The following is a 57,671-nucleotide window of genomic DNA, read 5'->3' as shown; positions in this document are numbered from 1 at the left end:
CAGAGTTTTACGAGCCGAAACCCTTCTTCACTCACGCGGTGTTGCTCCATCAGGCTTGCGCCCATTGTGGAAGATTCCCTACTGCTGCCTCCCGTAGGAGTATGGACCGTGTCTCAGTTCCATTGTGGCCGATCAGTCTCTCAACTCGGCTATGCATCATTGCCTTGGTAGGCCGTTACCCTACCAACTAGCTAATGCACCGCGGGCCCATCCTAAAGTGATAGCCGAAACCATCTTTGATACGAAAACCATGTGGTTTTCGTAGTTATACGGTATTAGCACCTGTTTCCAAATGTTATCCCCCGCTTTAGGGTAGGTTGCCCACGTGTTACTCACCCGTCCGCCGCTCACTGGTAATCCATCGTCAAATCAGTGCAAGCACGTCATATCAGTTGGGCCAGTGCGCTCGACTTGCATGTATTAGGCACACCGCCGGCGTTCATCCTGAGCCAGGATCAAACTCTCATATAAAATATAAGAACTTGAATAGCTCTAATTCAAATTAATTAAGCGAATTGACTTCGCAAATGTTTTGCTCCAATCACCAAAGTGATTAGAGACCCTACACATTTGATTCGTCGAAACTTTGTTCAGTTTTCAAAGGTCTACCAGTTAGTCAACTAAGCAGTCAACTAACGTTTAATATTTTATCAAATCTGTCCATCAAAGTCAACAATTAATTTCAATTAATTAAGTCAACTTATTAACAAACAGCTTTTATAATATATCATGCTGCCAAAGACCTGTCAACAAGAAATTTAACTTTCTTGTTAAAGAATTGTAACCAATCCGTCATCTCTGTGACAACGTTAAATATAATACATGGTATTCGAACAAGCGTCAAGCGCTATTTATACTTTTCTTGAGCGTAAATCAGTAACGCTGAACTTTCATCTATTGCATCCTTTTTATTGTTCGAACATCGTCATTTTAAAACTAAAAGTCCCCGCTTATTTATCCTTTAGCGAGGGCTTTTGCAAACATTAAATTCTAAAATTTATTTTACCCGGGCCAGGAAGTAATTCTTCTTCCCCCGGCGGACAATAACAAACTTGCCGTCAAAGTGGCTGCTTGGGTCAATTTCTGCATCAACATCGTCGACCTTTTCCCCATTAATTCGGATGGCACCATTAGAAACATCTTGCCGAGCCTGTCGACGTGATGGTTCAATCCCGTTATCAGTTAACCAGATAATAATATTTTCCTTCTTATTTTCAACATCAACTGATGGCATATTCTTAAAACCTTGTTCAATTTCGGCGACTGACAGGTCAGCAACATCCCCGGAGAAGAGAGCCTTACTAATCCTTTCCGCCTCTTCAACCGCTTTTTCACCATGAACAAACTTCGTTACTTCTTCCGCGAGCCGCCGTTGTGCCTCACGCTTCCATGGCTCCTTCTCTACCTTTTCAGCGAGGTCATTAATTTCTTCCTTAGAAAGGAAGGTGAAGTACTTCAGGTACTTAACAACGTCGCGGTCATCCTGGTTAATCCAGAACTGGTAGAACTCGTATGGGGAAGTCTTCTTCGGGTCAAGCCAGACGGCTCCACCGGCAGTCTTGCCAAACTTTGTTCCGTCAGCCTTCAGCATAAGCGGAATCGTCAAGCCGTAAACCTTTGTCTCTGGGCCTTCCACCTTGTGAATCAGGTCAATTCCGGCCGTGATGTTTCCCCACTGATCAGAACCACCAATCTGCAGTTGAACATCATTATGCCGGTACAGGTGTAAGAAGTCGACTGACTGGAGGATTTGGTAGGTAAACTCCGTAAATGAGATCCCGGCTTCCAGACGGCTAGCCACAACCTCCTTATTAAGCATCGTGTTAATGTTGAACAGCTTCCCGTAGTCCCGCAAGAAGTCCAGGAGGCTAATCTTGGAAAGCCAGTCGTAGTTGTTAACGATGGTGAAGTTTTCGGTTCCAAACAACTTCTTCATCTGGGCTGTCAGGGCTTCTTCGTTGTGGTGAACCTGGTTCATCGTCTGTAGTTGTCGTTCACTCTTACGACCAGATGGGTCCCCAATCGCACCGGTTCCTCCACCGATGATAATTACCGGGTGGTGACCAGCCAACTGGAACCGTTTCAGAATCATGAACGGAATCAGGTGGCCAATGTGCAAACTGTCACCGGTTGGGTCAGTCCCGCAGTACAGGGCAATCTGCTTATCCTCCGTCAGTTTCTTCAGTGCGTCTAAGTCCGTGGCCTGGTTAATCGCCCCACGCCATTTCAAATCATCAATAATGTTCATGCAATGTCCCTCCTAAAACATCCACGGATACAAAAAATCCCTGACTTCTAAAATGAAGTCAGGGACGATTTAACCGCGTTACCACCTTGAATTGCAGTTCAAATGAACCACCACTCTCGCCGATAACGGGACGATCCGATCAGAGACGGGCTCAACAAGTGTAATTCGTTTTTCCAGCCTGGCAGGCTCGCAATCACCGCCTGCTCTCTGAATGTCCACTGGTCAACTACTGGATCTTGCCTCAATGCCCTTTTATAGTTGACGTTATTGTACCGACTTTCGTTTACTCCTGTCAAGCTACTTTGCAACCTGTTTGAGGAAACTATCTTTTAATAGGTAGTGGTGACCGGCTGTCAGGTCATATTGAACTAGCCGGTAGTCGTTAAAGAGCTTACGCTGCTTGGCGTTCAGCTTCGTGTGCTGGCCCCGTTGGTTGACGAACGCGATCCCACTCTGGTGGGCGGTGTTATTCTTCGCCGTTCCGTTGGTTGGCAGCGAAATGGCCGGCAGGTCCTCCTCAACCTCAGTCAAAAGGGCATAGTAAGGTGACACCTTAACATCCATCTTGGCCAGGGCCATTGCGGAAAAGTCATTTGGGCCAACAATCTTATGCTGGGCCGTCAACCGGTCCTTATTCATCCGCCGGGCGGCCTTATTACTGTATATGAAGTAGTCCGTCTCATGCAGTGGAATCCCGTACTTACTCATCGGCAGGCCATGGTAAATTCCCGGTAGGTGGTCCCCATACCAGACGATTGTCGTCGACTGTTTCATCTCGTCGACCCGGTGAATCCACCCATCCAAAGCCTGGTCCGTGTAATGGATTCCTTGGATGTAAGCCTCAATTTGCCTCTGCTGATCAGCGTTTTTAAAGCCGCGTCCAGAAACGTGATACTGCCGCTTATGATAGTACTCCGGCTTATACGGCATGTGGTTTTGCATCGTGGCCACCTGGATGAACTTGCCATGGGGCTGACGGTGAAGGTTCAGGTCGATTTCCTTATAGGTTGAGTCATCGCTGACCCGCGGATTATTTTGAATTTTACTCTTGTAGGTAATCTTGTCCCCACCGTCAAAGTGGTAGAACTTCTTAAAACCGAACTTCTTGTAAACCGTCTTCCGGCTATACAGGTTAGCCGTAAACGGGTGAATACCGATTGCGTAGTGGAAGAGGCGGTTGATGGTGAAGGTGCGTCGCTGGTAGGGCACTAACTGTGAGTACGGTGTCGGCATCGTTGGCGAAAAGTTGGCAATCGACAGCCCCGTCAACGCCTGGTACTCCATGTTGGCGGTTCCCCCACCGTAACCAGAACTGATCATCAGGCCACTGGTCGTCCGTTGCTTAAACTGGTGCAGAAACGGCAGTGGATCACCACCGCTTACCTTCATCCCCGGTACCCGGCGAGGGTCAGCAAAGCTTTCACTCAGAACAAATACCAGGTTTTGCTTGCCCACGCTCTGGTGGGTCCGCTGCTGGTTAATTTTCACGCCGGCTTCAGCGTAGCGCCGCTCAATTTGATCCATCCGCGCCTTTGTGTAGCCCGCCGGCTTGGTCATAATATGGACATCAACGTTGTTGGCAAACTGCAACAGGGTTCCGTTCATTTTAGCCCCCCGAATCTGGCTGTAGAAGTAAGGAGTATCGTCCAGCCGCTGTAACTGCTTAAAGACGATTGACTTACTGTGGTTGGCCCGGGTAAAACTGGCCAAAAACAGCGCGGCGAAGACCGCAACGATTATCCGGGCCCCCACACTGAAGCGGGTTGGCTTCCCGTAGCGATGTTCTACCCAGGCAAAAATGACAACCAGCAGGACGATTCCAACCAGTGCGCTCACCAAAACCCAGGGATTTACCATCCCCAGCAATTCACCAGGGGCCGTAATGGTGGAAACGTCTGTCGACAGGATGGGCTCATTACGGGCCGCAATTTTCAAGACGGAAGCCACCAGCAAACCGAGGTAGAAGACAATACCGATACCGCTGCTGAGCCACCAGCGATTTGTCAGGGTCATCAGCAAGAAGACAATGGCAAAGATAATTAAGACGTTGACCGTCACAATCTTCGCCCGCTGGGTCACTACCCACTGGACCATCGTGAGGTCATTGTCCCAGAGAATGGCAAACGAGGCCACCGTTATCAGCCACAGGATAGCGTAAGTCAAAAGAATTGGCCAGAAGCGTTTAGCAAATTGCTTCCCCCAGGCTAAAAGCCCCCGCCAGTTGGTGTCGATTGCCCAGTCAATTCTGGTGATTAACCATGGTAAGCCCAGCAAGAGGACTGCCAGAAAGCTGGCCAGTGTAGTCACCAGCGGCCACTTCACCGTCGGCACCAGAATTGGGGTTACCGCTTGGGGTGTTCCCAGTAGGCCCAGTAGGAGAATCCCCTGCACGATGTTATGGTCGTTAGCCCACTTATTTGTTGTCCCCCGGATAGCCCAGGCAAAGGCGAGCAGACAAGTAATGATCACCACTGGCTGGTAAGCATTTATTGCCAGTAAGTAGTGGTAATTCGGCGTAAAACCCCGGTGGGGGCTGTAGATGATCCGGCTCATGTTTAGCCAGGTCATGATTCCGGAAAGGCAGAACATGGCCACCGTCAGCAGTCCGTACAGCCAGGTTGGCCACTTCTTTAGCCATTCACGGTCATTGACCAGCCAATCCCCCGCCGCAAAGAGGTAGCCAAACCAGACCAGGCTGGTCCCATGGTGAAAGCCAAGGAGGTCGTAGCCATTAAATAAGCGGATAACAAAGAAGGCCACCGTAATGGTAATCAGCCAGTGACGGCGGTGATCAATTGACCACCGGTGCAGGAGTCGTTGAAGGGGCCGGGCAAAAATAAAAAGACCCGTCCCGACTAGCCAGGCAATAAAGACTTCCTGACCAACGTACAGTTCCGGTGACGGTTGACTAGTGCTAAGAATTGGCTGAGTCGTGTATTTAGCCCAGATAAAGCCCAGGGCCCCCAGTAACCACAGGCAGACTGTCATCCCTAGCCGGCGCTTTGGGTAGTGCTGGCCCGCCCCAATCAAGATAGGAACGATGACCACCAAAGCACTAACGGTCATTTTAACCAGCCACCAACCAGCAAAGTAAGCCGGATGACCGCCTAGGTGAGTCATTAATTGGCCCGCCGTCCCCAGAAAACATAGGAGCGTAACTACGCTCAAAATACTCCAAAACAAATATCCCTTTCTTATTTGTTTTTTTAACATCCAATCCAACTTTCTATTGTAGTATTGCTTTCATTATATTAATGTTTCGTCGCTGGTTTCAATGAACAAATAATAAAAGTGTATTTTAATGAGACAGAACTGCACATTTACCACTTTAATAGCATATTAAAGCCCCAGCACCTGGAAGATTCAGACGCTGGGGCAATGTATCAACTAAGGCTACTTATTTATCGTTTTTCTTTGCTTCTGGCTTATGATTCTTACTCTTTTTGGCAACCGGTGAAGGCTGCTTCTTCTCCTTCTTAGGGGCGTAAACTTCATGGACATATGCTTCACCAGTCAATTCAGCCACCGGTTTAAAGGTGTCCTTGAAGGCCTCATCAACATCTTGGGTCGGATCTTCTTCACTCTTAACATAGTAAAGTGCCTGTGCAGCGAAGACCACTGGTAGGTAGCAGACAATCCCCAAGATAGTAATTAGCAAGCCAATGTAAGTCAGCACGTAGGTTGCTGTGTAGTTGCCGTAGAATGCCAAGCCACCAAAGATTACAGCCCAGACAAAGATTGGAACGAAGACAACTACCAGCATTACCAGGAAGTAGTTCCATTTCCGGCCGCCCATGAAGCGCCGACTAGCCGTCAGAGCGTGCCGCATTGACTGGCCTAAAAATTGTGGTTGCTTCTCTCGGTAAAGGAAGTATGACTGGGAATATTCAATTGTCTTCCAGGCAATCACAATATCGTTTAGAAACTGGATTCCCCGCAGCCACATGGCGTTGTGAGTCAAGCCACCAACAACATCCGCGATGATGTTCAGTGGTAGGCTCCACAGGAAGATAAACAAACCCATGTACAGGGCAATCCGCCATAGTTGATTCTTACGGAGGTGCTTAAAGTGCAACCAGATTGAACCAGCACTGACCGGTTGGTTTGGATTTACCAAGCGGTCTTGGTAGGCGTATTGGACACCAACTGTGAAGAAGTTATAAAAGAAGGACAGGGCAACGGCAACGGCTAATCCGGCCAACACTTCTAGAAGGCCGGCCAGCAGTGCCATTGGTGAAGTCATTCCGTACATAATCATCATCATGCTCATCGCCATCGATGAGAAGATGCTTGCGGAGAAGAATCCCAAGATGCAAACCAGGGCAATATAGATAATTGTAATCCCGCCCACGGGCCACATTGCAGAAAGGTACCGGGTTTTTACTAGTTTCTTAAGGTCTTTGATAAAATCCCTCAATGATAAACTACGTTGTTTTCTCATTTGTTATTTCGTCCACCTTTTAATCAGTTTAGTTTCCATAATAACACAAAGTGCGCTGAGCTCAATTCTTTGGGCTAATCTTCGCACTTTTTTCAATTTTTTTAAGAAAAAAATTCCCGGTCAGCTGATCGGGAATTTTCTTTATATTAAGTACGGCTGCTAAAAATATTATATACGTAGTTACGGAAAATAAGCGCGTCCCTAGCGTCTAGCTACGAACGAAGGCCGACGCTTTCAGCGTCAACCTCCGTCCTATGCTAGCCGTACGGGACCGCCGAGAAGCTTATTTTCCGTCCTCTTCTTTTTTAGTACTTTTCCTTGCTCAATACGTTGAGCTTGTCGTCGAAGTCGTAGACAACTGGTTGGCCAGTAGCCATTTCCAGTTTCATAATGTCTTCGTCAGAAATGTTTTCGATGTACTTGCTCAAAGCACGCAGGGAGTTACCGTGGGCAGCAATGATAACGTTCTTACCGTCAAGCAGCTTTGGAGCAATTTGGTCTTGCCACAAAGGAATAACCCGTTCCAGGGTAACCTTCAAGTTTTCACCACCAGGAATAGCCCGTGGGTCCAAGCTGGCGTAGCGACGGTCCTTAGCAGCAGAACCTTCGTCATCCGCACTCAGCAGTGGTGGCAAAACATCGTATGAACGACGCCAAATGTGAACTTGTTCGTCACCGTACTTTTCAGCAGCCTTCTTCTTGTTGTGGCCTTGAAGAGCACCGTAGTGACGTTCGTTCAAACGCCAAGTCTTGTATTCAGGAATCCAAAGTTGGTCGCATTCTTCAAGAGCGTAGTGCAAGGTCTTGATTGCCCGCTTCAAAACTGAAGTGTAAGCATAGTCGAATTCAATGCCGTGTTCCTTGAGGGTCTTACCAGCATTCTTTGCTTGTTCAACACCCTTTTCGCTCAAGTCAACGTCCACCCAACCAGTAAATTGGTTAGATAAGTTCCATTCACTTTGACCGTGACGGATAAGTACTAATTTAGCCATGTTCAAATTGACCTCTTTCTTCTTAAAATCACTATTTGTATAGCATACCTTACCATTTTAATCCAATCGCTACTAAATTCCAATAGGGCGGTCGTGATTTTCTGATCATAGGCCGGCCTTGGCACCGATGTCGTTCCGGTAAAAGCATTCCGGTTCGTTTAGCTGGCTTAGGTATGCGTACACCCGGTCATGAGCCTCCTGCAGGGTGGTTGCCTGGGCAAGGACCATCAGCAAGCGACCGCCAGCCCCTTGAAGGTCTGTCAGGTCCCCACTGACGTTGGCATAGTCAACATCCACGCCGGCCACTTGCGGCATGGTCCCCAGTTTCTGCCCGTGAATTGGCTTTTGTGGGTACCCCTTTGACGCCAGGACGACCCCTAAGCTGGCCCGGGAGTCAACTTCCACCGCCGGGAGGGGCTGGTCATTGAGGGCCCGGTCAACCAGTTCAAACAGGTCGGTCTTCAGCCGGGGCAGGATCACCTGGGTCTCCGGGTCCCCCAGGCGAACGTTGTATTCGATTACCTTAGGGCCCGCGGCCGTCATAATTAAGCCGATGTAAAGAATCCCGTGATAGTGGTACTCACCCTTGACGAGCCCGTCAACCGTGGGGGTGACCACCTGGTCAATCATTGCCTGCCGGGCCTCGGCGCTCAGTTGGGGAAGCGGACTGTAGGCCCCCATTCCGCCAGTATTCGGGCCCTTGTCACCATCATAGGCCCGTTTGTGGTCCTGGGCCATCGGGAGAATTCGGTAGTGGCCGTTGCTTAAGAGGACAAACATTGAATACTCCTGGCCAACCAGGCATTCTTCCAGTACCAGCCGGGCCTGACCACCAGCAAACATCTCCTTGATTGTCTGGACCGCCGTTGCCCGGTCACGGGCGATGACAACCCCCTTGCCACCAGCGAGACCGTTTTCCTTAATGACCACCGGGAAGCCGAACTGGTCAACACCAGCAATCGCGGCGGTCTGGTCACGGTAGGAAGCGTGTCGGGCCGTTGGGACCCCATAATTATTCATGAAGTTTAAAGCATAGTCCTTTGAACCCTCCAGCTGTGCCGCCCGGGCATTCGGGCCAAACGCCTTTAACCCAGCCGCTGCAAAGTCGTCCACAATCCCGTCGACCAGGCAGTCTTCAGGCCCAACAAAGGTCCACACAACCTTGTGGGATTTTGCGAAGTCAATCAAACCCGCAAAATCAGTTTCTGCAATATCAACGGGTTGGACGCCAACTGCCGACATCCCCACGTTACCAGGTGCACAGTAAACCTGCTTGACATGTTCACTTTCCTGAAGCTTCTTGGCAATGGCAAACTCACGCCCACCTTCGCCAACAACTAGTACATTGACCTTCTCAACCATGATTGACCCCCTGTGTTTTAGTGCCGGAAGTGCCGGACACCTGTCGTTACCATTGCAATGCCGTACTTATTAGCCATATCAATTGATTCCTGGTCCCGAATCGAACCACCAGGCTGGACAACCGCCTTAATGCCGTGCTGACCAGCAAATTCAACGCAGTCACCAAACGGGAAGAATGCGTCACTGGCCATTACCGCCCGGTCATCGATGGCACTGCCGGCGTGCTTAACCGCAATCTTCAGGGAGTCGATACGGTTTGGCTGCCCCTCGCCAACGCCCAGAGTCCGCTCATCATTGGCAACGACGATTGCATTGGACTTGGCGTGCTTGACCGCCTTCCAGGCAAACATCAGCGTTTTCAGCTGATCTTCGGTTGGTTTAACGTCCGTGATGCACTTCCAGTCGTGGTAATCCTCATTGAGGACGTCCTGTTCCTGCATCAAAAGGCCCCCCATGACCGAAACAACTTCGTGCTTAGGTTGTTCGTCCTTCTTACTGAAGTCGACGGTGAGCAGGCGGATGTTTTTCTTCTTGGCCAGGACCGCGTAGGCGTCATCATCAAAGCCGGGGGCAATGACAATTTCCAAGAAGATCTTGTGCATCTTTTCGGCAGTTGCCAGGTCGACCGGACGGTTCAAGGCGATTACCCCACCAAAAATTGATACCTTATCGGCTTCGTATGCCCGGTCCCAGGCCTGTTCCAGATTTTCACCCTGGCCAATACCACACGGGTTCATGTGCTTCATGGCCACCACGGTTGGCTGGTCGAACTCACGAATGCAGCGGAGGGCCTCATCGGCATCCTTGATGTTGTTGTAGGAAAGCTTCTTACCGTGGAGCTGCTTGGCGGCCAGGACGGAGTACGACTTCGGCAAAGCATCTTCGTACAGCCAGGCCTGTTGGTGGCTGTTCTCACCGTACCGCATCGTCTCCTTGAGGTTCCAGGTCAGGGTCAGCTTCTCCGGATCTTCCAGGCCGTTTTGCTTGGTCAGGTACTGGGAAATCAGGGCATCATAAGCCGCAGTGTGACGGAAGGCCTTGGCCGCCAACTTGGCACGCGTATCCAGGGTGGTGTCCCCACCATCTTCAATTTCGGCCAGGACCTGGTCATAGTCCGCCTGGTCAACCACAATGGTGACGTCGCGGTAGTTCTTAGCGGCCGACCGGACCATTGATGGGCCCCCGATATCAATGTTTTCAATGGCGTCCGCCAGTTTAACGTCCGGCTTTTCAATTGTCTCCTTAAATGGGTAGAGGTTGACTACGACCAGGTCAATTGGGGTGATGCCCAGCTTCTTCAGGGTTGCCATGTGTTCCGGCAGCTCCCGCCGGGCTAAGAGGCCACCGTGGACGTATGGGTTAAGGGTCTTAACCCGGCCGTCCAGGATTTCTGGGAAGTGGGTCACGTCTTCAATGCTGGTTGTCTTTACGCCGGCATCGTCGAGGACCTTCTTGGTGCCACCAGTTGAAACAATTTCGTAGTCGTTTGCGACTAGGCCCTTGACGAAGGGAACCAGGTTTGTCTTGTCAGATACGCTTACCAATGCTCGCTTCATTTTTCTTACTCCTTTTCTCCTGCTGCAATCAAAGCTTCTCGTAATGCTAATGGGTAAAGCTGGTGTTCTGTTGCGTGGACCCGTTCTTCCAATGTTGCCACCGTATCATTTGCCAGGATGGGCACGTGGCACTGGGCAATAATTGGTCCCGAATCCAAGTTTGCGTCGATGTAGTGGACCGTGACCCCGGTTTGCTTTTGGTGGTCATTGAAGGCCCGTTCGATTGAGTGTAATCCCGGGTATTCCGGTAACCAGGCGGGGTGGAGGTTCACAATCCGGTGGTCATATTCGTTGAGGATTGTCGGGCCCACCACCCGAAGGTAGCCGGCAAGGACGATAAAGTCAATCTGCTTTTCCTTAAGCACACCGAGGAGCTTATCTTCATAAGCTGCCTTTCCCCCGCAGGACTTGACCGTAAAGCTTACGGCCGGGACCCCCAGTCGCTTGGCCCGGTCCATCACTGGGGCGTCCGGGTGGTTACAAAAGAGCAAGGCCAGCTCGCCGGGCAGGTCGCCCGCCTGGAAATGACGGGTGAGCTCTTCAAAGTTGGTCCCGTTGCCCGATGCAAAAATTGCCACTTTCATATTGAATGCCTCACTTAATCTCAATCTTGGCGGCACCGGCTGGCCGGGCTTGCAGGCGGCCAATCCGGTACGCTTTCTGGTTACGCTTTGTCAGGTCTGCTTCGACCGCTGCCACCTGTTCGGGAGCAACCGCCAAAACCAGGCCAATTCCCATGTTGAAGGTTTGCCAACAATCAGCTAGCGGTAGGTCACCAAGCCGCCGTAGGTAGTTGAATACCGGCAACTGCGGCCAGGCCTGACTGTCGATGACCGCTTGCAGGTCGTCGTTAAACATCCGCGGGACGTTTTCAATTAGTCCCCCACCGGTGATGTGGCCAATCCCGTGAATGCGCTTTTGCCGAATCAGGGGCAGGACCGCATCAACGTAAATCTTGGTGGGAGCGAGGATTGCCGCACCAACGCTTTGCCCGCCGAGGTCTGCCGGCCGGTCGCCAAGGTCAACGTGGTGGTCTTTAAACAGGATCTGCCGCACGAGTGAAAAGCCGTTGGAGTGGAGACCCGACGATGGTAGGCCCAGCAAGACATCCCCTTCTTGCGGAAGGGCCGCCGTCAGCATGGCCGACTTTTCAACCACGCCGGTGACGGTCCCCGCCAGGTCGTACTCGTCTTGTGCGTACATATCCGGCATCTCGGCAGTCTCACCACCGACCAATGCCGCGCCCGCTTGCCGGCAGCCGTCGGCCACCCCGCTCACGATTTCCGCCATCTTGGCTGGATCGTTGTGGCCGGTGGCGATGTAGTCGAGAAAGAAGAGTGGCTCGGCACCCTGGGCCAAGACGTCATTGACACACATGGCCACCACGTCGATGCCGATCGTGTCGTGCTTGTTCATCCGTTGGGCAATCAGCAGTTTGGTCCCGACCCCGTCCGTTCCGGAAACGAGGATGGGGTGTTTCACATGTAACACGCCCAAATCGAAGAGCCCGCCGAAACTGCCGATTCCGCCGACCACGCCCGGCCGGTTCGTTGAACTCACGGCGTTTCTAATCCGCTTCACCAGGTTGTAACCCGCGTTAACGTCAACGCCGGCTTCTTGATAACGGTTCATCGCTGCGTCCGCTCCTTTCTTTCCCTTTGTTCCTGTTCATTCAGTGACTTCATGTAGCCAGCCTCGTAGTCGTAAAGCGGCGTCGGGTAGTCGCCATTAAAGTACGCCACCGTCAGGCCGCCATGCGGGGCATCCCCGGCATCTGGAACGTTGATAGCCTTGATCAGACTGTCCACACTTAGAAAGCTCAGGGAGTCGGCCCCGATCTTTTGCCGCATCTCTTCAACCGAGTAATGGGCCGCAAACAGTTCCGACCGGGTTGAAATATCAATGCCGTAGAAGCACGGAAATTTAAACGGGGGCGAGGCAATCAACATATGAACTTCCTTGGCACCCGCATCGCGCAGCATCTTGATGATCTGCTTGGAGGTGGTTCCCCGGACGATGGAATCATCAACCACGGCAACCCGTTTGCCGTTTACGACCCCGCGGACGGCGGACAACTTGAGGTGGACACCCCGTTCGCGGAGGGCCTGGGTTGGTTGGATGAAGGTCCGAGCAACGTACTGGCTCTTGATCAGCCCCATTTCGTAAGGTAATCCAATCTCTTCGGCATACCCAGAAGCCGCCGAAAGCGATGAGTTCGGCACCCCGATTACCATGTCGGCATCGACCGGGTGTTCTTGGGCTAGCCGCCGGCCCATCTCCTTGCGGGCGTTGTGAACGGTCACCCCGTGGATGATGGAATCCGGCCGGGCAAAGTAGATGTACTCCATCGAGCAAATTGCCAGTTGGGTATCGGTCGTGTAGTGGTCAATGTGGAGACCGGCCTTGTCGATGATAATCAGCTCGCCCGGTTGGACATCGCGGATAAACCGGGCGTTAATAATGTCAAGGGCGCAGGTCTCACTGGCCACCACGTACGCGCCGTTGGCCAACTGACCGATGCACAGGGGCCGAATACCGTTGGGGTCTAAGGCGGCAATCATTCGGTCCCTTTGCAAAAGCAGGTAGGCAAAGCCGCCGTGAACCTGGTTCAGGCTCTTCTTCAGGGCGGGGATAAAGCCCTCCTTGATGTGCTTACGGATCAGGTGAATCAGGATTTCAGTGTCGGAATCGGACTGGAAGACCGCCCCCTCGTCTTCAAGCTGGCGCCGCAGGGTGACCGCATTGGTCAGGTTACCGTTATGGGCGAGGGCGACATCACCATCATGAAAGCGGAAGAGGAAGGGCTGAACGTTAGCAATCGAGTTGTGACCACTGGTCCCGTAACGGACGTGGCCGATTGCTGCATTCCCAACCAGCCGTTTTAGTTCGGCCGGATCAGCGAACACCGCGGCTAACAAGCCGCGGTCACGGTGCTGATAAAGGTGCTGGCCATCACTAGAAACGATTCCGGCCCCCTCCTGGCCCCGGTGCTGGAGGGTATGTAAGCCATAGTAGGCTAACTGGCTGGCATCTGGGGCACCAAAGACACCGAAGACTCCGCATTCCTCATTTAATCCTTTGATTTCAGCTGGCACGGTAAAGCCTCCTCCCACAGCCGTTGTAGTTCGGTAACGTTTTGGTTGACCTCCGCATCCGCCAGGTGGGCCTCAAGCCAGTGGGTGTTGGTAACCGTCCCGATGTGCTTGGCATTGTCGCCGAGAGATTTCTCAAAGACTGCCACCTGCTCTTCGGGAACGGTAACCACCAGCCGACCAGGGGTTTCGCTGAACAACTGGGCGGCGGTGAGGTCACGCAGGTCCAGGTCCATTCCCAGGTCAGTCTTAAAGAGGGTTTCGCTGAGGGCCACCCCTAGGCCGCCTTCACTGAGGTCATGGGCACTGGCGACGTGGCCGGCCTGCATTTCACTCAGTAAGTGCCGCAAGTTGTCGTGGATACGGTCAAGGTCAACGTCGTTTAGGGCCCCGCTGATGTCGCCCTGGACCATCTTTTGTAATTCGGACCCGGCAAAATCATCAGCGGTTTTTCCAATCAGGTAAACGTGGTCCCCAGCGTGCTGAGCAAACGATGGTACAACCCGGTCAATATCCTTGATTAGGCCCACCATGCCGACCATCGGCGTTGGGTGAATGGCGTGCCCATTGTTTTCGTTGTACAAAGACACGTTTCCGGAAATGACGGGGGTGTCAAGGGCCCGACAGGCATCAGCCATCCCCTGAACCGACTGGTGGAGCTCCCAGAAAATTTCGGGATCGTTAGGGTCACCGTAGTTCAGGCAATCGGTAATCGCCAGTGGCTCGGCCCCGGCAGCGACGATGTTGCAGGCCGCTTCCACCAGGGCAATCTTGCCACCAACCTTAGGGCTCAGGTAAACAAAGCGGCCGTTGCCATCAGTTGTCATTGCCAGGCCCTTCTTGGTGCCGCGCACCCGGATAACACCGGCGTCACTCCCGGGGCCCACCACGGTGCAGGTCCGGACCTGGGAGTCGTATTGCTGGTAGAGGCATTGCTTGTCGGCCACCGTGCTCTGCTGGAGGAGGCGCCGCAGGGTCTCTTCCGCGTTCGTAATCTGGGGCCGCCATGCCGGTTGCCCTTCCGCTTTGGTAATCCGGGCCGGCTTCTTTTCTTCGCTGGCTTCTTCCAGGACATCGTCGGTCAAACTAGCCACCGGAATGTCACACACAACCTGGCCATCGTGGTGGAGGACGTACTGATGACCCGCCGTGATCCGGCCAATCGTGACGGCATCGAGGTCGTAGTCGTCAAAAATCTTTTTAACGTCCTCCTCGTGGCCCTTGTTAACACAGAGGAGCATCCGTTCCTGGGACTCGCTCAGCATAATTTCGTAAGCGGACATCCCCGTCTCCCGCTGGGGAACCAGGTCGAGGTCTAATTCCATCCCGCTCTTCCCCTCGGAAGCCATTTCCGCACTTGAGGAAACGATGCCGGCGGCCCCCATGTCCTGGATGCCGACCAGCCAGTCGGGGTGCTTGGTGATCACTTCCAGGCAAGCTTCGAGCAGGAGTTTTTCCATGAACGGGTCCCCCACCTGGACGGCCGAACGCTGGGTGGCGTTTTCGTCACTAAAGTCAGCGGAGGCAAAGGTGGCCCCATGAATGCCATCCCGACCGGTTTTGGCACCGACGTACATGACCGCGTTACCGATACCGGCGGCCTTCCCCTTTTGGATGTCCTTTTGGTCCATCAGGCCAACGCTCATCGCGTTACATAAAACGTTGCCCTGGTAGCAGGGATCAAAGGTGGTCTCACCAGCAACGGTCGGGATCCCCATACAGTTACCGTAGTCACCGATTCCTCGGACAGTTCCGGTGACCTTCATCCGGGTTGTGTTATTGTCAAGTTCGCCAAAGTGAAGGGAATCAAGCGATGCCACGGGACGGGCCCCCATGCTGAAGATGTCTCTTAAAATTCCCCCGATCCCGGTTGCGGCCCCTTGGTAGGGCTCCACGGTCGTCGGGTGGTTGTGGCTTTCCGCCTTGAAAACGACGGCCTGGCCATCGTCGATATCAACTACCCCGGCACCCTCACCAGGGCCCTGCAAAACGCGGGCATTCTTGTTTGGGAACAGGCAGAGGACTGGCTTGGACTTCTTGTAAGAACAGTGTTCACTCCACATGGCGGAAAAGAGCCCCGTCTCAGTGTAGTTAGGCAGGCGGCCCAGCAGCTTTTCACTGATGTAGTTGTACTCGTCCTCGCTCAGGCTCCAGTCCAGGTAGGGCTTCTTTTCTTTGATTTCTTCCGGTGTCATTGCTTGCTTCATTGTTTATTCCTCCACTTTTACACTGCCGTTTGCTAACAGGGACTTGAACAGGCGAAGCCCATCCGTGTTACCAAGGATTGCCTCAACGGCCCGCTCCGGGTGGGGCATCATTCCTAAGACATTCCCTTGCCGGTTCGTGATCCCGGCAATGTTGCGCAGGCTGCCGTTCGGGTTCTCCTCGGCATAGCGAAAGACGACCTGGTGGTTTGCTTCCAGTTCATCAAGCGTCGCCTGGTCCGCATAGTAGCTGCCATCAGCGTGGGCGATGGGGAGGGCAATCCGCTCGTGTGCCTGGTACTGGCTGGTAAAAAGGGTCTGGTTATTAACCACTTCCAGGGGCACGGTTTTGCAGATGAACTGCTGACTGTCGTTGCGCTTCAGGCCGCCGGGTAAGAGGCCCGCCTCCGTCAGGATTTGGAAACCATTGCAGGTCCCAAAAACCGGTTGGCCAGCATGGGCCATCTCAATAACGGCCTTCATCACCGGAGCAAAGCGGGCAATCGCTCCCGCCCGTAAGTAGTCACCGTATGAGAAGCCCCCGGGCAGCATCACCGCGTCGTAGCCAGCCAAGCTCGCCTGCTTGTGGGAAACGTAGTCCACGTCGGCGCCGCATACGCTGCTGAGTGCTTCGTAAATATCAATGTCACAATTTGAACCGGGAAATACGATTACCGCAATTTTCATTAATTTTCCTCAATGACTTGGTAAGTGTAAGTTTCCATATTGAAGTTGACCAGTAGCTTTTCCGCAACCTCCTTGACGGTCTTAGCAACCTGGTCAACCTGGGCATCAATGGTGAGGTCGAAAAACTTACCAACCTGAACGTCGGCAACTTCATCGTGTCCCAAAGCATGAATGGTTTTTTTGATCGTGTCACCCTGGGGGTCAAAAACTGATGGCTTGTAGGTGACGAAAATCCGAACTTTAGTCATTATTGTTCCTCCGCAATTACTTCTTCTAACCGGGCCAACACTTTGTCATACGTCGTCGTCAAATCGGCCAGGTTCCGCCGGTAAACATCCTTGTCCATGTGAGCATTGGTCTTAAGGTCCCACAGGCGGCAGTTGTCTGGGGAGAATTCATCGGCCAGCACGATCCGCCCATCACTGAGGTGGCCAAACTCCAGTTTAAAGTCCACCAGTTGCATCCCAGCCTTAGCAAAGAGGTGGGTTAATAGGGTGTCAACTTCTTGGCAGACCGTCCACATCTGGGTGAGTTCCTCATGGGTCGCAATTCCTAAGGCAACCGTGGCGGATTCGTTGATAAAGGGGTCATCCAGCTTATCACTCTTGAAGAAGGTTTCCTGAACCGGGGTGGCAAGCACCTTTCCCTCCTTCAGGCCATAACGGCTGGCGAAGTGCCCGGCGATAACGTTTCTGGTAACAAATTCAAGTGGCACCATCGTGCACTTCTTAACCAGCTCTTCGTTGTCCGAAAGTTTCTTGATGAAGTGCGTCTTGATGCCATGCTGGATTAAGTATTGAAAAACTAAGGTGGAAATGGCGTTTGCCGCCTTCCCCTTACCAGCGAAGTGATCCTTTTCCTTGCCGTTTAGGGCAGTTGCCTGGTCCATGTAGACAACCCGTAAGACTTCGGGGTCGTCGGTTTGCCACATTTGTTTTGCCTTACCGGTGTACAGTAACTTTTCCATCTTAGTAATTACTCCTTTGTGTAAAACACGAACAATAAATAACTTCAAGCGAATTTAATTCGCTCTTTTATGCTATCAATATACTATCGGTCCCCACTTCTGTCAACGGTATTCGCTAACTAAAACAGATTAATTTTAAATAATGTTCGTGTTTAATGTGAATTACCATTATTTAACAATTGCGTCCCCGGTTTACCGCCCCAAAGCAGAACTTTTGCCAACTTTACTGTTGACATTCGCAAAATTAGTGCTAAACTACAAAACAATTAGAAAATGATTAGACGTTGAAGAGAAGAGTAGTGCCAAGAACTTTTTTCAGAGAGCCCCGGTTGGTGTGAGGGGTAATTGTTACTGACACGAAGATGAGCTCCGAGTTATTCCCCTGGTCAACTGGCTGGGTGAACGGCTGACAGCCGATATCCTGTCGGGTCTTCACCTCATCAGGTGAGTACTTATTAAGGCCACTAATGTGAGTTAGTGGCGAATTCAGGGTGGTACCGCGAAAAGCCTTCGTCCCGGATCCTAGCAATAGGTTCGGGGACGGAGGTTTTTTTATTTACAGAAAGGAGTTGGTCAAGATGACTGCCAATGCGTGTAACGGCTTAGCAATTAGTAAGGGGGTGTGGCACAACCGCCACTTAACAGCCCCCCGCCAGATCGTGGTGCTTAACCTAATGCCCACCAAGTTAACAACCGAGCTGCAGTTTCTTAAACGCTTTGATGACCTTTCGCAAGAAGTCGCCCTGACCTTCCTCTATCCGGCAACGCACCGCTTTAAAGGAACACCCGTTACCGAGTTGCGCGCCCACTACTTTAACTTCTACCAGGTTTATGATCACCACTTTGACGGTTTGATCATCACCGGCGCGCCGGTTGAGCAGCTGCCGTTCGACCGGGTCGACTACTGGCGTGAATTTTGCCAGATCATCAGATGGGCCAACCACCATGTTCAAGAGACCCTCACCGAGTGCTGGGCTGCCCAGGCAAGCCTGTTTGTCGACTTCACCATTCCCAAGCGGTTGCTTAAGCAAAAGCTGTTCGGCATCTTTACTGCCAACCTTTCCCCGGTCCAAAACAGCGCCGGGGGCCTGATCAAGATGCCACAATCACGGCACAGCGCAAGCGTCCTTGACCGGCACCACCTCCCCGGCGACCTGCGCATCCTCGCCGATAGCAAGGAGGCCGGCCCAATGATCCTGCGGTCGCCGGGCTTTCACCACACCTACATCACTGGTCACCCGGAATACGACAGCGACACCCTTGCTAAGGAATACTACCGGGATCAAAAAAAGCGGCGCAGGATCGCCGCACCGCAACACTACTTTATCAATGAGGCCGCGGGCCAGGTCAACTACGACTGGCAAACCGCTGCCCATACGATTTATCAAAACTGGTTAAACACAATTACCAACTAGAAAGCAGGTTTTATATATGACAAAGGAAAATAACAACTACCACTTTGAAACCCTCCAAGTTCACGCCGGCCAAACTGTTGACGAAACGGGTGCCCGGGCGGTGCCCATCTACCAAACAACTTCCTACGTTTTCAAGGACGCCAAGGAAGCGGCCAATCGTTTTAGCCTCAAGGAACCCGGTAATATCTACACCCGCCTGACGAACCCCACAACGGACGTGGTTGACAAGCGGGTCGCAGCCCTGGAGCACGAGACCGCGGGCGTAACTCTGGCCACCGGTTCCGCTGCCATCACGGCCGCCATCCTTAACATCGCCAGTCAGGGAGACGAAATTGTCGCGGCCAGCACCCTGTACGGTGGCACCTACGACTTGTTCGCCATGACCCTCCCAAAGCTGGGAATCACCACCCACTTTGTTGACCCCGATGACCCCGCCAACTTTGCCCAGGAGATCAACGAGCATACCAAGGCCCTCTACGTTGAGAGCATCGGTAACCCGCGGATCAACCTGGTCGACTTCGAAAAGATTGCCAAGATCGCCCACGACCACGGGATCCTCTTCATCGTCGACAACACCTTCGGGACCCCCTACCTCGTTAAGCCCCTCGACCACGGAGCGGACGTCGTGGTTCACTCCGCTACCAAGTTCATCGGCGGCCACGGCACCACGATGGGTGGGGTAATCGTTGAAAATGGGAAGTTTGACTACCGGGCAAGTGGCCGCTACCCCGGATTCACCACCCCAAATGACCAGTATGACGGCATTGTCTTTGCGGGCCTGAAGGGCGCAGCCTTTACCACCAAGGTGCGGGCGGAATCACTACGGGACCTTGGGGCCACGATCAGTCCCTTCAACTCCTTCCTCCTCTTGCAGGGGTTGGAATCATTGTCACTCCGGGTTGAACGTCACGTTGCCAACACTCGCAAGATTGTTCGCTTCTTAAACGACCACCCCAAGGTTGCCTGGATCAACTATCCCGAACTGCCGGACAACCCCTACAAGCCACTGGCCGACAAGTACTTCCCGCACGGCGTTGGGTCAATTTTCACCCTCGGTCTTACGGGTGGCGAAGCGGCTGGGAAGCAGCTAATCAGTAACCTCCACCTCTTCTCCCTACTCGCCAACGTGGCCGATGCCAAATCGTTAATCATCCACCCCGCATCAACAACCCATGCCCAGTTAAACGCCGAACAGCTCAAGGCCGCGGGAGTGACCCCCGACCTCATCTGGGTTTCGGTGGGGATTGAAAACGTCGACGACCTGCTCAACGACCTTGACCAGGCCCTCGCCAAAATTTAGAAAGGAAGATTTACTATGGAAACAATCACAATCGGCCTACTGGGCCTGGGAACCGTGGGTAAGGGAGTCGTCACCCTTTTACAAACGCAGGCGGCCAAGATTGCCCGGACCCAAGATTTTCGCTTCAAGTTGAAGAGTGTTGCTGTCCATAACCTGGCGCACCACCAGGGTGACCGTTTACCGGCCGGGACAATTTTGACTGATAAGGTCACTGACGTGGTCGATGACCCAGAAATCCAGATTGTGGTTGAAGCCATGGGAACCATCGCGCCCGCCAAGGTGGCCATCTGCCAGGCAATCCTCAATGGCAAGTCAATCATCAGTGCCAACAAGGACCTCCTGGCCACGGCCGGGAAGGAAATTCTCCAACTGGCTAAGGCCGCCAAGGTAGACTTCTTCTACGAGGCCAGTGTGGCCGGGGGGATCCCCATCCTCCGCGTCCTGTCCAGCTGTCTGGAGGCCGACCAGATCACCCAAATCACGGGAATCATCAACGGAACCGCAAACTATGTCTTGACAGCCATGGACCGTAAAGGTCAGGATTACAAGACGGCACTGGCCACCGCTCAGGAACTCGGTTACGCGGAAGCCGACCCCACCAATGACGTCCAGGGAATTGACGCCACCTACAAGCTGATCATCCTCAGTCGCTTTGCGTTTGGCCAGTCTTTGTCCCTCAAGGACGTTCCGGCCCAAGGAATTACTAACGTCTCGCCAGCCCAGCTAGCTAGTGCCAACCAGTTGGAACTAAAGGTCAAGCTACTAGCGGTGGCCAAGGAGGAAAAGCACCAGCTCTTCTCATTCGTCGGCCCGGCCGCAATCCCTGCCGCCGAGCCACTGGCCCACGTCAACGGGGTCCAAAACGCGATTGCCGTACAGAGTGATGCCTTGGGTGAAACTACCTACACCGGCCCGGGTGCTGGTGCCACCCCCACTGCCAACAGCATCCTCAGCGACCTTTTGGCAACCGGTGATGACATCGTCAAAGGCAACTGCGGGCGGGAGTTCAACAGCTACCGCAAGCCGGCTATCGCTAAGCCACTCACGGCCGTTCCCCAGCGGTACCTGATTACCGTTGAGGGTACCGGCAACCTCCTTTCAATTGTCTCCAACATTCCGACCGTCTCCTGGCAGCAACAGGCCACTGGTCAGGATTACTGGAGCGGGCTAACCCCGGTTATCGACCACGATGAGCTTGAGCAACTGTGTGCCTCTTTGCAACAGAGCGGTCAACAGGTTACCTTCCTCCCGGTCGCTAACAGCTGGCAAACCGTACCAGAAAAGGTTAAAGAATAAGTAAAGCGCCACCTTCGCAATCAACGAATTGGGAAGATGACGCTTTTTAGGCTACAATGTGATCATAAACCAACATGTGAGGGGAAATCACTTTGAAAGCAAAACCAACAATTAAGATTCGCCGGGCCCAAGAGGTTGACCAAAAAACGATTGTGGCGATTTTTAACGAAGCGGTTCTGGCAGGAATCGCAACTGATGAGAGTCAGGCCGTAACGGTAGCGGACCGCCAGGACTGGTTTGCCCAGTTTGACGACCGGCACCCACTTTGGGTAGTGACCATTGACGGTCAGGTTCGTGGCTGGTGTGCCCTCGAACCCTTCTACCCCAACCACGCCTATGTGGATTCGGCAGAGATTGCCATCTACATTCATAAGCAAGCCCGGCGAAAGGGGTTGGGCCGGGCCCTCCTTAACTTCGTCGACCAGCAAATTAAGGGGCACCTCCACTTCAAGACGGTGGTGGCCTACATTTACGAGCGAAACCAACCGAGTCAAAACCTCTTTACGAGTTGTAACTACGAAAGGTGGGGCCACCTACCTAACATCTCAAAGGTTAACGGCGAATACCGGGAACTGAAAATCTTCGGCAAGAACTACCCGACCGCTTAAGACCGCCGTTTGAAGAGGCAGGCGATTAGAAAAATCACCCCGAATAGCTGACAACCAAAGTCCAACAGGCGGCCAACCGGGTCATGGTCAGACACCAGGTCGATTAGCGGGGCAAGGACCAATGCGAGCCCGAACAGGAAGCTATTCGTCTTGTAAAATTGGTGATTGAATTTCATATAAAACTCTCCTTTGAAGAAGACCGTAAAGAGGGGGCTGTGACATAAGTACTTTTACCAAGTCCAAATACGAACAGTGCGGTACGCAAATGGGCTCCAGTGTCCGGTATAACCGAACTCTGGAGCCCTATTTGCGCTCGCGGGGGCGTGAAAACGAAGTCATAAATGACTTCTGTCACGCTCCCTCACTTTTGTCTCCGAATATTACACAGTAATCGCGGAAAAACCAAATAGGCTTGCTCCGCGTCGAAGCACGCTCCTAGTGTCTAGCGGCGCAAAGCAAGTCTATTTGATTACGGACAATCGCCGGCCCGTACCGTGCCAACGATTGTCCTATACTAGCCAAAGGCGCGCTCTGGAGCTTTTCCCCAGCTTCTTTTTTTATTAGTCTAAGCCAACCCGCTTGTAAATGTCATCGACGTGGCGAAGGTGCCAGTGATAATCGAAGGCGTCGTCAAGGTCTTCTTTAGTGAGTTGCTTTTGAATCGTTGGGTCTTTTTCCAACAGTGGACGGAACGGGATCTGTTCTGCCCAGCACTTGGCAGTGTACGGCTGGATCAGGTCATAAGCCGCCTCCCGGCTCATTCCACTGTTGACCAGCTTGAGGAGGACCCGACCACTGTAAATCAGGCCAAGGGTCTTATCCATATTCTTCTTCATTGTCTCTGGGAAGACGTCCAGGTTCTTCAGGATCCGGCCGAACCGGCGAAGCATGTAATCAAGAAGGGCAGTTGAATCGGGTAAAATCATCCGTTCTGCGCTGGAGTGAGAAATGTCCCGCTCGTGCCACAGGGCAACGTCCTCATAGGCCGTTACAACATGTCCCCGGAGGACCCGGGCACAGCCGCAGATGTTTTCGGAGCCAATTGGGTTCCGCTTGTGGGGCATGGCTGAGGAGCCCTTTTGCCCCTTGGCGAAGTGCTCTTCGACTTCATGGATTTCGGTCCGCTGGAGGGAACGAATTTCGGTTGCCATTTCCTCCATGCTGGTTCCAATCAAAGAAATCGTGGCGATGTATTCAGCGTGCAGGTCCCGTGGCAGAACCTGGGTTGAGACTTCCTGGGCACGGAGGCCGAGGCGGTCGCAAACGTACTTTTCAACGAAGGGGTCGATTTCCGCGAAGGTCCCTACCGCACCGGAGATCTTCCCAGCTTCAACACCCCGGGCAGCGTGTTCAAACCGTTCCTTGTTCCGCTTCATTTCGGAGTACCAACGGGCCGCCTTCAGGCCAAAGGTAGTTGGCTCAGCGTGCACCCCGTGGGTCCGGCCCATGCAGACGGTGTACTTGTACTTTTCAGCCATTTTCTTCAAAACGGCCATGAAGTCATCAATGTCCTTACGGAGGATGTCGTTGGCCTTCTTCAGGCGGAGACCCTGGGCGGTGTCAACGACGTCGGTACTGGTCATCCCGTAGTGAACCCACTTCCGTTCTGGGCCGAGGGACTTGGAGACGTCACGGGTAAAGGCAATCACGTCATGGTGAGTCACCGCTTCAATCTCGGCGATCCCCTCAACGCTAAACTTAGCGTTCTTCTTGATCTTTTCCACGTCTTCAGCCGGAATGTGCCCCAGTTTGCTCCAGGCCTCGTCAGCAGCAATTTCAACTTCTAGCCAGCACTGGTACTGGGTTTCTAAGCTCCAGATCTTCTTCATTTCTGGACTAGTATAACGGTCAATCATCGGTTAAAATCCTCTCTATGTTTATTCTGCAGTTATTATCGCACAGGTTGAGAAATCTCCCAAGCCCTATTCATCCCAAATGTGGGTGTCCGCAATTTCCTTTAAGGTGGCCGTGAAGTCATCGGTCAAAATTGTCACGTGACCCATCTTCCGGTTGTGGCGGATCTCCGCCTTGCCATAGTCGTGAAAGTGCCAGTTTGGCTTTTTAGGAATCTGTTTGCGAACCCCCTGCACATGCTGGCCCAAGACATTAACCATAATTACCGGGTGCAGCAATTCAATCTTGGGGAGGGGCCAGTTGCAGACCGCTCGGTTGTGGATGGCAAATTGGGAGAAGTTGCAGGCCTCAATCGAGTAGTGGCCTGAATTATGCGGCCGTGGGGCCAGCTCGTTGATGTAAATCTCCCCGTCGTTGCCCACGAACATCTCAACGCCCAGGATTCCCCGGAGGTCAATCGCGTAGGCAATCTTAATTGCCATTTGTTTGGCCCGCTCCTGCAATTCAGGCGCGATCCGGGCGGGGACAATACTGATGTGCAAAATCTCGTCGTGGTGAATATTCTCCGAAACGGGGAAGACGGTGATTGCGCCGTTTTCATTCCGGCCAACCATGACAGAGCATTCCAACTTGAAGGGTACCCACCCCTCAAGGATGGCGTCCTTAGTGGATAGGATCCCCGCACACTTTGCCAAGTCCGCGTCACTGTGGAGGATCTCCTGGCCGTGGCCATCATAGCCGCCTTCGCAGGTCTTCAGCACACATGGGTAGCCAATTTCTGCCACCGCCTTTTCCAGGTCCTGACGATTCTTAACTGGCAAAAATGGTGCGGTTTTAAGGCCGGCATTGCGGAGGAAGGTCTTTTCCCGGATCCGGTTCTTGGTGGTGTACAGCAGGTGGGTGCCCTGGGGAACGTAAACCTTGTCGGCCACGTCACGAAGGGCGTTCAAGTCGACGTTTTCGAACTCATAGGTGAGGACGTCCGACCGGCGGGCCAGTTCCTCAATTGCTTTCACGTCAGCATATTCCGCCACAATCTGGTCATCGGCGACCTGGCCAGCTGGGCAGTGAGGCGTCGGATCCAGGATAATGACCTTCATCCCCGTCTGCTTGGCGTCAAGGGCCATCATCTGACCGAGCTGCCCCCCACCGATGATGCCAATTGTTTGGCCCTGTTGAATTATCTTAGTCAAGGTGAGCACCGCTTTCCTTTGCTGCGTCGTGCATCTGCTTCCGGTAGTCAACAATCTGGTCCTGAATTGCCTGATCAGTGGTCCCCAGGATCTGCAGAGCTAACAGTGCTGCGTTTTTGGCGCCCGCAACCCCGATTGCCGTGGTGGCAACGGGAATCCCTGCTGGCATCTGGACGATTGATAAGAGGGAGTCCATCCCGCCAAGGGTCTTGGTCTGTCCGGGAATGCCAATCACCGGTAACGGGGTGTTAGCGGCAATCATCCCCGGAAGGTGGGCGGCGCCACCGGCACAGGCAATAATTACCTTCGTCCCCTTCTTAACCGCCCCCTGGGCAAAGGCGAACATTTCGTTTGGCATCCGGTGGGCAGAAATGACGTTCTTATCATAGTCGACACCGAATTGGTCCAAAATTTTGCAAGCTTCTTTGACGGTTGGCCAGTCTGACTTACTGCCCATCACAACACTAATTTTGCTCATCATGTTACCTCCTTAAAAACTGCTTTAAGGATACCAAATCGGCGGGCCCACTTCAATAGTATTTACGAACAAAATATATATTTAATAATATAAAGTTCGTATAAATTCTGGTAAATAAAAAACGTCCAGCTAGTTTTACCCAGCTGGGCGCAATTCTTTTCTTAGAACAAACCAGTAATCTTGCCGTCCTTATCAATGGTCATGTTAACGGCCGCCGGTACCTTGGACAGGCCCGGCATCGTCATCATGTTGCCGGATAGAGCGACAATGAAGCCGGCCCCGAGCTTGGGAACAAGGCTCCGAATGTGGAAGGTAAAGCCTTCTGGAGCCCCCAGCTGACTCTTATCATCGGTGAATGAGTACTGGGTCTTGGCGATGCAGACCGGCAGCTTGTCCCAGCCGAGCTCGGTAAACTGCTTCAGTTGACGCTTGGCAGTGCGGCTAAATTCAACGTCCTTGGCGCCGTAAATCTTAGTCGCGATCGTCCGGATCTTTTCCTCCGGGGTCGCGTCCAAACTGTACAACTCGTGGAAGTCACTCTGTTGGTCCGTCAACCGGACAACCTCTTGGGCCAGGCCCTGCGTTCCAGCACCGTCCTTAGCCCAGGCGTCCACCGGCACGACGTTGACCCCGAGTTCCTTACAGTTATCTTCAATCAGTTTAATCTCAGCTTCCGTATCCGTGACGAAGTGGTTAATGGCCACCACCAAGGGCACGCCGTACCGCTGCATGTTCTTGATGTGGCGGTTCAGGTTGGCCATCCCCTTCTTCAGTTCCGGAAGGTGCTCGTCTTTTAAATCAGCCAGGGCAACACCACCGTTATACTCAAGGGCCCGAACAGTAGCGACGATGACCACCGCATCCGGGTTCTTGCCCAGGACCCGGCGCTTGATGTCCATGAACTTCTCCGCCCCGAGGTCGGCACCGAAGCCAGACTCCGTAACGGTATAGTCCGCCAGCTGCAATGCCGCCTTGGTAGCCAGCACACTGTTGCAGCCATGGGCGATATTAGCGAATGGGCCCCCGTGAATAATCGTTGGGGTGTGGTCCAGGGTCTGAACTAGGTTAGGCTTGATGGCGTCCTTTAAGAGAATCGTAATGGCGTCTGCAAAGCCGAGCTCAGCCACCGTAACCGGCTTCTTGTCATAGGTGTAGCCGACAACAATCCGCCCAACCCGCTTCTTCAAGTCCATCAGGTCGGTCGACAGGCATAGGATCGCCATCAGTTCAGAAGCGGCGGTGATATCAAATCCGGTCTGCCGTGGGACCCCCTGCATTAAGCCCCCCAGGCCGGTGACGACATTTCTAAGGGCCCGGTCGTTAACGTCTTCAACCCGCTTCCAGATAATTCGGCGGGGGTCCAGGCCCAATTCGTTACCACGCATAATATAGTTATCAACCAGGGCCGCCAGGGTGTTATTCGCACTCGTTAGGGCGTGCAGGTCCCCGGTAAAGTGAAGGTTGATATCCTCCATCGGGACGACCTGACTGTAGCCCCCACCAGTGGCCCCACCTTTAATTCCAAAGACTGGCCCCATCGAAGGTTCCCGCATTGCAATGATGGTCTGGTGACCCAGCTGGTTTAAGGCATCCCCTAACCCAACGAGAACGGTTGACTTCCCCTCACCGGCTGGCGTGGGGTTGATTGACGTTACCAAGACTAACTTGTGCTTCTTATCCGGGTGCGCCGTGACGGGGAGACTGATCTTCGCCTTATACTTTCCGTACTGCTCAATATCATCCTCACCCAGGCCAATCTTTTCTGCGACCTCTTTAATCGGCTTCATTTCCGCTTGGTCTGCAATTTCGATATCCGTCATCATTGCAATCGTCCCCTTTCGTTAGACGCGAACTTTATAGTTTTATTATAGCTTCTTGTTCGACTATAATCATAGAATACTGTATTATTTGCTGCTCGTAAACCTCTTTTCACGAATAATTAATTAAATTAAGTTAAAAATAAACTTACTATTCCAGCTTAGCGGTTATCCATCCTAATGTCAAAGGGATTCCACAAGAAAAGCGCGCTCCTGGTGCTAGTTACGAACAACCGCTGGCCCGTTACCAGCAGTCGCCCCATAATAGCCACATGAAGCGCGCTAATACCTTATTCGCGTTTTATTAATCGTTATTTCCTTCAGACTGGGCAATGCTGTCCCGCAAGATGCCCATGTCAACCTCGCCCTGGCGGAATGCCTGGTCGTTAATCGGCATGTGCTGCTGCAAGTTATCAAAGATCTGCAGGTCACCAGTCAACTGGTCCGCGTTGAACTCCAACAGGTGACCAGCAAACTGGCGGTCATCGCTGATGAAGTGGAGGTGCCAGCCGGCCGCGGTAACACTGCCGAAGATTTCTGGGGCGTAGTAACCAATAATCGTCCCCGTAACATTGTCATTGGTAAACGTTGGTTGGCCCTTGGCAACTTCCAGCAGGCTTGGGTATGGCTTTTCCTGCTTAGGTGCAATCCGCACCTTGACGTGGTTGAAATTCCCCTTTAACCGCAGTGCGGCAAAGATGTTCTTCAGCGCGTGTTTTTCAACAAAGTCGCCGTTTAATGCCGTGAAGTCGACATTGTATAGCTCAATCTTCTCCAGATCTTCGGGGGTGTGGACCGAGGCAAATGGCATCTTGGCTTGCCGGTCGGTCATGTGGTTAACGTGCCCATCAGATACCGCCTGGTAAACCTCACCATCGAGGATGATTACCTCACCATCGAGCCCATTAAAAGTGCCGATTCCCGTCGAACCATGTTTTAACAGGTCGGCAACGGTGATTGTCCCGTCCATGTTACCAGCCATCAAAGAAGCTAACGTACCGTGTTCATACAAAGTACTGATAAGATCATTTCCTTTCATTAACCTAATTGTGAGTCAATCAAGTGGGCTGCTAGGTCCTTGTTATTACTGTAGTCGACAGGAACATCGACAACCACGGGGCCATCGATGTTGAAGGCCTTATGCAAAGTCTTCTTCAGGTCGGCCGGCTTTTCAACCCGCAGGCCAGTAGCGCCAAAGCTTTCGGCGAATTTAACAACGTCACACTTACCAAAGGTCACCCCGGCGGCTTCTGGGTACTTCATTTCTTCCTGGAACTTAACCATGTCGTAGTGGCCACCATCATCCCAGACAATTGTTACCAGGTTCAGGTGGTGCTGGACGGCCGTAGCTAATTCGACCCCGGAGAAGAGGAAGCCCCCGTCACCACAAACGGCAACGGCCTTGTGTTCTGGGTGGAGCATGGCGGCGACCATTGCCCATGGCAGGCCCACCCCGAGGGTCTGCATCCCGTTACTAATCAGCAGGTGTCGGGGTTGGTAACAACGGAAATGCCGGGCCATCCAGATGTAGTGGGAGCCAACGTCTAAGGAAACAATCATGTCGTCAGTCACGTTTTCCTGAATGGCTTGGACAACCGCTAACGGGTGGCTAACCCCGTGACTTTGGGGTACCTCAATCTGCTTGTCCTTATCCAGTTGCTGCTTGTAGGTGGCAAGCTGCTTCTTGGCCGCCGCTGGGTAACTGTACCCCTTCAGCAGCTGACCAAACTGCTTCAAACTGGTGGCAATGTCGCCGACCATCTGCATGATTGGGGTGTAGTGGTTGTCAATCTGGGCCGGTTGGGTATCCAGGTTGACGATCCGCAGTTGTCCTTCCTTGTTCCAGTTCCGTGGTTCGTATTCAATTGCGTCATAACCAACGGCGATTACCAGGTCACTTTGCTGGAGGAGCTGGTCACCAACCTGGTTGCGGAAGAGGCCAACCCGGCCAAAGTAGGACTGTTCTTCTAGGTCACGAGAAACAACCCCCGCGGCCTGGAAGGTTTCTACAACGGGGAAGAAATAGTCCCGGAGTAGTTGCCGCAAAGCCGCGGTGACTTCCTCGTTGCCGCCCCGTTGCCCGACCAGGATGACGGGCATCTTGCTGTTCTTGACCAGGTCAACCAACTTTGCCAAATTATCGGCATCGACAGGGCCCATCTTCGGAGCCTCATAGATTGGCAGAGGTTTTTCATTAACGACCGCATCGTCAACGTCTTGCGGCAGGCTGACAAACGCCGCCCCCTTTGGTGAACTCTGGCTGGCCTCAAATGCGTTGGCCATCGTTTCGGAAATGTTGTCCGGGTCCTGGATTTCAGCACTGTACTGGGTGATTGGGGCCATAATTTCGGCAGACGGGGTGCTCTGGTGAGTTAAACGGTGAAGGTCCTTACGTTGAACCTGACCACCGATGGCCAGGACCGGATCCCCTTCTGCATTGGCCGTCATGATTCCGGTCGTCAGGTTGCCAACCCCCGGGCCAGATGTACTGATGGCAACCCCGGTTTTACCAGTCAAGCGGGCGTAGGCCTGAGCCATGAAGGCCGCATTTTGTTCGTGCCGGGTGACAATCAGCTTTGGTGCATCCGTGCTTTCCTTGCCATCAAGGCCTTCAAACAGGCGGTCAATCTTGGCCCCTGGGATCCCGAATACCAGGTCGACACCGTGTTTGCGTAAGCTATCGATAATGACGTCTGAACCATGTAATTGTTTTTCCATTTATATCCACCTCGTCTGTCCTTCAGATTGCGTTATAATTAAATTCTAATCTTTTCAGAAAACAAGCACAAGATTGATCACTGCTCACATTGGTGCCCCTTCCCGCTTTGCTCGCTGTCTTGTGAACAATTTTAAAGAAAATGAGCAAGTCAACTATCCTTTTTAGCTCATTAAGTCCGTGATAGCGGCATTACTGGGCGGATAATCAACTTGCTCACCATTTATTATTTTCGTTCGTAACAAATTTGTTTTTTCTTTTCAATTTCCATTAATGTACAGGATTACACAAGGCTCAAGCCCGCCGTGACTTACGGTGGTGGTGAATCGACTTAACACCGAGGATGTCGAGCAGGAAGGTGAAGATGGAAACCCCAACGATGAGGCCCCAGGTACCCCAGAAGTGCTCGCTGACCAATAGGACCACGAAGGTGTAAAAGATTGGCAGGTCGGTCTGGCTGGACATGAACTTGGGGTTCAAAACGTAGGCCTCGATGGCGTGGATAACGATCACCATGATGATAATATAAACCACGTCCCGCAGGCCGCCAACAGAGTAGGCCACCAGGCTGAGGGGAATTGTCGAAATAATCACCCCGGCAACTGGTACCAGACTGAAGATGAAGACAATCAGCGCCAGCGCAAAGATCTGCGGCATCTTCATCACGGTCAGGCACACCGTTGTAATTACCGTATTACAGATAGCGATGAAGAATTGGGCCTCCAAGACAACCCCGAAGGTATTAGTAAATTTCTTGCCAAAGAAGGCCACGTCCTGGAAGAACCAGCTGAACTTGCTGTCGAGGAAGAGCCGGGAGAAGCTTTCCATCTGCTCAAGCTCCAAGGTGTAAAAGAAGCTCAAAATCAGTGACAAGAGGAAAGTCACCGTAACAACCCCAATGCTAGTCAGCGTGCTGACAGCGAGTGAGATGCCGTGCTTCACCTGGTTCATAATCGTCGCCGTGCTGATGTAGTGGTTAATATAGTGGTAGAAGACCGTCGTGTCGTTGGACTCGTAGAACTTCACCACTGAATTGACCATTTTGACAATTTGGCGAACCAGGACTGGTAGGTACTTGGTAACCCCAAAATACAATAGCAAAAGTAACAGGACGTAGGTCACCACCGTAATGATGGCTGGCGATAATTTGGGGAGCCACCGCCGGACCAGGTGGACCCAGTTAACGACGATGTAGGTCAGAATAAAGGTGAATAGGATCATATTCATCATTGACCGGACCATCCAAAGGACCACGATAATTATCGCGAGGACTACAAACCGTCGCAGCTCCACATTTTTAATAAAGCGATGCCAAGCATCAACCATATGATCACCCTTTCTCATCATTATAATTATATAAGGATTTTCAAATATTTGGGAGATTTGAAGCTTCTTTTCCTTGAATTAATTTACGGGGTGTTATAATAATCCTATTAATTTGAGAAAGAAGGAAACGTTGAAATGCTAGAAAAGACGTTCTACAAGTCACTGCTAAGCCATTCTTTTACGATCCCAGTTAAGGTTGTCTTCTGGGATGGCAAGAGCGTGGTTTACGGTAACGGCGACCCCGAGGTAACCATCACCTTTAAGGAGAAGATCCCGATTCGTGATGTTACCAAGAACGCCTCAATTGCCCTCGGAGAAGCTTACATGGACGGTAAGATTGAAATCGACGGCAGCATCCAGAAGCTCATTGAATCCGCCTACGAAAGCGCCGGCAGTTTCATGCGTAATTCCAAGTTCCGCAAGTTCTTACCAAAGCAAGGGCACTCCGAAAAGGAAAGCCAATCCGACGTGCAAAGTCACTACGACGTGGGGAACGACTTCTACAAGCTCTGGTTAGACGACACGATGACCTACTCATGTGCCTACTTCACGGATGGCAACTGGGATGACCTGACAAAGGCCCAGGAAGCCAAGGTTCACCACATTCTGAAGAAGCTGGACCCGAAGCCCGGCAAGACCCTTTTGGATATTGGTTGTGGCTGGGGAACCCTGATGCTGACCGCTGCCAAGGAATTCGGCCTCAAGGTCACCGGGGTTACCCTGAGTGAAGAACAATTCCGCTTTGTCCAACAAAAGATTAAGGACGAAGGCTTGGAAGACGTTGCCGAAGTCAAGCTGATTGACTACCGGGAACTCGGTGACCAGACCTGGGACTACATCACCTCAGTGGGGATGTTTGAACATGTTGGTAAGAAAAACCTGGGGTTGTACTTCAAGGACGTTCAACGTTACCTCAGTAATAATGGGGTGGCCCTCATTCACGGAATCACCCGGCAACAGGGTGGGGCCTACAACGGTTGGATTAACAAGTATATCTTCCCTGGCGGCTACATTCCCGGCCTGCAAGAAATGATTGGCCACATTGTTGAAAACCACATGCAACTGGCCGACATGGAAATGCTCCGCCGTCACTACCAACACACCCTGGAGATCTGGGACGCCAACTTCAACGCCAACCGGAACCAGATCCAGGATATGATGGGTGAACGCTTCACACGGATGTGGGACCTCTACCTGCAGGCATGTGCCGCTTCCTTTGAATCCGGAAACATCGATGTTATCCAGTTCTTAATCACCAAGGGGGCTTCTGGCAAGAACCTGCCAATGACCCGGGACTACATGTACAAAGATTAATAGAGAACTTAAAAAGGCTGGAATAAAAGCACGCTGATACTTTTCTTCCAGCTTTTTAATTATCAGGAGTTTTTAAATTTGGTGGATTATAGAATGAAGTTAGCCACCCAGTTGGTGGTAAATAAAAAACGCCATTCGGCGTGACATCAGGTATCATATTAAGTGAACCAAACCTATATGAAAGGATGTCCGTCAAATGACGCACTTAAATGATACCATGTCTACTAGTTTATTGACTACTCATAAAAAGAATGCTCATCTTACTAAAGAAGAACGTGTGATGATTGCGACTTTAAAGTCGCAAGGACTTTCCAATCGCGCAATTGGTCGCCAATTAGGAGTTAATCATCAAACAATTAATAACGAGCTCAACCGTGGTACGGTCCGCCAACTTCGTCGTCAAAAATCTAATGGTAAGATTTACGAATATTCTTACTACATCTATAGTTATGAAGCTGGTCAGGCCACATATCTTGAACATCACCGCCATTCTGGTCGTCGTCGCTTATATTATTCTTCAAAGCAATTTTTACGATTAGCTGATCAGCTAATGCTTGGTGAGTTTGACGACCACCATTACTCCCCACAAGCGGTTATTTATAAGGCTCGAGATTTAATGAATGATGGCACCCTGATCCCAAAGTCGGTTGTAACTTTATATCAATGGATTAATGAGGGTGTGCTTCGTACGTCCAATTTAGACCTCTTTGAAAAGCCTAAACGTAAGCATCATCGAACTCATCCGCAAGCTAAAAGGTGCTTAGGGCCTAATATTGCTCAACGACCTCAAACTGCGGACCAACGGTCCGAAATTGGCCATTGGGAACTAGATACAGTTCAGGGACAGAAAAACGGTAATGACAGTGTTGTACTAGTAATGACTGCTCGCCTTTCACGAGTTAATATCACGAGTAAAATTGCTGGTAAAACTGCGCATGCAGTAAATCAGTTCTTTATAAATTTACGCCAGAAAATGGGCACAGATGCTTACTATCGCATCTTTAAGACAATAACCTCTGACAACGGTTCAGAATTTAGTGAGTTAACACAAGTTCACGATCATGTTTTCTATGCTGATCCGTATTCCCCTTGGGAACGTGGATCCAATGAGATCAATAACCGGTTTCTCCGCAAGGAGATTACCAAAGGTGAAGCTATAAATAACTATAGTAGTGCTCAGATCATAGCGACTAATGATTGGATGAATCACTATCCACGAGCTATGTTTAATGGACATTCGTCAATGGATATCTATCGTAAGGCCTTCTACCAAGAGATATCACAGCTCCATCAACCAATAATCAATTGGTCAGTATTATTTATTTGAGTCCAGTGGCTAACTTATTCTTGAAATTTAGGGTCTAAATTTTTTAGGCCCGAAAACGTGAAGTGCCCCATAATTGTTGGACAAAGGATCCAATGATTGTGAGGTACTTTTTCTATGTCAAAATATTCTTCAGAATTAAAATCACAGATTGTTAGTGAATATTTAGCTGGTAACCCCACAGCTGAATCGTCTAACAATTACCATGTTTCAAAGAAACGCATCAATAAGTGGGTACAATTATTTAGGATGAATGGATCTCAAGCGCTAAAACGACGGCGTCATAAACGAGTATTTACACAAGATTTTAAGCTAAACGTGATAAACTACTACCAAACTCATGAGGAGTCATTAGCTGAGGTTGGAGCTAAGTTTGACCTGTTGCCTACACAAGTAAGTTATTGGGTCAATATTTTTCAACGTGACGGCATCGAAGCTTTGAAGCCTCATCAGAAAGGTAGGCCGCCAAAGGTGAATAAGAAGCATAATCCAAAACATATACGTCATTTGGCTGAGAGGAATGAACTCGACCGGCTCAAAGAAGAACTTGCCAAGAAGAATCAAGAGTTACATGAGGCCAAATTGGAGCTAGAAATCACAAAAAAATCTCTGGCCCTGTTCGGACCCTCAAAGCACGCGCCAAAACACAAATAGTGGATCAGATCAGGGCAGAACAATCACAGCGTCCAAAAGAACAACGCTTTACCACTGGCGAAATTTTGCGAACAATTCAATTACCTAAGGCTACTTATTATGATGAGCGCCAACGGATTGCCCATCCATCCACTAAGTATGCTCGTGTAAAACAAGTCATTCTTAAGATTGTGGAAGAAGGCCGTGTTCGTGGTCGATCAACCTACGGTTATCGACGAGTTAAAGCAAAATTAGAAGAACTAGGAATTCATTTAGCAGACACGACAGTTGAGTCATTGATGCATCAATTAGGTGTTCAAGTTAGTATGTATAATCGTCATCGCAATCATCAGTATCACTCATATAAGGGTCATGTGGGTACCACCGCGGACAATTTACTTGAGCAAACTTTCAACGAAACGAATCCGTATCAGGTTATTCACACTGACGTTAGTCAAATTAAGCTGGCTAATAAACAGTGGGCTTATATCTCAGTCATGATTGATGAAGCCAGTAAGGAAGTCTTGGCCTTTCAAGTCAGTGATAGTCCCAATCGTTTATTAATTATGAACACCCTAGAACAATTAGAGAATCAGTTACCAGCCACCGCAACCCCAATTATCCATTCTGATCAAGGATGGCACTATCAACTTCCATACTACATTCAACGGCTTAAAAATCATCATTTTGTACAAAGTATGTCCCGTAAGGGCAACTGTTTGGATAATGCCCCCGTAGAAAGCTTTTTCCATCTTTTCAAAACCGAACTACTTAACGGTTTTCCACCGTGCAAGAATTTGTCAGAATTTAAGCAGTCAGCTACACAATATGTTCACTATTTCAACTATGAACGAATCTCTTTAAAAACTAAAGGCATGACCCCCGTTGAATATCGGAATCATGCCCTAGCAGCTTAATTATCTAATTTTGTCCAACTTTTGTATTGCACTTCAAAAAAACCATGTGTTATTGTATTAAAAGTTGATGAGAGAAGGGTGGCAATGATATTAAGGCGCACTTAATTTTTTATGTTTGGAGGAATGTAGATGAATAATAAGCAGAATCAGAAATGGTGGGGACTAGCTTTTGTTTGGGCTGGGGCCCTGGTCTCAATTCCAAGTCTCCTGCTCGGCGGGACGTTAGTTTCTGGTATGAGTTTACTGGAGACGCTGTTAACGGCGCTGGTCGGTTATGCTCTGGGAGTCGTCATTATGATTTTTCAAGGGATGCAGAGTACCGATTTAGCGCAACCGACTGTAAAGGTAGCCGAATATGTTTTCGGCAAGAAAGGATCACAACGGGTTATTTCCCTGCTGATTGCCGTCGGCTGTTTAGGTTGGTTTGGGATCCAGGCCAACGTTGCCGGAGCCGCGTTCAACGGCCTGCTCAGTGCTTTCGGCGTGCAAATGCCTTTGTGGGCTGCTGACCTGTTATTGGGCCTGATTATGGTTGGTACCGCCCTTTACGGGATTAAAGCCGTTCGTTGGTTAACTTACGTCGCGGTACCATACCTGGTACTTGTCTGCGTGTATGGGCTGGTTCATGCTCTGCAAACGACATCATGGTCACAACTACTGGCCTACCAGCCAACAGCGCACACGCCATTTACCACTGGACTGACGACGACTTTGGGCGGCTTTGCGCTCGGTGCAGTCATTGCTGGTGACTACTCCCAATACAGTCCACACCGCAAAGACGTGGTTAAAGCGGCTATTTGGGGTGTCATCCCTGCAGGGGTGCTGATGATCGCGGTCGGTGCTATTCTGACGATTGCTTACCGTTCATCAAACTTAAGTGCATTATTCATCAAAGTTGCGACACCAATTGTTGGTGGATTAGCCCTAGTTTTGGCAACTTGGAAAGTTAACGTTATTAACGCTTTTTCTGGTGGGATTGCCTTTAACAACCTCTTTGGCGTTCCACAAAAATACCAGAAGCCAACAGTCTTTCTAGTGGGAATGGCTGGAACGGTGCTGGCCATCTTCGGCATCATGAACTTTTTTGAGCCCGTTATGAATCTGCTAGGGGCGATGGTCCCACCGGCAGCTGGGGTCATGTGTGCCGCTTACTGGATCGTTAACCGCGGTCATGTCAACTCAACAACGGTGCTAAATGATTACGAGTGGCAAGGGATTGTCGCCTGGGCAGTAGGAGCGGTCGTTGCCGCTGTGCCCGTTGTCCTTGGCTTTTTCCCGAACGCACCTCACGTCTCGGTCAACCCCTTAACGGGGATCATGATCTCATTACTGCTTTACTTATTCTTGGTACGTTTTGGTCGTTCAACGGTCCGTACTAAGCAGCTTGAAGAAAACCGTAAATAGAAAGGAGTTTTGACATTGCGAAAAATTTACGAACAGGACGTTGAAGATATCGCTACTGGCGCCTCTTTCATGGGAGCCGGTGGTGGCGGTGACCCTTATGTTGGTAAACTGATGGCCAAATCCGCGATTAAGCGCGGTAACCCGGTCAGCCTGATTAGTGTGGATGAACTGGATCCGGAGGCTATTTATGCTCCCGTTGCTTGCATGGGGGCTCCATCGGTAATGACCGAAAAGTTTCCCAAGGGTGATGAGTTTCAGCGGGTTCTCCAGGCCGTGGCGGATCAACAACATAAAAAAATCGGGGGTATTTTTCCCAGTGAAGCTGGTGGGGTAAATTCCATGATTCCCTTTGTTCTGGGGGCTCAAACGGGAATTCCGGTAGTAGATGTTGATTCGATGGGGAGGGCCTTTCCCGAATTGCAAATGACTACTCTTCATTTGGCAGGAGTCACGGTATCGCCAATGGCGATTACCGACGAAAAGGGAAACATGGGGCTTTTAGATACTGTCACTGACAAATGGGCAGAGTTGCTGGCTCGTGATATGACTGTCGAAATGGGTGCCACAGCAGTGGTTTCCTTATACTCAACCACCGGTGAAAAACTTCAGGAAGCCGGAATTGCCGGGATTCTTACCAAGTGTCAGCAGGTGGGGCAAATCGTCCGGCAGCACTCCAAAGGTCATGATTGGCAGCTGCAACAACTCCATGAAATTACCAATAGTCTGCACCTTTTTGACGGTAAAGTGGTTGACGTCTCCCAAACCACGTCCGGTGGCTTTAACCATGGGCAGATTACGATTGATGGGCTTAATAGTTTTTCCGGAAAAACAATGACGATTGATTATCAGAACGAAAATTTGGTGGCCCATGTGGACGGTCAACTGGCAGCTAGTGTACCTGACCTGATCTGCTTAGCTGATATTGACTCACTGACACCATTTACGGCTGAAGATGTCCGTTACGGAAAACGGATGGCAGTATTTGGGTTGCCGTGCGATGAAAAGTGGCGGACACCAGCTGGCATCGAAACTGTCGGGCCGCGTTATTTTGGCTACGATTATGACTACCAACCTGTTGAAGAATTAGCAAAGGAAAGAGGGTGAGCTGATGGAATACAGATTAGGGGTTGATGTTGGTGGGACCAACACTGATGCGGTCATTCTGACGGAAAAAAACGAAGTGATTGCTCATACTAAATCGCATACCACTCCGGATATTCAGACTGGCATTACGAATTCAGTAAATAAAGTGCTCCAAAACGTTAATTTCGATAAAAGTGCAATCAGCACAGCCATGCTGGGAACTACCCAGTGCACTAACGCCATTGTTGAACGGAAAAATTTAATTTCGGTTGGGGTTATTAGGTTGGGCTATCCAGCGACATTATCACTGCCACCATTCACAGATTGGCCGGCCGACCTGGTAGAGGCTCTTCATCCATTGACGGCTACCCTGCGTGGTGGCAATGAATTTGATGGCCGTAAAATTTCACAGTTTGACGACGCAGAAGTGACATCCACGTTAGAAAAATGGCGGGGCAAAGTCAGCTCACTGGCAGTTATTGGGGTTTTCTCGCTAGTCAATGATGAAGAAGAAAAACGCGTCGCGGAGCTGGCGCACCAACTATATGGTGATAATTTTCCCGTATCCTGCTCGGCAGCAGTCGGTTCGTTAGGCTTGATTGAACGTGAAAATGCGACGATCTTGAATTCGGCGCTCAATCAAGTGATGCAGCGGACGGCAGACGGTTTTATTAATTCTCTGCAACAAGCAGGAGTGAGTGCCGCTACGCCGTACTTATGTCAAAACGACGGTACTTTGATGTCCATTGATTATGCACGTCAGCACCCAATTTTGACGATTGGCAGTGGGCCGACTAATAGTATTCGCGGGGCGGCCTACTTATCATCCTTAGAAAACGCAATGGTTATGGACATTGGTGGAACGACCTCAGATCTGGGGGTACTGGTTAACGGATTTCCGCGAGAATCATCCGTAGCGGTGGATGTTGGGGGGATTCGAACCAACTTCCGGATGCCAGATATCCTGTCAATTGGACTGGGCGGGGGGAGTATTGTTCGTCAACAGGAAGATGGCAGTGTCACTGTTGGACCCGATAGTGTGGGCTATCAAATTGAAGACAAAGCTTTATGCTTTGGCGGTGATACGGTGACAACGACCGACATTGCTGTCCGTCTGGGGCAAGCCCAGGTTGGCGACCCGCAGCTGGTCCAAAAGAAGATCAGCCTGGAATTTGCTCAGAAAGCAGCAGCCAAGATCAAGGCAATGCTGGAAGAGAGTATTGACAATATGAAGACTAAGGCGGGTGATGTCGACCTCTTGCTGGTGGGCGGTGGTGCCATTGTTGCTCCGCAAACACTTAAGGGGGTCGGCAAGATTTACCGTGACTCACTGGGGTCAGTTGCCAATGCTATTGGCGCAACTATCGCGCAAATTGGTAGCGAATACGAACGCCTATATACCTATGATAAAGTGCCACGCAAAGAAGCACTGGCCGACGCTCAACAAAAAGCCACCGATCAAGCAGTTCAGGCCGGCGCCGATGGGTCAACTACCCACTTAGTTTTGGTGGAAGAGACCCCAATTGCTTACGCACCTGGCAATACTACAAAGGTGAAATTAAAAGTCGTGGGGAATCTTCACATCGCCGGGCATTAAAATGTCATTAATGTCCCCTCATATCTTAAGGACAGAATGACCCGCGGATTGGTTGATTACCAATCCACGGGTCATTTTGTTGTTGATGACGGGTGAAGCGCTGGGCAGAGTATAATAATCCGGAAGAGGAGGAATAACTATGGCCAAAACACTCGTTTTATACTATTCAGCAACTAATACCACCAAGCAACGCGCTGAAGAAGTGGCTTCTTAAATGCCGACCTGGCAGCTATTCACCCGCAACAGCCGTATAGTGCTGCCGACCTGAACTATCACGATTCTCAATCGTGGACGTCAATCGAACAGCAACAGCACGGTCTGCGGGTACCGGTCAACGCCGCTGACCTGCCGAACATCGCCTGCTATGACAACATCGTGATTGCCCACCCGATTTGGTGGGGAATCACGCCACGCTTTATTACGTCGATGATTGACCATCTCGACCTCAACGGCAAGAAGCTGGCCACCTTTGCCACTTCTGGTGGTTCGACCTACGACCGCTCACAGAGCTACATCGAACGGTCAGTGAAGGAGAACCACTACGACGTTGCCCTCAACTAGGAGGCAGTGCTCAACAGTCCGGGCCAGATTGATGGATGGCTGCAGTCGCTGAACTTTTACTAATCCTCAATAATAGTGAAGCCCCGTCTGCTATAGCCAGGTAGGGGTAGTGGTCTTTTGTGTTTATGTTGTGGTACTGTACCCTGTCAAGGTAACACTTAAAAAAAATAAAAAATTAGTCTATACGGCCTCATTGCGGAAGTCCTCCGCGGTGAGGTTGTTTCGTTTGCTGGAAATCTCGACTGTGTTGAAGTATTCAACACCCTGCTTAACCAAATCTTTCAGTTCTGCCAAAGTTTGCGGATGTGAATGATGCGCCATCCAGATGTACTTAAAATAGCCCCAATAGTGCTCAATTACTGCGTTATCAGCCGGAGTGCCAGGCGCAGAGAGACTGTGCTTACTATTGTTGCTGGTTGAATAGTTATTGAAGTCTTTTGAAGTATAGGCAGCGCCACGATCGGTATGAATCATTGGTGCGAAGGTCCCAGCTTGCTTAGCGGCGCGTTTAAAGGCTTCAATTGCGGCTTCTGCCGTTTCAGTTGGTGAAATATGATAACTGAGCGCATAACGACCGTACAAATCCAAAACTACGTGCAAGCGAACTTTGTTGTTGCGACCATAGGTTAGTTCTGTCGTATCGGACACCCAAACCAGATTAGGCGCTATCTGAATAAATTTCCGTTCCAATAAATTATCCTCTTGGTACTGTTGTTGTTCTTTCTTGCGGCTGCGCTTTTTCTGACGGACATCAGCTTTAATGCCGTGTTTCCGCATGATTTGACGCACACGCTTAATATTGATACGAAAGTCAAACGAAAAGGTGTATTCTGGAATTTCTTGATTTTTCCCATTCTCATTGTTTAAAATCGCGGTTACTTTTTTATGACCAGCACAGTTCTGATGGCGTTTTTCAATCTGATAGATCGTTTCTAAAATTGCCTTGTTCTCAATTTCTCTTTGTGTTGGCTGTCTTTTGAGCCACTGATAGTATGATTTGCGTGAAACTTTGGCAATTTTAGTCAGTTCGCTAACGGAACCTGCGGTTTCGTTGATTAATTCTTGAACCGCTTGATATCGTCCGGTCGCTTCACCCCCCCGATTGCGTATTTCGACTAATTTTTTTGCGAATGCGATCTCAAGCTCCATTTCTCGATTGATTTTCTTTAGTCTTTTAATTTCAGCTTCAAGTCGCTCTTTTTCGGTCATCTCTTCTAAAGCTTTTTGTGGCTTGCGATGCCCGCCATTATCTTTCAAGGCTTCCCAACTGTCAGCTGCCTCATGATATTTGCGAACCCATGAGTAGACACGCTGATAGCTTACATTAAAATGAATTGTTGCTCCTTGGTAGTCATTGTCATGGTCCAAGACCCACTGTACGATTTTGCATTTCTCTTCAAAATTAACTTTTCGACCCATTTTTCTGACTCGCTTTCTTGACTTAGTCTTTAGTTCATCATTATTGTACTGGATCGACCACTGTTTTAGTTGAGAGAGACTACGAATATCATACTTTTCAATGATTTTTTCGCCTGGGAAACCGGCTTGATACTCTTTGACGGCTTCAATCTTAGTATTTAGCGAATAGCGAAGATTGAATGAACGATGGCGAACCCCCGCCAAACCATGCAAGAGAAACTGCCGAATCCATCTTGTCATCGTATTCTGATTGACATGATGCATATCGGCATATACTTTGAGGCCGGATTCTGTCTTTTGATAGCCGTAAAGCAACTCTAGTCTATTCATTGTCGAATAACTTGAAATGCAAAAACCCCCTTAAGGAAATAACACTTTTATTATTTCAAGTGTCACCCTTAAGGGGATTATAGCCAGCAAACGCTTCCTCAAATGTCACTTTTGAGCGCAATTGGCCAACGTTATCTTGGTTAATGGGTAGATGCTGTAATGAGTAAAATAGAATAGTCTGTTAAGTAGACCATTAAGGATGATATTGTACTTTTTAAAAATCGATACGGCTCTTTGAAATACGTTTTTTGCCTGTAAATACTTCTTTTTTTGTCGAAAAAACTTAGGAGTTTTTAAATTTATTCCGCTGCCAACTTTTGGGCAGTCTCATCAAAACGGGTCCGAATGTAGTTTGCTGACTTGGCCAACTTCTTTTCCTCATCGGGCGTCAGGTTCAGCTGCAGTTGCTTGACCACCCCACCGTTGCCGATGATAGCAGGGTAGCCACAGTAGGTCCCGTACTCCTCACGGAAGTTGGAGCACGGCAGTTCAATGTTGGCATCATTAAGGATGGCGGTAACCAGGCGCAGGGCCGCCGCCGCAATTCCGAAGTTAGTGTAAAGTTTCCCGTGGAAGACGGTGTAGCCGCCAGCCTTGGTTGCTTCGGCAAGGGCGTCTAAGTCCAGGTCATCGCTGGCGGCAGCGAGGTCGGTAATATTTTGCCCGAGGACACGGACCTGTGACCATGCCGCAAACTGGGAGTTACCGTGCTCACCAAGTGCGTAGCCGGTTACCGAGCGGGGATCAACGTTTAGGGCCTGACCAACAACCTTGTGGAGGCGGGCGGTATCAAGTAGGGTCCCGGTCCCAATCACCTGGTCCTTTGGTAGGCCGGTGTACTTTTGGAACAGGGCCGCAATGACGTCACAGGGGTTACTGATTGAAACCAGCACACCGTTAAAGCCGACCTCCTTCAGTTTGGTCCCTACCTCCTTGGCAGCGCGGCTGTTCACCTTTAGTTCCATGAAGCGGTCGTGTTTAGCGTCGTCATTTTGGATACCAATATCGCCAACCGCGATCACCACCACGTCGGCATCACCCAAGGCCCCGTAATCATTACGAAGGACCTTTGTGTGGGTCGGCAGGTTCGCCGCCGCATCCTCGAAGTCAGTTACGTTCGCATTCAGTTTCTTTTCGTTTGTATCAATCAGGACCAATTTATCCACCGTCCCGGTCACTAACAGATTATTCGCCAGGGTTTCACCAACGTGTCCTTGGCCAATCACACCAACTTTTCGTGTCATCCTTATCCGCTTCTCTCTAATATTCTTCCTATATTTCTAATAATATTTTAATGATACTTTAATCGTTATGGTGGATAATGTCAACTGTTTCTGTAAAAATAAGCCCATCAATTCAGCAATTAAATGCCAGAACGATGGGCTTTGTTCGTTTCTAATTTAATTCTTCATAAATTGCCGTCAGCGGCTGCCGGACCTTGGGCTTAATTGGCTGGTCGCGGTAACCGAAGCTGACCATTACCGAAACGCGCCAGTGCTGTGAATCAATAATCCCCTGCTTACTCAGGTACTCGTTCATCTTCGCGTAGTTAAAGCCCTCAATTGGGCAGGAGTCGATGCCAAGCTCGGTTGCAGCGGTCATCATGTTCGCCATTGCGATGTAGGTCTGCTTGCTAGCCCAGTCGAAGAGTTCCTGGTCATTCTTGATCTTAAGGTCATCTTCCTGGAAGTGTTTAAACGCCTGAGAAGGCTTTGAGTCGGGGGAATACTGGTGATGCTTAACGTCAGATACCAGGTGACGAACATAGTCACTGTCGTAGGTCACATCTGTCCGTGCCAGAATCAGCAGTAGCTTGTCAGCCCCGTCGAGACTATTGGCCGCCCCCCAGGAAAAGGGCCGAATGTCTTTCTTAACCTTCGGGGAGTTAATCAAGATAAACTTCCAGGGCTCATAGCCAAAGGAACTCGGTGAAAGACGACCAACCTCCAAGATGGTGTGCCAATCCGCAGGAGAAATATGTCGATTAGGGTCATACTTTTTGGTTGCGTAACGCCGGTTCGCCGTTTCCAAAACGTGTTGACGAATTTCTTCCATGTCCATTAATAACCACTCACTTTCTGTAAGTATTATAACAGACTTTCGGGAGAAATTACTGCCTAGTGTTTAGCACTCCAGGCCGCTGGGTCCTGCCGCCACTCGTTCAGAGAAGAAAGGTGGTCTTCACTAATCAAGCCGTTCTCCTTAGCAACGTTGACCAGGGTCGGATAGTTGGTTACGGAGTAGTAATTCAGGCCGGCATCCGCAAAATTCTTGTCTGCTGCCGGTAACTGGTAAGTAAAGACGGAAACAACTCCGATAACGGTGGCGCCCGCCTTGTTGACCGCGGCTACCGCGTTGAGGACACTCCCACCAGTAGAAATTAGGTCATCAATCACGACAACCTTCTCCCCGGCCTGTAAGACACCCTCAATTTGTTTGCCCCGACCATGGTCCTTCGGTTTGGAGCGAACATAAACCAGTGGCTTTCCTAGGTCTTCGGCGACCCAGGCAGCGTGCGGGATCCCAGCAGTAGCAGTTCCCGCGATAACGGCCGCTTCTGGAAAGTGTTCCTTAATCAGAGCCGCCATCCCCTGATAGATTGCTTGCCGGACTGCCGGGTACGAAATCGTTAACCGGTTATCAGTGTAAATTGGTGAATGCAAGCCACTGGCCCAGGTGTAAGGCTTGTCCGGGCTCAGGGTCACCGCGTGAATTTCCAAAAGGTCCTTAGCGACTGTCTCTGCGTAACTCATCTTAATCTTCCTCCGTTAAAAATTCCTCTTCAATTTCCTGATATGCCTTGACCGGGTCCGCACTTTGGGTAATTGGCCGCCCGACCACAATGGCGTTACTCCCCACATCATGCGCTTGGTGCGGAGTGACGACCCGCTTTTGGTCCCCCTTAGCAAAGTCCTTCGGCCGAATTCCTGGGGTCACACAGAGAAAATCAGTCCCCGTTACCTGACGAATTGACTGAACTTCGTAAGCTGAGCAGACAACCCCGTCCGCACCGGCCTTTTCTGCCAGCTGGGCGTAGGATTGGACCGATTCTACTAAGGAGAGGTCAACGTGCTGCTCGTCGTGTAAGATTTGGTCGTCAATCGAGGTCAGTTGGGTGATTGCCAGGAGCTTTGGTGCTGGCAATCCGGCTGCCTTGGCCCCTTCTTTAAGGCCCGCGGCACCAGCCGCCACCATTTCACTGCCCCCGGCAGCGTGAATCGTCGTAAAATCAACGCCCAACTGGCCGAGGACAAACATTGCCCGCTTAACGGTGTTAGGAATATCATGAAGCTTCAGGTCCAGGAAAATTTTGAAGCCCCGTTGTTGGGCCTTCTTAATGATCTCGGGACCAAAGTGGTAGTAAAGTTCCATCCCGATTTTTAGAATTGGCCGTGGTTCCACCGTCAATCGGTCGAACAGGTCTAGTGCTTCGTCCTTTGTGGCCACATCAATCGCCACCATTGGTGAAAATCGTCTCAAAATCTTACCTCCCACAAATCCGTTAGCTTTTCAACACCATACCGGTCCATGACCAAAGGTAGGTCCGCCACAATCCGTGGGCAGGCCAATGGGTCGTGAAAACTGGCCGCACCAACTTCGACCGCGTTAGCCCCAGCCATCATAAATTCCAGGACGTCCTCGGCGGTTTCAACACCCCCGACCCCGATAATTGGTAGGCTGGAAACGGCCCGAACCTGGTGAATCATTCGCAGCGCCATCGGTTTAAGGGCCGGGCCCGATAAGCCCCCGGTAACGTTGGCCAAGATGGGGCGCCGGGTCTTGAGGTCGATGCTTAACCCAGTTAAGGTGTTAATCATCGTCAATCCGTTGGCGCCACCGCGTTCGGCCGCCTGCGCCAGGGGAACAATATTAGTGACGTTCGGGGTCAGCTTGACGTAAACTGGCGTGCCCCCGGCCTTTTTAACGACTTTTCTGGTCAAGTCCTCGAGAACCGCTGGGTCAGTGCCCATTGCTAGGCCGCCATGCTTAACGTTGGGGCAGGAAACGTTTAACTCAATGGCGTTAACTTCCGGTGCCTGGCCCAACCGGTGGACGACCGTTTCGTATTCTGCCGTGGAGAAGCCGGCCGCACTTGCAATGATTGGCAAACTTGGGTAGTGTTTTTTCAGCCAGGGGAGCTTTTCATTAACGACTGCTTGAACCCCCACGTTTTGCAGGCCGTTGGCGTTTAGCCAGCCTGCACTCGTCTCACAGACCCGGGGTTGGGGGTTACCAGACCGGGCATGGAGGGTCGTTGACTTTAGTACCAATGACCCCAGTAAGTTCAAATCATAGTTGCGGGCAATTTGCTGGCCATAGCCACAGGTGCCACTTGCCGGAATAACCGGGTTCTTCAGCGATAGGCCAGGCAGCTCAACTGCCAACCGTTGTGCTTCTTCCATCAGAGAATGTTCCTTTCGCGCAATCAAAAACAGCGCCCACTTAATTTCTCCTGGTTAAGTGAGCGCTGTGCTTTTTCTCTTCTCTTAAATAATGCCAAACACCGTACCGTTTTGCTCTCACAGGAGTCAATTAAATGGTTTTCGTATTCAACAAAATACCCTAGATTGATTGATGGTTCCGCACCCGATTCTTAAAACCCACTGCTGGTAGCTAAAGAAATTCTGTAAAATAAAAGCCTCCTTAGCAGTAGGCTAAGAAGACCGTTTTTGGTAACGCACAATTGAAATCCTTCTTAGCCTCTCTGGACTAGTTTAAAGGTAAATTTGTTAGTAATGATAATAACGGCTATTAGGCCAAAAGTCAACACCTAGTCAACTCCCTTAACAGCCCGGTGAGCAACAAAATTCTTTTGAATCAAGACGGAAACGAGCATTGCCAGGGCATCAATAATTACAAAGACTACCAGTGTGACGTAGTAATTATGTAAGACCTGGTGCGTGTAGGACAAGAGGATGGGCCCCACCATTCCGGCTGCCGCCCAGGCGGTCAGGATGTAGCCATGAATTGCCCCCAGTTGCTTGGTACCAAAGACATCCCCCAGGTATGCAGGAATTACTGAAAAGCCAGCACCGTAGCACGACATCAACAGGCACAGGGCCAGGGCAAAGATAAACGGTGTCTTAAAGAACAAGAGGACAAAAAGCATCACAATGTCCAACACGAAGATTAAGCTGTAGGTCAGCGGGCGACCAATATAATCCGACAAGGTTGCCCAGGCCAATCGACCAAAGCCGTTGAAAAGGCCGATGATCCCGACCATCACAGCAGCGGCCGCAGCAGTCATCGTCGTCATGTTCTGAGCCATTGGTGAAGCCGCCGAAACCAGGCCAATCCCCGTGGTGATGTTGATAAAGAACATGAACCAGAGGAAAGCAAACGTCCGAGTCTTTAACGCTTGGTTGGCCGTCAGTTCCTGGCCAGTCAGGCTCACCCGTTGGGCATTTGCCGCAATTGCTTGCGGGAGCTCATGGGACCGTGGCTTTTTAATAAACTGGGCCGCAATAACCATCACGACAAAATAGAAGATCCCCAACACATAGAAGGTATTAGCAAGGCCAACAACTGCCATCAGGTGTTGGGCAACTGGGCCCGTCAACAGGGCCGCGAAACCGAAGCCCATGATTGCCAGACCGGTTGCGAGTCCCCGCTTGTCCGGGAACCACCGAATAATGGTTGAAACCGGGGTAACGTAGCCCGAACCCAGACCCAGGCCACCAATAACCCCGTATGCCAAGTATAGCAGCCAGAGCTGGTGACTTTGAACCGCCAGCCCAGTCAGGGCGATTCCGCTCCCGTAGCAGATACTGGAAATCGTCCCCGTAACGGTTGGGCCAAACTTTTCTACCAGCCGACCCATGAACGCCGCTGACATTCCCAGGAAAAAGATTGCTAAACTAAATGCAAACGAGACCGCCGTTTCCTTCCATCCCGTCTGCTGCGCAATTGGTTTTGTAAACACACTCCAGGCGTAGACGCCACCAATCATCAAGTGAAGAACAACCCCCGCGAGGGCCACTCCATATCGATTCCTTGTCTTTACCATTAACCCCGTCTCCTTTTTGAAAAATACGAACAATAAACAAATAATATCCGGATTAATTCGGTGTTTAAAAGGTATCACGACATTAGTGTAATAACAAGGGGGATTGTTAATTTTAATTAATCCCTAATTTTAAGGTGTTTCCATTCCGAACGTTCGCTTATGTTTATTTTAAAAATACGAACATTAAAAAAGGGCCAGCTTCCGATTGCCTGACAATCGAAAAGCTGACCCATAATCATTACCTTTAATATTAAATTACCATGCTCAGCAGCCAGACCGCAACTAACCCACCGATCACAGAGATTGACATCGACCGGGTAAAGTAGGCAATAACCATTACAATCAAGGCTGCAAAGATTTGTTCTACGTGACCAAAAGGCACAAAGTGATAACCAGCGGTGGTGATGAAGACGTTTTTAACAACTAGGGCGGTGAATAGGCTCACCGGGACGTACTTCATCCACTCGTTAAACCATTCCGGGATTTTCCGCGTCGAGAAGAAGAGAATTGGAAAGTACCGCGGAATGAACGCCGCAATTGCGGCCAATACAATTACCACCAGGTGATATAAGATTTTATTGTGACCGATGTCAGCAAATAACACCGGTACATTACTAAGTAGTTGTTCCATCTTTATCCCCACTATTTACCGTTTGTCTCGTCCTTACCCTGTTCTACCGGGTCATGCTTTTTTAGCTCACTGTGTTCCCGCTGGTCTTCAACCGTCGTCCGGGTAATCTTCGGTCGGAACATCTTCGTTAAGAACCAGTTCTTTTCCGGAACCTTGCTGTGGTGACGAACAGTGTTCTCAATCAAAAAACCAATGAAAGATGCGATCAAAGTAGCAATCACAACCCCGAGGATGTTGTGCGTCAGAACCATGAAGAAGACCGCCAGCACTGCCGTCAGCAAGCTGATTAACAGGGTCAGGTGGTTTTGAACCTGCATCACAATCATGTACAGGAACAAGGCCGTTAAGGCAAAGTCGACCACCTCAAGGTTGATTGAAATCGTGCTCCCAATCAGGCCACCGACCATGTTAGCCACCGACCACGAAAGTAGTGAATAATGCTCAACCAGTAAGGCGTCCTTTGGCGTCCACTTCTTATCTGTTGCAAATTTCAGGTAGTTGATTGCGTAGTTTTCGTCGTTCATTGAAACCGCAAACAGCCAGATAAGGTGTTGAGATTCGTTTTTAATGTACTTGGATAAACTAGAACCCAGTAACGCATACCGTAGTTCCAAGAAGAACAAGGTCACAAATATTGATGATAATGGTGCGTTAATCGTCAGCAATGAAGCTAAAATAAATTGGGCTCCACCAGAAAAAACAACGATTGATACAACGAGGGTCATGATAAAGTTGAACCCTGCCGCATGTAACAAAATACCACAAGCTAACCCAATAGGGATGTAGCTTAGGCATAGTGGCATGGCAATTCCGAGGACCTCCAGCCACCGTGCTTTTTCTGGGTTTATTTGTGCTTTAGCCACAGAATTTCCTCCAATTATATGTCAACATATTGATAATTAAGGCGACACAATGCCCTTTTAGTCTAACATACAATAATTTGCTTGAATATAAATAAGCAGAAAATTTCCCGGGAAATTTTCTGCTTTTGTTTATTATTTATTCACTTGTTTTAAGGGGAGACTGACGATGAAGGCTGTCTCATCATCATTAGACGTTACCCGGACACTTCCGTGGTGTAAGTCGACGATACTCTTGACAATCGCCAGGCCCAAGCCGGTACCCCCGGTTGCCCGTGACCGTGACGCTTCAGCACGGTAAAAGCGCTCAAAGATATGGTCAACCGACGCCTTGGGAATTGGGGTCCCATCGTTGGCGACTGTCACCACCACATGGTCGGCCTTTTGGCGGGCATCCAGGCGGATGTAGCTGGCCCCGTTCCCGTATTTCAGGGCATTGGCGACCAGGTTGCTAAATACCCGGCCGAGTTTTTCAGGGTCGGCTTCAATCATCAGTGGGTTGGGAATCACCTTTGACGTGATCTCAATCCCCCGGTGCTGGGCCTCTAACTCAAAACTGGCCGTTAGCTGTTCAAGCAGCTGGTTGAGGTCAACCCGCATGATGTTGACTGGGGCGCCGTGCTGCTGGACCTTCGTGTATTCAAACAGGTCCTCGACCAGGTTCTTCATCTGCTTGGCCTTCTCATAGGCCGTATGGGTGTACTTCAGGATATCTTCCTCGTTTTGGTACTGCTTGTCCTCAATCAAACCCAGGTAGCCGATGATGGAAGTCAGCGGGGTCCGCAAGTCGTGACTGACGTTGGTGATCAGCTCGTCCTTGGATTTTTCAATCTTGCGCTCGTCATCCATCGACTTAACGGCACTATCAACCAGGGCGTTAACGGAGCTGATCACGTGCTGCTGGTTACCCTTCAAACGGAAGGGAATTCGGTGGTCCAGGTGACCCTGGGCAATGTAGTGGAGTTCGGCAATGATGTGGTTCATCTGGTAAAGGTGGTACCGCCGCCGGAGCCGCCACCAGACGACCCAAATGTCGATAATCACAAAGATGATAATTAGGATCCGCTGGTAGCTCCAAATCTGCGTTTGTAGTGGGCCGACCCGCAGCGACTGCTTGATCATGAAGATCCCGTTCGTCACCCCCGGATTGCTCTGGATGACGTCCTGGATGATCGTGATAATCGCCATGTTGAGGAGGACCAGCAGGATGACGGTCACGACCCCTTCAAAGATTAATGAACTTTTTTCCCGTCCCGTTAACTTCACTCTTTTACCCCCAGGAAGTGATTAGATTAGTGGTTTTCAACCTTGTAGCCAACGCCCCAAACGGTTTGGATGACCTTCTCACCGTTCGTGGCTTCTTCGATTTTATCCCGCAAGTGGCTCACGTGGACCATAACCGTCTTGGCGGAAACAACACTCTCCTGCTGCCAAACCCGCTCAAAGATGTCGTCGGCGGAGAAAACCCGGTTCGGGTGACTGGCTAGCAGGTAGAGAATCCCAAATTCGAGGGCCGTCAACTGGATAACATCTCCCTTGATGGTCTTAACCTCGTGGGAATCCTTGTTGATGATAAGTGGGCCCACATTTAAGACGTCCGGCTGGTCATTGGTGACCTCACCCTGGGTCCGCCGCAGCAAGGACTTTACCCGGGCCATTACTTCCAGAGGGTTAAACGGCTTGGTAACGTAATCGTCGGCCCCAGAAACCAGGCCCTGGATCTTATCCATATCCGCAGTCTTAGCAGAAAGCACTAGGATTGGGATATCGGAGTCTTTCCGGACTTGCTTGATAACCTCCATCCCGTCCATTTCGGGCATCATCAGGTCCAAGATGACTAGGTTGATATCCGGCGTCGTGTTAAGTTTGGTCAGGGCTTCCTTACCATTGTATGCAGCAACCGGTTCATAGCCCTCATTACGAATGTAAATCTCCAGTAATTGGACAATTTCCTTATCATCATCAACAACTAAAATTTTCATCTTATGGCCACTCCTTATTTATTAGGTAGATTGTAAAATTTAAGTTGAACATTTAAGTGGACAGAAAAACCCATCAAGGTCTTTAATGGTGTTACCGCACAATCCATTAGAAAGAAGGACCTTGATGAGCACCACTATTTTATCATTCCAGAACCGTGTTGTCATTGAAACGCTTCATAATGAAGGACGTTCCTTGCGATACATCGCTAACTACTTAGGCTTTAGTAAAACCACAGTCTTTAACGAACTTCACCGGCTAAATAGTGAGTACCGGGCTGAGCTAGCGCAAACTGACTTTGAACGCAAGGTTAGTCAACGGGGGCAGAAGTCTTCGCTCACTAAAAACCTTAAACACTTGATCGAAGAAAAGATTCAAGTCCAGAAGTGGTCCCCTGAACAAGTTGCCCATGTAGTTGGAATTGCCTACAAGACGGTCTATAACTGGATTGATCAAGGATGGCTTGATATACAGTTGCCCGATTTGCCTGATCATGGGATTCGTCGTCATCGTGCTAAAGAAAAGCGTGGTACGTTCAGTCACGGCCGCTCCATTGAGGAGCGGCCTCATAAAGTCGAAACTCGCCAGGAATTCGGCCACTTTGAAGCTGATACCGTACTTTCTGGCAAACGTAAAGGTCAAGCTGTGGCTACTTTTGTGGAGCGTAAGAGTCGCCTGACAATTGTTAAATGGCTCCATGGTCGCGACAGTCAGTCCATGACTCAAGCCGTACTTGAACTAGCTAGTCAACTTCAAGACAAGCTCAAGACGCTTACCGTAGATCATGGTAAAGAGTTCGCTAACTACCAGGCAATTGAGCAGCGAACTGATACTCCGGTTTATTTTGCTCATGCTTATTCACCACATGAACGCGGCAGTAATGAGAACCGTAACCGAGTTTTACAACGCTTTATTCCCAAAGGCCAAGCCATTGAAGAGTTAAGCGATCACAAGCTGATTCAAATTAATTGGTATTTGAATTCCCGGCCACTTAAATGTCTTAATTGGCATACACCAATCGAGATCTTCCTGCTTAATCTACGTCACTAAATTCGTTCAAGTTATTTCTTGCAATCTGCCATTACGAAATACTCTAGTTCAATATTATAGCTGACTTTCCTGGTAAAACGATCATTTTGCCCCGGTCTTAAGGAAATATTAGTTATCCGCGTCCAGGTTGGCGGTTTCCAAGCCCAAGCTCTTCCGGAGAAGGTTCGAAACCCGTTGTTGTTCATCTCGAGGCACTACTTCAAAGGCCTGACCATCCTCTTCGTCACCCCTCCCCTGGGCATGGTCCTGACCAATGTTCTTCGTTGCCTTCCGGTAGTGCTGGGCCAACTGAAGCATGTCATTAAATGTCAGGTCAGTCTTGGAGTTGTCCGAAATGGACTTCAGGAATTTCTGGTTGAGGACCGTCTTGTAAGAAACCGACTTCTTCAAAAGGGCCTTGATGATTAACTTCTGCCGCTGTTGCCGGCCATAGTCACCGTTTGGATCGTCGTACCGCATCCGGCTAAAGCGCAGAGCCTGGGTGCCGTTCAGGTGGTAGGATTGGCCCTTTTCAAAGTGGCTCCCTTCGTAGTCAAAGGTCAACGGGGAGGTGACCGTGACCCCGCCAACTTGGTTAATAGCTTTCTTCAGGCCACCCATGTTTACTAAGACGTAAAAGTCAACGGGGATATTGAAGTGTTTCTGAACCACGTTGATTGTTTCCTTAACCCCACCGTAAGTGTAGGCCGCGTTGATTTTGGCCGGCGAATCGTCCGGGTAACCCGGAAGGTTGACCTTCATGTCCCGGGGAATGCTGACAATCTCCGACTTGTTGGTCTGAGGATTAATCGTCAGCAGCATGATGGTGTCCGTTCGCCCCTTGTACGACCGGCCGAGGGCCCCGGTATCCGTTCCCAACAGTAGGATGGACACTGGCCGCCGCTGCTCTAAGGCCTTCTGACCATCCCGTCGCCGGGTCGCCCCCGCCGATGTGTACATATCATTGGTAGTGACCTTAACATTATGCCAGGCAATTAAGCCGTAAATTCCGGCAATGACTACCAGTAATAAGATAATAAATCCAAAGATCTTCCATCCCCGATGATGTGGGCCCTGATTTTGTTGCCGGTAATCACGCCGCCGTTCAAAATATTCCCGTGGTTCCTGATTATCCATAATTATGTCCCCCAAATTATACATCCGATTTCAATACTGATTGTACCAGTTTGCCCGGCCTCGTGCATGATTACACGAAAAAAAGAAAAGGGGAGCGTGACAGAAGTCATTTATGACTTCGTTTTCACGCCCCCGCGAGCGCAAATAGGGCTCCAGAGTTCGGTTATACCGGACACTGGAGCCCATTTGCGTACCGCGCTGTTCGTATTTGAACTTGGTAAAAGTACTTATGTCACAGCCCCCTCGTCTTATATTATTTAACGCTTATTTATAGTTCGGAGCGGCCTTCGTAATTTGAACATCGTGTGGGTGGGACTCCCGCAGTCCGGCGTTAGTGATCTGAACAAATTGGGCCTTTTCAATCAAGGTTGGGATGTCAGGGGCGCCAACATAACCCATCCCGGAGCGCAGACCTCCGTCGATTTGGAAGACAACGTCGGAAACATCACCCTTGTACTTAACCCGAGCTTCGATTCCTTCAGGGACAAGCTTGTTGGCTTCATTCACGCCACCTTGGAAGTAACGGTCAGAAGAGCCGTGGGCCTGGGCCATGGCACCGACGGAACCCATCCCCCGGTAGGCCTTGTACTTAACACCGTGATATTCAAAGACATCGCCCGGTGCTTCAGTCGTCCCGGAAAGCATGCTCCCCAGCATGACCGCATTACCACCGGCAGCCAGGGCCTTCACAACATCACCAGAGTACTTAATCCCACCATCAGCGATGATTGGTTTACCGTATTCACGGGCAACACTAGCGGCATCGTAAATAGCCGTAATTTGGGGAACACCGACACCGGCAACCACCCGGGTAGTACAGATAGAACCAGGGCCAATGCCGACCTTTACAACGTCAACCCCAGCATCGTATAGGGCCTTGGTAGCTTCACCAGTGGCAACGTTCCCGGCAATCAGGGTAACATCTGGGAAGTGGTCACGGATTTCCTTGATCTTTCGCAGCACCCCGGCAGAATGACCGTGTGCCGTATCAATCACGATTGCGTCGGCCCCCGCCTTCAAAAGAGCTTCTGCCCGTTCAAAGGTATCGCTGGTGACGCCAACAGCGGCGGCACAAAGCAGGCGGTTTTGGTCGTCAACCGCCGCCCGGGTAGCGTTAGCAGGAACAACTACGCTCTTAACGTTGGCAACCTCCCCTGCTTGCGCTTGGATTGACATATTCTTATGAACAACGCCAAGGCCACCTTGGAGGGCCATCGCAATTGCCATTGGTCCTTCGGTAACGGTATCCATTCCGGCACTAATCAATGGAATATTAAGCTTAATATTCTTGGCTAACCGGGTACTGAGGTCAACCTCATTTGGTAAAACGTGACTTTCGGCGGGAATCAGTAAAACATCATCAAAAGTTAAGCCCTTTTTGGCAAACTTTGTGTCCCAATTTGACATTGATCATACACACTCCTTAATTTTGGTTAGGTCAATGCTACTAGGAATCAGACACAAAATCAAGAAAAAGTTAAGATTTCGGTGAAAAAGCTAGTAAATTGTTCGCACTTTCCTGATCAATCACCAGGGTATTAGCGTATTCAGCCGTCAAAGCACCATTAATTGCCGGGATCTTAGCAACATTGGCCGCCACTAATACACTGTGTTTCTTCTTCCGGAGCTCCACAAGGTCAATGCCAATTGTCCGCTCGTTGATGTCGTGGTCAACCACCCGGCCACGGGCATCAATAAAGCGGGAAAAGACGTCCCCGACCGCCTCACTTTGGAGCTTCTCCTGCTCCGCCTTCGTAAAGTAGCCAAGCCGAAAGAGCAGGGCCGAATCCCGAACGGTCCCCACCGTGAAGACCGCAATGTCCGCTTCCTTTCCCTGACGAAGGATGTACTTAATATGGGTATCATCTTCAACCAGCTTTTCAGTCTTAGCGTGGTCAAAGATGACCGGCACTGGTAGGTACTGGGGAAGGGTGTGGAAAGCGTTAGCAAAGGTATTAACGGTTTCAAACGCGTAGTTCTTCGTCTCGGTATTAGCAACGCTCCCTTTCATCTGGACGACCTTGACATCTGTAACATCCTTGGGTGCAATGTGTAAGGCAACGTGGTAGAGGGTCCGGCCCCAACCCAGGCCAAGGATGTCATTATCCTTGACAATTTCCTCAAGGTACCGGGCCGCCGCAATCCCCACCTCTTCTAAGGGGTTATCCTTGCCCGGAACGATGATGACCTTTTTAAGGGTCGGGTACTTTCCCAGTAATTGGGTGCGCAGCTGATCGAGGGGGGCCAGGGGGTTATTGATTTTAATGGTTACCAGCCCTTGGTCACGGCCAAACTGCAAAAGGCGCGATACTGTTGCCCGGGAAATGTTCAATTCGGTCGCAATGTCTTGTTGGTTATAACCCTCCCGGTAATACAAGGTGGCCACCTTAAGGGCCTGGCTTATTTTCTTTTGATTATCACTTTCCATTGATTTCCTCCTTACTAAAATAAGGGTCCGCAACAGAATTGCTTCTGTGGCAGGCCCTTATTTAATTCATTGAATGGCCGCTTTTCCCCGGTCCATTATATACCATTACTTACCAGCGATTGCCGTTTCCAGAGAAATGTTGATCATGTCGTTGAAGGTCTTCTCCCGTTCTTCGGCGGTCGTCTTTTCCTCACCAAAGATCAGGTCACTGACGGTCAGGACAGACAAGGCCCGGAAGTGGAGCTTAGCAGCAAGGAGATAGAGTCCAGCAGATTCCATTTCCGTTCCCAAAATACCGTAATCTCGCAGCTTCTCCATGTCTAATTCGTCGTTGTAGAAGCGGTCAGCCGCAAAGATGTCGCCGACCTTAGCATCGATGCCCAGCTTTTCGGCAACGTGGTAGGCGGAGTCAAGGAGCTTAAAGTCGGCCAATGGGGCGTAGTGGAAGCCCGGACCGAAGGTGTTCATCGTCACTGCTGAGTCCGTTGAGGAACCCTGGGCCAAAATAACGTCACGCAGGTGAACATCCGGAGCAATTCCCCCACAGGAGCCAACCCGGATGATAGTCTTCACACCAAAGAACTTAACCAGTTCGTTAATGTAAATTGACATGGACGGGATCCCCATGCCAGAGCCCTGAACAGATACCCGGTGGCCCTTGTACTCACCGGTATAACCAAAGGCGTTCCGCACGCTGTTAACTTGCTTAACATTTTCCAGGAAGTTTTCAGCAATGTATTTTGCCCGCAGCGGGTCGCCCGGAAGTAAAACTGTGTCTGCGTAGTCGCCCATTTGGGCACCAATATGTGTACTCATCGTTGTTCCTCCTCAATTATTCGATAATTTCGTGAATTAGTTGCGGTTTGTCGTAGTGGTCACTGATAGCGATGCTTTCGTCGAGCAACTTTTCGACCGCCGGTACCTTCTCCTGGTTGCTATAAATGGTCAACAAGGTATCACCGGCCTTGACCTGGTCACCCAACTTATGGTGGAGTTCAATCCCCACACTGTAGTCCAGCTGGTCGTCGGCCGCCAGTTTGCTTACCACCCCGTCATGCTTGGCCCGGTACGGAATTTGGTACTTCGCCTGGGGCATTACGGTGTAGTCATCAATCACCCGGGGGTCGCCACCCTGGGCAATTACCATCGCCTTGAAGCGGTCCAAGGCTGTCCCATCGGTAACTACTTCCGGTAACTACTTCTTCCAGCAGTTGGCGGGCGGCTTTTGGTGTCTGGGCCTTACCACCCATTACGACCATGTAGCTTCCTAGTGTCAAAACCAGTTCGGTCAGGTCAGCCGGGCCCTTTCCCTTGAGCACGTCGATTGACTCTTCAATTTCAAGGGCATTGCCGACCTTGTTGCCCAGCGGCTGGTTCATGTCGGAAATCACTGCCATGCACTGAAGGCCGGCCTGCTTGCCAATGTCGACCAGGGCGTGGGCCAGGGCCCGCGACTGGTCCAGGG

General features: G+C 50.5%; 48 protein-coding genes, 1 rRNA gene and 2 pseudogenes (2 of these 51 cut by a window edge). 13 read left to right on the top strand and 38 right to left on the bottom strand.

Annotation, left to right across the window (positions count from 1 at the left end):
• The 14 genes from KZE55_RS01085 to purC all read right to left on the bottom strand — a co-directional run.
• Positions 1-471 (bottom strand): 16S ribosomal RNA (locus tag KZE55_RS01085); it reaches 1,105 nt to the left of the window's first position.
• Positions 472-997: 526 nt separating this feature from the next.
• Complete coding sequence (tyrS, locus tag KZE55_RS01080; RefSeq protein WP_222258596.1) at positions 998-2,248, bottom strand: tyrosine--tRNA ligase; 1,251 nt, start codon at positions 2,246-2,248, stop codon at positions 998-1,000.
• 297 nt (positions 2,249-2,545) lie between these two features.
• Positions 2,546-5,368 carry an LTA synthase family protein gene (locus KZE55_RS01075; protein ID WP_222258594.1) on the bottom strand — a complete coding sequence of 941 codons (2,823 nt, stop codon included), beginning with the start codon at positions 5,366-5,368 and terminating at the stop codon, positions 2,546-2,548.
• Positions 5,369-5,645: 277 nt separating this feature from the next.
• Positions 5,646-6,689: a hypothetical protein gene (locus KZE55_RS01070; RefSeq protein WP_222258592.1), complete on the bottom strand. Its 1,044-nt coding sequence runs from the start codon at positions 6,687-6,689 to the stop codon at positions 5,646-5,648.
• Positions 6,690-6,994: 305 nt separating this feature from the next.
• Positions 6,995-7,681, bottom strand: coding sequence for a 2,3-diphosphoglycerate-dependent phosphoglycerate mutase (locus KZE55_RS01065; protein ID WP_056962079.1), 687 nt, complete (start codon positions 7,679-7,681; stop codon positions 6,995-6,997).
• 105 nt (positions 7,682-7,786) lie between these two features.
• Entirely contained in the window at positions 7,787-9,043 is a 1,257-nt protein-coding gene (purD, locus tag KZE55_RS01060) for a phosphoribosylamine--glycine ligase (protein ID WP_222258590.1), read from the bottom strand.
• Positions 9,044-9,060: 17 nt separating this feature from the next.
• A complete protein-coding gene (purH, locus tag KZE55_RS01055) occupies positions 9,061-10,599 on the bottom strand; it encodes a bifunctional phosphoribosylaminoimidazolecarboxamide formyltransferase/IMP cyclohydrolase (protein WP_222258588.1) in 1,539 nt (512 codons plus the stop codon).
• A gap of 5 nt (positions 10,600-10,604) precedes the next feature.
• Positions 10,605-11,183: a phosphoribosylglycinamide formyltransferase gene (purN, locus tag KZE55_RS01050; RefSeq protein WP_222258586.1), complete on the bottom strand. Its 579-nt coding sequence runs from the start codon at positions 11,181-11,183 to the stop codon at positions 10,605-10,607.
• Between the two features lie 10 nt (positions 11,184-11,193).
• Positions 11,194-12,231, bottom strand: coding sequence for a phosphoribosylformylglycinamidine cyclo-ligase (gene purM, locus KZE55_RS01045; protein WP_222258584.1), 1,038 nt, complete (start codon positions 12,229-12,231; stop codon positions 11,194-11,196).
• Positions 12,228-13,694, bottom strand: coding sequence for an amidophosphoribosyltransferase (gene purF, locus KZE55_RS01040; protein WP_222258583.1), 1,467 nt, complete (start codon positions 13,692-13,694; stop codon positions 12,228-12,230). Before purF ends, purM begins: the two co-directional genes overlap by 4 nt.
• Complete coding sequence (gene purL, locus KZE55_RS01035; protein ID WP_222258581.1) at positions 13,670-15,898, bottom strand: phosphoribosylformylglycinamidine synthase subunit PurL; 2,229 nt, start codon at positions 15,896-15,898, stop codon at positions 13,670-13,672. The genes purF and purL overlap by 25 nt, the downstream gene beginning before the upstream one ends.
• 3 nt (positions 15,899-15,901) lie before the next feature.
• Complete coding sequence (purQ, locus tag KZE55_RS01030; RefSeq protein ID WP_222258579.1) at positions 15,902-16,582, bottom strand: phosphoribosylformylglycinamidine synthase subunit PurQ; 681 nt, start codon at positions 16,580-16,582, stop codon at positions 15,902-15,904.
• Complete coding sequence (gene purS, locus KZE55_RS01025; RefSeq protein WP_222258577.1) at positions 16,582-16,830, bottom strand: phosphoribosylformylglycinamidine synthase subunit PurS; 249 nt, start codon at positions 16,828-16,830, stop codon at positions 16,582-16,584. Before purS ends, purQ begins: the two co-directional genes overlap by 1 nt.
• A complete protein-coding gene (purC, locus tag KZE55_RS01020) occupies positions 16,830-17,549 on the bottom strand; it encodes a phosphoribosylaminoimidazolesuccinocarboxamide synthase (RefSeq protein WP_222258575.1) in 720 nt (239 codons plus the stop codon). The genes purS and purC overlap by 1 nt, the downstream gene beginning before the upstream one ends.
• A gap of 578 nt (positions 17,550-18,127) precedes the next feature.
• Here purC and KZE55_RS01015 point away from each other — a divergent pair.
• The 4 genes from KZE55_RS01015 to KZE55_RS01000 all read left to right on the top strand — a co-directional run bounded on the left by KZE55_RS01015 (position 18,128) and on the right by KZE55_RS01000 (position 22,168).
• Positions 18,128-18,964 (top strand): homoserine O-acetyltransferase/O-succinyltransferase family protein, encoded by an 837-nt coding sequence (locus tag KZE55_RS01015; protein WP_222258573.1) that lies wholly within the window; start codon positions 18,128-18,130, stop codon positions 18,962-18,964.
• 16 nt (positions 18,965-18,980) lie between these two features.
• Complete coding sequence (locus KZE55_RS01010; protein WP_222258571.1) at positions 18,981-20,264, top strand: O-acetylhomoserine aminocarboxypropyltransferase/cysteine synthase family protein; 1,284 nt, start codon at positions 18,981-18,983, stop codon at positions 20,262-20,264.
• A gap of 15 nt (positions 20,265-20,279) precedes the next feature.
• On the top strand, positions 20,280-21,560 hold the full coding sequence (locus KZE55_RS01005) for a homoserine dehydrogenase (protein ID WP_222258569.1): 1,281 nt from the start codon (positions 20,280-20,282) through the stop codon (positions 21,558-21,560).
• Between the two features lie 92 nt (positions 21,561-21,652).
• Entirely contained in the window at positions 21,653-22,168 is a 516-nt protein-coding gene (locus KZE55_RS01000) for a GNAT family N-acetyltransferase (RefSeq protein WP_222258567.1), read from the top strand.
• Here the strand turns inward: KZE55_RS01000 and KZE55_RS00995 are convergent.
• The 8 genes from KZE55_RS00995 to KZE55_RS00960 all read right to left on the bottom strand — a co-directional run bounded on the left by KZE55_RS00995 (position 22,165) and on the right by KZE55_RS00960 (position 31,552).
• A complete protein-coding gene (locus tag KZE55_RS00995; RefSeq protein ID WP_047768756.1) occupies positions 22,165-22,344 on the bottom strand; it encodes a hypothetical protein in 180 nt (59 codons plus the stop codon). The two genes, KZE55_RS01000 and KZE55_RS00995, sit on opposite strands and share 4 nt — an antisense overlap.
• A gap of 384 nt (positions 22,345-22,728) precedes the next feature.
• A complete protein-coding gene (purB, locus tag KZE55_RS00990; RefSeq protein ID WP_222258565.1) occupies positions 22,729-24,024 on the bottom strand; it encodes an adenylosuccinate lyase in 1,296 nt (431 codons plus the stop codon).
• Positions 24,025-24,090: 66 nt separating this feature from the next.
• Positions 24,091-25,215: a 5-(carboxyamino)imidazole ribonucleotide synthase gene (gene purK, locus KZE55_RS00985; RefSeq protein ID WP_047768760.1), complete on the bottom strand. Its 1,125-nt coding sequence runs from the start codon at positions 25,213-25,215 to the stop codon at positions 24,091-24,093.
• Positions 25,208-25,693, bottom strand: coding sequence for a 5-(carboxyamino)imidazole ribonucleotide mutase (gene purE / locus KZE55_RS00980; protein ID WP_222258562.1), 486 nt, complete (start codon positions 25,691-25,693; stop codon positions 25,208-25,210). The genes purK and purE overlap by 8 nt, the downstream gene beginning before the upstream one ends.
• Positions 25,694-25,854: 161 nt before the next feature.
• Positions 25,855-27,516: a formate--tetrahydrofolate ligase gene (locus tag KZE55_RS00975; RefSeq protein ID WP_222258560.1), complete on the bottom strand. Its 1,662-nt coding sequence runs from the start codon at positions 27,514-27,516 to the stop codon at positions 25,855-25,857.
• 298 nt (positions 27,517-27,814) lie between these two features.
• Entirely contained in the window at positions 27,815-28,549 is a 735-nt protein-coding gene (gene budA / locus KZE55_RS00970) for an acetolactate decarboxylase (protein WP_261313263.1), read from the bottom strand.
• Entirely contained in the window at positions 28,549-30,228 is a 1,680-nt protein-coding gene (gene alsS, locus KZE55_RS00965; protein WP_222258558.1) for an acetolactate synthase AlsS, read from the bottom strand. Before alsS ends, budA begins: the two co-directional genes overlap by 1 nt.
• Positions 30,229-30,520: 292 nt before the next feature.
• A complete protein-coding gene (locus KZE55_RS00960) occupies positions 30,521-31,552 on the bottom strand; it encodes an AI-2E family transporter (RefSeq protein ID WP_222258557.1) in 1,032 nt (343 codons plus the stop codon).
• Between the two features lie 135 nt (positions 31,553-31,687).
• On the opposite strand from KZE55_RS00960, the gene KZE55_RS00955 reads away from it, so the two are divergent.
• From KZE55_RS00955 to KZE55_RS00920, 8 genes and pseudogenes are all read left to right on the top strand, one after another.
• Positions 31,688-32,866, top strand: a complete 1,179-nt coding sequence (locus KZE55_RS00955) for an SAM-dependent methyltransferase (protein ID WP_056962077.1) — start codon at positions 31,688-31,690, stop codon at positions 32,864-32,866.
• A 196-nt stretch (positions 32,867-33,062) separates the two neighbouring features.
• Entirely contained in the window at positions 33,063-34,193 is a 1,131-nt protein-coding gene (locus KZE55_RS00950) for an IS30 family transposase (RefSeq protein WP_222258555.1), read from the top strand.
• A 114-nt stretch (positions 34,194-34,307) separates the two neighbouring features.
• Entirely contained in the window at positions 34,308-34,844 is a 537-nt protein-coding gene (locus KZE55_RS00945) for a helix-turn-helix domain-containing protein (protein WP_222258134.1), read from the top strand.
• Positions 34,844-35,740, top strand: a complete 897-nt coding sequence (locus KZE55_RS00940; protein WP_261313236.1) for an IS3 family transposase — start codon at positions 34,844-34,846, stop codon at positions 35,738-35,740. The genes KZE55_RS00945 and KZE55_RS00940 overlap by 1 nt, the downstream gene beginning before the upstream one ends.
• 129 nt (positions 35,741-35,869) lie before the next feature.
• Positions 35,870-37,144, top strand: a complete 1,275-nt coding sequence (locus KZE55_RS00935; protein WP_222258553.1) for a cytosine permease — start codon at positions 35,870-35,872, stop codon at positions 37,142-37,144.
• Positions 37,145-37,159: 15 nt separating this feature from the next.
• Positions 37,160-38,248 carry a DUF917 domain-containing protein gene (locus KZE55_RS00930; RefSeq protein ID WP_222258551.1) on the top strand — a complete coding sequence of 363 codons (1,089 nt, stop codon included), beginning with the start codon at positions 37,160-37,162 and terminating at the stop codon, positions 38,246-38,248.
• A gap of 4 nt (positions 38,249-38,252) precedes the next feature.
• On the top strand, positions 38,253-39,824 hold the full coding sequence (locus tag KZE55_RS00925; RefSeq protein ID WP_222258549.1) for a hydantoinase/oxoprolinase family protein: 1,572 nt from the start codon (positions 38,253-38,255) through the stop codon (positions 39,822-39,824).
• A 139-nt stretch (positions 39,825-39,963) separates the two neighbouring features.
• A pseudogene (locus KZE55_RS00920) lies at positions 39,964-40,382 on the top strand (flavodoxin); the annotation flags it as partial.
• Positions 40,383-40,565: 183 nt separating this feature from the next.
• Here the strand turns inward: KZE55_RS00920 and KZE55_RS00915 are convergent.
• The 11 genes from KZE55_RS00915 to croR all read right to left on the bottom strand — a co-directional run bounded on the left by KZE55_RS00915 (position 40,566) and on the right by croR (position 51,614).
• A complete protein-coding gene (locus KZE55_RS00915) occupies positions 40,566-41,804 on the bottom strand; it encodes an IS3 family transposase (RefSeq protein WP_261313324.1) in 1,239 nt (412 codons plus the stop codon).
• Between the two features lie 629 nt (positions 41,805-42,433).
• Positions 42,434-43,378 (bottom strand): L-lactate dehydrogenase, encoded by a 945-nt coding sequence (locus KZE55_RS00905; RefSeq protein WP_047768775.1) that lies wholly within the window; start codon positions 43,376-43,378, stop codon positions 42,434-42,436.
• A 151-nt stretch (positions 43,379-43,529) separates the two neighbouring features.
• On the bottom strand, positions 43,530-44,195 hold the full coding sequence (locus KZE55_RS00900) for an NAD(P)H-dependent oxidoreductase (RefSeq protein WP_222258547.1): 666 nt from the start codon (positions 44,193-44,195) through the stop codon (positions 43,530-43,532).
• Between the two features lie 56 nt (positions 44,196-44,251).
• Positions 44,252-44,887 (bottom strand): orotate phosphoribosyltransferase, encoded by a 636-nt coding sequence (gene pyrE, locus KZE55_RS00895; protein ID WP_222258545.1) that lies wholly within the window; start codon positions 44,885-44,887, stop codon positions 44,252-44,254.
• Between the two features lies 1 nt (position 44,888).
• Complete coding sequence (gene pyrF / locus KZE55_RS00890; protein WP_222258543.1) at positions 44,889-45,614, bottom strand: orotidine-5'-phosphate decarboxylase; 726 nt, start codon at positions 45,612-45,614, stop codon at positions 44,889-44,891.
• On the bottom strand, positions 45,611-46,537 hold the full coding sequence (locus tag KZE55_RS00885) for a dihydroorotate dehydrogenase (RefSeq protein WP_222258541.1): 927 nt from the start codon (positions 46,535-46,537) through the stop codon (positions 45,611-45,613). Before KZE55_RS00885 ends, pyrF begins: the two co-directional genes overlap by 4 nt.
• 368 nt (positions 46,538-46,905) lie before the next feature.
• Positions 46,906-48,141 (bottom strand): L-lactate MFS transporter, encoded by a 1,236-nt coding sequence (locus KZE55_RS00880; protein ID WP_222258539.1) that lies wholly within the window; start codon positions 48,139-48,141, stop codon positions 46,906-46,908.
• Positions 48,142-48,391: 250 nt separating this feature from the next.
• Positions 48,392-48,772, bottom strand: a complete 381-nt coding sequence (locus KZE55_RS00875; protein ID WP_222258537.1) for an AzlD domain-containing protein — start codon at positions 48,770-48,772, stop codon at positions 48,392-48,394.
• Positions 48,773-48,783: 11 nt separating this feature from the next.
• Entirely contained in the window at positions 48,784-49,635 is an 852-nt protein-coding gene (locus tag KZE55_RS00870) for an AzlC family ABC transporter permease (RefSeq protein WP_222258534.1), read from the bottom strand.
• Positions 49,636-49,767: 132 nt separating this feature from the next.
• Positions 49,768-50,898, bottom strand: a complete 1,131-nt coding sequence (locus KZE55_RS00865) for a sensor histidine kinase (RefSeq protein ID WP_222258532.1) — start codon at positions 50,896-50,898, stop codon at positions 49,768-49,770.
• A 26-nt stretch (positions 50,899-50,924) separates the two neighbouring features.
• Complete coding sequence (croR, locus tag KZE55_RS00860) at positions 50,925-51,614, bottom strand: response regulator transcription factor CroR (RefSeq protein WP_222258529.1); 690 nt, start codon at positions 51,612-51,614, stop codon at positions 50,925-50,927.
• A 124-nt stretch (positions 51,615-51,738) separates the two neighbouring features.
• On the opposite strand from croR, the gene KZE55_RS00855 reads away from it, so the two are divergent.
• The gene (locus KZE55_RS00855; protein ID WP_222258527.1) at positions 51,739-52,662 is read left to right on the top strand and encodes an IS30 family transposase; all 924 of its coding nucleotides are present in this window, start codon (positions 51,739-51,741) and stop codon (positions 52,660-52,662) included.
• A gap of 108 nt (positions 52,663-52,770) precedes the next feature.
• Here the strand turns inward: KZE55_RS00855 and KZE55_RS00850 are convergent, their stop codons facing one another.
• From KZE55_RS00850 to KZE55_RS00830, 5 genes and pseudogenes are all read right to left on the bottom strand, one after another.
• Positions 52,771-53,778, bottom strand: a complete 1,008-nt coding sequence (locus KZE55_RS00850; protein WP_222258525.1) for an LCP family glycopolymer transferase — start codon at positions 53,776-53,778, stop codon at positions 52,771-52,773.
• Between the two features lie 264 nt (positions 53,779-54,042).
• Entirely contained in the window at positions 54,043-55,185 is a 1,143-nt protein-coding gene (gene guaB / locus KZE55_RS00845) for an IMP dehydrogenase (protein WP_222258523.1), read from the bottom strand.
• 70 nt (positions 55,186-55,255) lie between these two features.
• Positions 55,256-56,206: a sugar-binding transcriptional regulator gene (locus tag KZE55_RS00840; RefSeq protein ID WP_222258521.1), complete on the bottom strand. Its 951-nt coding sequence runs from the start codon at positions 56,204-56,206 to the stop codon at positions 55,256-55,258.
• 105 nt (positions 56,207-56,311) lie between these two features.
• Complete coding sequence (gene deoD / locus KZE55_RS00835) at positions 56,312-57,022, bottom strand: purine-nucleoside phosphorylase (RefSeq protein WP_222258512.1); 711 nt, start codon at positions 57,020-57,022, stop codon at positions 56,312-56,314.
• Between the two features lie 16 nt (positions 57,023-57,038).
• Positions 57,039-57,671: pseudogene (locus KZE55_RS00830) on the bottom strand (pyrimidine-nucleoside phosphorylase) (it continues 628 nt past the right edge of the window).

Source organism: Limosilactobacillus panis (assembly GCF_019797825.1).
GTDB lineage: Bacteria > Bacillota > Bacilli > Lactobacillales > Lactobacillaceae > Limosilactobacillus > Limosilactobacillus panis_A.
Note: the sequence above shows the minus strand (reverse complement) of the source record. Positions and strands in the feature narration are given on the sequence as shown.

Bases quoted from the DNA above. Each gene is read 5' to 3' on its own strand.
- tyrS (WP_222258596.1), bottom strand. From the start codon at position 2,248: ATGAACATTATTGATGATTTGAAATGGCGTGGGGCGATTAACCAGGCC.
- KZE55_RS01075 (WP_222258594.1), bottom strand. From the start codon at position 5,368: ATGACTCACCTAGGCGGTCATCCGGCTTACTTTGCTGGTTGGTGGCTG.
- KZE55_RS01070 (WP_222258592.1), bottom strand. From the start codon at position 6,689: ATGAGAAAACAACGTAGTTTATCATTGAGGGATTTTATCAAAGACCTT.
- KZE55_RS01065 (WP_056962079.1), bottom strand. From the start codon at position 7,681: ATGGCTAAATTAGTACTTATCCGTCACGGTCAAAGTGAATGGAACTTA.
- purD (WP_222258590.1), bottom strand. From the start codon at position 9,043: ATGGTTGAGAAGGTCAATGTACTAGTTGTTGGCGAAGGTGGGCGTGAG.
- purH (WP_222258588.1), bottom strand. From the start codon at position 10,599: ATGAAGCGAGCATTGGTAAGCGTATCTGACAAGACAAACCTGGTTCCC.
- purN (WP_222258586.1), bottom strand. From the start codon at position 11,183: ATGAAAGTGGCAATTTTTGCATCGGGCAACGGGACCAACTTTGAAGAG.
- purM (WP_222258584.1), bottom strand. From the start codon at position 12,231: ATGAACCGTTATCAAGAAGCCGGCGTTGACGTTAACGCGGGTTACAAC.
- purL (WP_222258581.1), bottom strand. From the start codon at position 15,898: ATGAAGCAAGCAATGACACCGGAAGAAATCAAAGAAAAGAAGCCCTAC.
- purQ (WP_222258579.1), bottom strand. From the start codon at position 16,582: ATGAAAATTGCGGTAATCGTATTTCCCGGTTCAAATTGTGACATTGAT.
- purS (WP_222258577.1), bottom strand. From the start codon at position 16,830: ATGACTAAAGTTCGGATTTTCGTCACCTACAAGCCATCAGTTTTTGAC.
- purC (WP_222258575.1), bottom strand. From the start codon at position 17,549: ATGGAAAAGTTACTGTACACCGGTAAGGCAAAACAAATGTGGCAAACC.
- KZE55_RS01015 (WP_222258573.1), top strand. From the start codon at position 18,128: ATGACTGCCAATGCGTGTAACGGCTTAGCAATTAGTAAGGGGGTGTGG.
- KZE55_RS01010 (WP_222258571.1), top strand. From the start codon at position 18,981: ATGACAAAGGAAAATAACAACTACCACTTTGAAACCCTCCAAGTTCAC.
- KZE55_RS01005 (WP_222258569.1), top strand. From the start codon at position 20,280: ATGGAAACAATCACAATCGGCCTACTGGGCCTGGGAACCGTGGGTAAG.
- KZE55_RS00995 (WP_047768756.1), bottom strand. From the start codon at position 22,344: ATGAAATTCAATCACCAATTTTACAAGACGAATAGCTTCCTGTTCGGG.
- purB (WP_222258565.1), bottom strand. From the start codon at position 24,024: ATGATTGACCGTTATACTAGTCCAGAAATGAAGAAGATCTGGAGCTTA.
- purE (WP_222258562.1), bottom strand. From the start codon at position 25,693: ATGAGCAAAATTAGTGTTGTGATGGGCAGTAAGTCAGACTGGCCAACC.
- KZE55_RS00975 (WP_222258560.1), bottom strand. From the start codon at position 27,516: ATGATGACGGATATCGAAATTGCAGACCAAGCGGAAATGAAGCCGATT.
- budA (WP_261313263.1), bottom strand. From the start codon at position 28,549: ATGAAAGGAAATGATCTTATCAGTACTTTGTATGAACACGGTACGTTA.
- alsS (WP_222258558.1), bottom strand. From the start codon at position 30,228: ATGGAAAAACAATTACATGGTTCAGACGTCATTATCGATAGCTTACGC.
- KZE55_RS00960 (WP_222258557.1), bottom strand. From the start codon at position 31,552: ATGGTTGATGCTTGGCATCGCTTTATTAAAAATGTGGAGCTGCGACGG.
- KZE55_RS00955 (WP_056962077.1), top strand. From the start codon at position 31,688: ATGCTAGAAAAGACGTTCTACAAGTCACTGCTAAGCCATTCTTTTACG.
- KZE55_RS00950 (WP_222258555.1), top strand. From the start codon at position 33,063: ATGACGCACTTAAATGATACCATGTCTACTAGTTTATTGACTACTCAT.
- KZE55_RS00945 (WP_222258134.1), top strand. From the start codon at position 34,308: ATGTCAAAATATTCTTCAGAATTAAAATCACAGATTGTTAGTGAATAT.
- KZE55_RS00935 (WP_222258553.1), top strand. From the start codon at position 35,870: ATGAATAATAAGCAGAATCAGAAATGGTGGGGACTAGCTTTTGTTTGG.
- KZE55_RS00925 (WP_222258549.1), top strand. From the start codon at position 38,253: ATGGAATACAGATTAGGGGTTGATGTTGGTGGGACCAACACTGATGCG.
- KZE55_RS00915 (WP_261313324.1), bottom strand. From the start codon at position 41,804: ATGGGTCGAAAAGTTAATTTTGAAGAGAAATGCAAAATCGTACAGTGG.
- KZE55_RS00905 (WP_047768775.1), bottom strand. From the start codon at position 43,378: ATGACACGAAAAGTTGGTGTGATTGGCCAAGGACACGTTGGTGAAACC.
- KZE55_RS00900 (WP_222258547.1), bottom strand. From the start codon at position 44,195: ATGGACATGGAAGAAATTCGTCAACACGTTTTGGAAACGGCGAACCGG.
- pyrE (WP_222258545.1), bottom strand. From the start codon at position 44,887: ATGAGTTACGCAGAGACAGTCGCTAAGGACCTTTTGGAAATTCACGCG.
- KZE55_RS00885 (WP_222258541.1), bottom strand. From the start codon at position 46,537: ATGGAAGAAGCACAACGGTTGGCAGTTGAGCTGCCTGGCCTATCGCTG.
- KZE55_RS00880 (WP_222258539.1), bottom strand. From the start codon at position 48,141: ATGGTAAAGACAAGGAATCGATATGGAGTGGCCCTCGCGGGGGTTGTT.
- KZE55_RS00875 (WP_222258537.1), bottom strand. From the start codon at position 48,772: ATGGAACAACTACTTAGTAATGTACCGGTGTTATTTGCTGACATCGGT.
- croR (WP_222258529.1), bottom strand. From the start codon at position 51,614: ATGAAAATTTTAGTTGTTGATGATGATAAGGAAATTGTCCAATTACTG.
- KZE55_RS00855 (WP_222258527.1), top strand. From the start codon at position 51,739: ATGAGCACCACTATTTTATCATTCCAGAACCGTGTTGTCATTGAAACG.
- KZE55_RS00850 (WP_222258525.1), bottom strand. From the start codon at position 53,778: ATGGATAATCAGGAACCACGGGAATATTTTGAACGGCGGCGTGATTAC.
- guaB (WP_222258523.1), bottom strand. From the start codon at position 55,185: ATGTCAAATTGGGACACAAAGTTTGCCAAAAAGGGCTTAACTTTTGAT.
- KZE55_RS00840 (WP_222258521.1), bottom strand. From the start codon at position 56,206: ATGGAAAGTGATAATCAAAAGAAAATAAGCCAGGCCCTTAAGGTGGCC.
- deoD (WP_222258512.1), bottom strand. From the start codon at position 57,022: ATGAGTACACATATTGGTGCCCAAATGGGCGACTACGCAGACACAGTT.